52 protein-coding genes and 1 pseudogene (2 of these 53 only partly in view) are annotated in these 57,442 nt (G+C 63.2%); 22 read left to right on the forward strand and 31 right to left on the reverse strand.

Annotated features, from left to right (window positions below; genetic code table 11):
• A protein-coding gene (locus GV819_RS20210) for a coproporphyrinogen-III oxidase family protein (RefSeq protein ID WP_161757810.1) crosses the window boundary here: on the reverse strand, positions 1 to 1,191 show its 5' portion. It extends 90 nt beyond the left edge of the window; only the first 1,191 of its 1,281 coding nucleotides appear in the window; the start codon lies at positions 1,189 to 1,191; its stop codon lies beyond the left edge, outside the window.
• The gene (locus GV819_RS20215) at positions 1,188 to 1,889 is read right to left on the reverse strand and encodes a 4Fe-4S binding protein (protein WP_161757811.1); all 702 of its coding nucleotides are present in this window, start codon (positions 1,887 to 1,889) and stop codon (positions 1,188 to 1,190) included. Before GV819_RS20215 ends, GV819_RS20210 begins: the two co-directional genes overlap by 4 nt.
• A gap of 75 nt (positions 1,890 to 1,964) precedes the next feature.
• Between GV819_RS20215 and GV819_RS20220 the strand changes: the two genes are divergently transcribed.
• The 9 genes from GV819_RS20220 to GV819_RS20260 all read left to right on the forward strand — a co-directional run bounded on the left by GV819_RS20220 (position 1,965) and on the right by GV819_RS20260 (position 11,447).
• A complete protein-coding gene (locus GV819_RS20220; protein WP_161757812.1) occupies positions 1,965 to 3,098 on the forward strand; it encodes a hypothetical protein in 1,134 nt (377 codons plus the stop codon).
• A gap of 162 nt (positions 3,099 to 3,260) precedes the next feature.
• On the forward strand, positions 3,261 to 4,031 hold the full coding sequence (locus GV819_RS20225) for a FadR/GntR family transcriptional regulator (RefSeq protein ID WP_161757813.1): 771 nt from the start codon (positions 3,261 to 3,263) through the stop codon (positions 4,029 to 4,031).
• A 105-nt stretch (positions 4,032 to 4,136) separates the two neighbouring features.
• Positions 4,137 to 5,339, forward strand: a complete 1,203-nt coding sequence (locus tag GV819_RS20230) for an ABC transporter substrate-binding protein (RefSeq protein WP_161757814.1) — start codon at positions 4,137 to 4,139, stop codon at positions 5,337 to 5,339.
• A gap of 78 nt (positions 5,340 to 5,417) precedes the next feature.
• A complete protein-coding gene (locus GV819_RS20235) occupies positions 5,418 to 6,278 on the forward strand; it encodes a branched-chain amino acid ABC transporter permease (RefSeq protein ID WP_161757815.1) in 861 nt (286 codons plus the stop codon).
• A gap of 2 nt (positions 6,279 to 6,280) precedes the next feature.
• Positions 6,281 to 7,291, forward strand: coding sequence for a branched-chain amino acid ABC transporter permease (locus GV819_RS20240; protein WP_161757816.1), 1,011 nt, complete (start codon positions 6,281 to 6,283; stop codon positions 7,289 to 7,291).
• On the forward strand, positions 7,288 to 8,049 hold the full coding sequence (locus GV819_RS20245) for an ABC transporter ATP-binding protein (RefSeq protein WP_161757817.1): 762 nt from the start codon (positions 7,288 to 7,290) through the stop codon (positions 8,047 to 8,049). The genes GV819_RS20240 and GV819_RS20245 overlap by 4 nt, the downstream gene beginning before the upstream one ends.
• On the forward strand, positions 8,049 to 8,744 hold the full coding sequence (locus GV819_RS20250) for an ABC transporter ATP-binding protein (protein WP_161757818.1): 696 nt from the start codon (positions 8,049 to 8,051) through the stop codon (positions 8,742 to 8,744). Before GV819_RS20245 ends, GV819_RS20250 begins: the two co-directional genes overlap by 1 nt.
• Positions 8,745 to 8,757: 13 nt before the next feature.
• The gene (locus tag GV819_RS20255; protein WP_161757819.1) at positions 8,758 to 10,038 is read left to right on the forward strand and encodes a Zn-dependent hydrolase; all 1,281 of its coding nucleotides are present in this window, start codon (positions 8,758 to 8,760) and stop codon (positions 10,036 to 10,038) included.
• On the forward strand, positions 10,035 to 11,447 hold the full coding sequence (locus GV819_RS20260) for an amidase (protein ID WP_161757820.1): 1,413 nt from the start codon (positions 10,035 to 10,037) through the stop codon (positions 11,445 to 11,447). The genes GV819_RS20255 and GV819_RS20260 overlap by 4 nt, the downstream gene beginning before the upstream one ends.
• Before the next feature lie 148 nt (positions 11,448 to 11,595).
• Here GV819_RS20260 and GV819_RS20265 read toward each other — a convergent pair whose 3' ends face one another.
• The gene (locus GV819_RS20265; protein ID WP_161757821.1) at positions 11,596 to 11,907 is read right to left on the reverse strand and encodes a hypothetical protein; all 312 of its coding nucleotides are present in this window, start codon (positions 11,905 to 11,907) and stop codon (positions 11,596 to 11,598) included.
• Positions 11,908 to 12,080: 173 nt separating this feature from the next.
• Between GV819_RS20265 and GV819_RS20270 the strand changes: the two genes are divergently transcribed.
• Positions 12,081 to 13,475, forward strand: coding sequence for an amidase (locus GV819_RS20270; protein WP_161757822.1), 1,395 nt, complete (start codon positions 12,081 to 12,083; stop codon positions 13,473 to 13,475).
• A gap of 122 nt (positions 13,476 to 13,597) precedes the next feature.
• Complete coding sequence (locus GV819_RS20275) at positions 13,598 to 14,059, forward strand: hypothetical protein (protein WP_161757823.1); 462 nt, start codon at positions 13,598 to 13,600, stop codon at positions 14,057 to 14,059.
• Between the two features lie 37 nt (positions 14,060 to 14,096).
• Here the strand turns inward: GV819_RS20275 and GV819_RS20280 are convergent, their stop codons facing one another.
• Together GV819_RS20280 and GV819_RS33295 are read right to left on the reverse strand one after the other, a co-directional pair.
• Complete coding sequence (locus tag GV819_RS20280; RefSeq protein ID WP_178126047.1) at positions 14,097 to 15,338, reverse strand: EAL domain-containing protein; 1,242 nt, start codon at positions 15,336 to 15,338, stop codon at positions 14,097 to 14,099.
• 280 nt (positions 15,339 to 15,618) lie between these two features.
• Positions 15,619 to 15,795: pseudogene (locus GV819_RS33295) on the reverse strand (LysR family transcriptional regulator); the annotation flags it as partial.
• A 121-nt stretch (positions 15,796 to 15,916) separates the two neighbouring features.
• On the opposite strand from GV819_RS33295, the gene GV819_RS20285 reads away from it, so the two are divergent.
• Together GV819_RS20285 and GV819_RS20290 are read left to right on the forward strand one after the other, a co-directional pair.
• On the forward strand, positions 15,917 to 17,083 hold the full coding sequence (locus GV819_RS20285; RefSeq protein WP_161757824.1) for an SRPBCC family protein: 1,167 nt from the start codon (positions 15,917 to 15,919) through the stop codon (positions 17,081 to 17,083).
• A gap of 34 nt (positions 17,084 to 17,117) precedes the next feature.
• Positions 17,118 to 18,221, forward strand: coding sequence for an SMP-30/gluconolactonase/LRE family protein (locus GV819_RS20290; protein WP_161757825.1), 1,104 nt, complete (start codon positions 17,118 to 17,120; stop codon positions 18,219 to 18,221).
• 135 nt (positions 18,222 to 18,356) lie between these two features.
• Here GV819_RS20290 and GV819_RS20295 read toward each other — a convergent pair whose 3' ends face one another.
• From GV819_RS20295 to GV819_RS20345, 11 genes are all read right to left on the reverse strand, one after another.
• Positions 18,357 to 18,590, reverse strand: a complete 234-nt coding sequence (locus GV819_RS20295; protein WP_161757826.1) for a DUF465 domain-containing protein — start codon at positions 18,588 to 18,590, stop codon at positions 18,357 to 18,359.
• A gap of 136 nt (positions 18,591 to 18,726) precedes the next feature.
• Positions 18,727 to 21,393 (reverse strand): excinuclease ABC subunit UvrA, encoded by a 2,667-nt coding sequence (locus GV819_RS20300; RefSeq protein WP_161757827.1) that lies wholly within the window; start codon positions 21,391 to 21,393, stop codon positions 18,727 to 18,729.
• Positions 21,394 to 21,487: 94 nt separating this feature from the next.
• Complete coding sequence (locus GV819_RS20305; RefSeq protein ID WP_161757828.1) at positions 21,488 to 23,221, reverse strand: ATP-binding protein; 1,734 nt, start codon at positions 23,219 to 23,221, stop codon at positions 21,488 to 21,490.
• 270 nt (positions 23,222 to 23,491) lie between these two features.
• Positions 23,492 to 24,151: a DUF799 domain-containing protein gene (locus tag GV819_RS20310; protein WP_161757829.1), complete on the reverse strand. Its 660-nt coding sequence runs from the start codon at positions 24,149 to 24,151 to the stop codon at positions 23,492 to 23,494.
• Positions 24,148 to 24,519, reverse strand: coding sequence for a DUF4810 domain-containing protein (locus tag GV819_RS20315; RefSeq protein ID WP_161757830.1), 372 nt, complete (start codon positions 24,517 to 24,519; stop codon positions 24,148 to 24,150). Before GV819_RS20315 ends, GV819_RS20310 begins: the two co-directional genes overlap by 4 nt.
• 30 nt (positions 24,520 to 24,549) lie before the next feature.
• A complete protein-coding gene (locus GV819_RS20320) occupies positions 24,550 to 25,230 on the reverse strand; it encodes a CsgG/HfaB family protein (RefSeq protein WP_161757831.1) in 681 nt (226 codons plus the stop codon).
• A 246-nt stretch (positions 25,231 to 25,476) separates the two neighbouring features.
• Complete coding sequence (locus GV819_RS20325) at positions 25,477 to 28,551, reverse strand: error-prone DNA polymerase (protein WP_161757832.1); 3,075 nt, start codon at positions 28,549 to 28,551, stop codon at positions 25,477 to 25,479.
• Entirely contained in the window at positions 28,548 to 29,963 is a 1,416-nt protein-coding gene (locus GV819_RS20330) for a Y-family DNA polymerase (protein ID WP_161757833.1), read from the reverse strand. Before GV819_RS20330 ends, GV819_RS20325 begins: the two co-directional genes overlap by 4 nt.
• 7 nt (positions 29,964 to 29,970) lie before the next feature.
• Entirely contained in the window at positions 29,971 to 30,588 is a 618-nt protein-coding gene (imuA, locus tag GV819_RS20335; protein ID WP_161757834.1) for a translesion DNA synthesis-associated protein ImuA, read from the reverse strand.
• Positions 30,588 to 31,205: a transcriptional repressor LexA gene (lexA, locus tag GV819_RS20340; RefSeq protein WP_161757835.1), complete on the reverse strand. Its 618-nt coding sequence runs from the start codon at positions 31,203 to 31,205 to the stop codon at positions 30,588 to 30,590. The genes imuA and lexA overlap by 1 nt, the downstream gene beginning before the upstream one ends.
• A gap of 38 nt (positions 31,206 to 31,243) precedes the next feature.
• On the reverse strand, positions 31,244 to 32,161 hold the full coding sequence (locus tag GV819_RS20345) for a LysR family transcriptional regulator (protein ID WP_161757836.1): 918 nt from the start codon (positions 32,159 to 32,161) through the stop codon (positions 31,244 to 31,246).
• Between the two features lie 103 nt (positions 32,162 to 32,264).
• Here GV819_RS20345 and GV819_RS20350 point away from each other — a divergent pair, with 103 nt between their 5' ends.
• Together GV819_RS20350 and GV819_RS20355 are read left to right on the forward strand one after the other, a co-directional pair.
• A complete protein-coding gene (locus GV819_RS20350; protein ID WP_161757837.1) occupies positions 32,265 to 34,007 on the forward strand; it encodes an amidohydrolase in 1,743 nt (580 codons plus the stop codon).
• Between the two features lie 104 nt (positions 34,008 to 34,111).
• Positions 34,112 to 34,849, forward strand: a complete 738-nt coding sequence (locus tag GV819_RS20355; RefSeq protein ID WP_161757838.1) for a TorF family putative porin — start codon at positions 34,112 to 34,114, stop codon at positions 34,847 to 34,849.
• Positions 34,850 to 34,897: 48 nt separating this feature from the next.
• On the opposite strand, the gene GV819_RS20360 is transcribed toward GV819_RS20355, so the two are convergent.
• The 11 genes from GV819_RS20360 to GV819_RS20410 all read right to left on the reverse strand — a co-directional run bounded on the left by GV819_RS20360 (position 34,898) and on the right by GV819_RS20410 (position 44,675).
• Positions 34,898 to 35,521 carry an NIPSNAP family protein gene (locus tag GV819_RS20360; RefSeq protein ID WP_161757839.1) on the reverse strand — a complete coding sequence of 208 codons (624 nt, stop codon included), beginning with the start codon at positions 35,519 to 35,521 and terminating at the stop codon, positions 34,898 to 34,900.
• A 272-nt stretch (positions 35,522 to 35,793) separates the two neighbouring features.
• Positions 35,794 to 37,071, reverse strand: a complete 1,278-nt coding sequence (locus GV819_RS20365; protein WP_161757840.1) for an OprD family porin — start codon at positions 37,069 to 37,071, stop codon at positions 35,794 to 35,796.
• Between the two features lie 228 nt (positions 37,072 to 37,299).
• Positions 37,300 to 37,797 carry a flavin reductase gene (locus GV819_RS20370; protein ID WP_161757841.1) on the reverse strand — a complete coding sequence of 166 codons (498 nt, stop codon included), beginning with the start codon at positions 37,795 to 37,797 and terminating at the stop codon, positions 37,300 to 37,302.
• Between the two features lie 19 nt (positions 37,798 to 37,816).
• Positions 37,817 to 38,773, reverse strand: coding sequence for a PDR/VanB family oxidoreductase (locus tag GV819_RS20375; RefSeq protein ID WP_161757842.1), 957 nt, complete (start codon positions 38,771 to 38,773; stop codon positions 37,817 to 37,819).
• Positions 38,774 to 38,860: 87 nt separating this feature from the next.
• A complete protein-coding gene (locus GV819_RS20380) occupies positions 38,861 to 39,601 on the reverse strand; it encodes an SDR family NAD(P)-dependent oxidoreductase (RefSeq protein WP_161757843.1) in 741 nt (246 codons plus the stop codon).
• A 10-nt stretch (positions 39,602 to 39,611) separates the two neighbouring features.
• A complete protein-coding gene (locus GV819_RS20385) occupies positions 39,612 to 40,088 on the reverse strand; it encodes an aromatic-ring-hydroxylating dioxygenase subunit beta (RefSeq protein WP_161757903.1) in 477 nt (158 codons plus the stop codon).
• Between the two features lie 19 nt (positions 40,089 to 40,107).
• Positions 40,108 to 41,382, reverse strand: a complete 1,275-nt coding sequence (locus tag GV819_RS20390) for an aromatic ring-hydroxylating oxygenase subunit alpha (protein ID WP_161757844.1) — start codon at positions 41,380 to 41,382, stop codon at positions 40,108 to 40,110.
• Positions 41,383 to 41,429: 47 nt separating this feature from the next.
• On the reverse strand, positions 41,430 to 41,960 hold the full coding sequence (locus GV819_RS20395) for a nuclear transport factor 2 family protein (protein WP_161757845.1): 531 nt from the start codon (positions 41,958 to 41,960) through the stop codon (positions 41,430 to 41,432).
• A 15-nt stretch (positions 41,961 to 41,975) separates the two neighbouring features.
• A complete protein-coding gene (locus tag GV819_RS20400; protein WP_161757846.1) occupies positions 41,976 to 42,335 on the reverse strand; it encodes an IacB protein in 360 nt (119 codons plus the stop codon).
• Between the two features lie 28 nt (positions 42,336 to 42,363).
• Positions 42,364 to 43,536 (reverse strand): acyl-CoA dehydrogenase family protein, encoded by a 1,173-nt coding sequence (locus GV819_RS20405; RefSeq protein ID WP_161757847.1) that lies wholly within the window; start codon positions 43,534 to 43,536, stop codon positions 42,364 to 42,366.
• 26 nt (positions 43,537 to 43,562) lie between these two features.
• On the reverse strand, positions 43,563 to 44,675 hold the full coding sequence (locus GV819_RS20410; RefSeq protein ID WP_161757848.1) for an amidase: 1,113 nt from the start codon (positions 44,673 to 44,675) through the stop codon (positions 43,563 to 43,565).
• A gap of 790 nt (positions 44,676 to 45,465) precedes the next feature.
• On the opposite strand from GV819_RS20410, the gene GV819_RS20415 reads away from it, so the two are divergent.
• The 5 genes from GV819_RS20415 (at position 45,466) to GV819_RS20435 (ending at position 51,338) form a co-directional block, all read left to right on the forward strand.
• Complete coding sequence (locus tag GV819_RS20415; RefSeq protein ID WP_161757849.1) at positions 45,466 to 46,617, forward strand: ABC transporter substrate-binding protein; 1,152 nt, start codon at positions 45,466 to 45,468, stop codon at positions 46,615 to 46,617.
• A gap of 107 nt (positions 46,618 to 46,724) precedes the next feature.
• Entirely contained in the window at positions 46,725 to 47,762 is a 1,038-nt protein-coding gene (locus GV819_RS20420; protein ID WP_161757850.1) for a branched-chain amino acid ABC transporter permease, read from the forward strand.
• Complete coding sequence (locus tag GV819_RS20425) at positions 47,759 to 49,561, forward strand: branched-chain amino acid ABC transporter ATP-binding protein/permease (protein ID WP_161757851.1); 1,803 nt, start codon at positions 47,759 to 47,761, stop codon at positions 49,559 to 49,561. The genes GV819_RS20420 and GV819_RS20425 overlap by 4 nt, the downstream gene beginning before the upstream one ends.
• Positions 49,561 to 50,373, forward strand: coding sequence for an ABC transporter ATP-binding protein (locus GV819_RS20430; protein WP_161757852.1), 813 nt, complete (start codon positions 49,561 to 49,563; stop codon positions 50,371 to 50,373). Before GV819_RS20425 ends, GV819_RS20430 begins: the two co-directional genes overlap by 1 nt.
• A gap of 158 nt (positions 50,374 to 50,531) precedes the next feature.
• The gene (locus tag GV819_RS20435; RefSeq protein WP_161757853.1) at positions 50,532 to 51,338 is read left to right on the forward strand and encodes a class II aldolase/adducin family protein; all 807 of its coding nucleotides are present in this window, start codon (positions 50,532 to 50,534) and stop codon (positions 51,336 to 51,338) included.
• A gap of 16 nt (positions 51,339 to 51,354) precedes the next feature.
• On the opposite strand, the gene GV819_RS20440 is transcribed toward GV819_RS20435, so the two are convergent.
• The 4 genes from GV819_RS20440 to GV819_RS20450 form a co-directional block, all read right to left on the reverse strand.
• Entirely contained in the window at positions 51,355 to 51,831 is a 477-nt protein-coding gene (locus tag GV819_RS20440; protein WP_161757854.1) for a MarR family winged helix-turn-helix transcriptional regulator, read from the reverse strand.
• A gap of 390 nt (positions 51,832 to 52,221) precedes the next feature.
• A complete protein-coding gene (locus tag GV819_RS33300; RefSeq protein WP_256667549.1) occupies positions 52,222 to 52,353 on the reverse strand; it encodes a hypothetical protein in 132 nt (43 codons plus the stop codon).
• Positions 52,354 to 52,444: 91 nt separating this feature from the next.
• Positions 52,445 to 53,416 (reverse strand): Gfo/Idh/MocA family protein, encoded by a 972-nt coding sequence (locus tag GV819_RS20445; protein ID WP_161757855.1) that lies wholly within the window; start codon positions 53,414 to 53,416, stop codon positions 52,445 to 52,447.
• Positions 53,417 to 53,457: 41 nt separating this feature from the next.
• Entirely contained in the window at positions 53,458 to 54,342 is an 885-nt protein-coding gene (locus GV819_RS20450; protein ID WP_161757856.1) for a Dyp-type peroxidase, read from the reverse strand.
• A 301-nt stretch (positions 54,343 to 54,643) separates the two neighbouring features.
• Here GV819_RS20450 and GV819_RS20455 point away from each other — a divergent pair, with 301 nt between their 5' ends.
• Positions 54,644 to 56,269 (forward strand): NADP-dependent glyceraldehyde-3-phosphate dehydrogenase, encoded by a 1,626-nt coding sequence (locus tag GV819_RS20455; RefSeq protein ID WP_161757857.1) that lies wholly within the window; start codon positions 54,644 to 54,646, stop codon positions 56,267 to 56,269.
• A 154-nt stretch (positions 56,270 to 56,423) separates the two neighbouring features.
• Positions 56,424 to 57,442: the 5' portion of an FUSC family protein gene (locus tag GV819_RS20460; protein WP_161757858.1), read on the forward strand. 25 nt of this gene lie beyond the right edge of the window; only the first 1,019 of its 1,044 coding nucleotides appear in the window; its start codon is at positions 56,424 to 56,426; the stop codon falls past the right edge of the window.

Below are 57,442 nucleotides of genomic sequence, written 5' to 3' on the forward strand. Positions count from 1 at the left end.
TAGCACTCCATCTTTTGTTACACTCACGTACTCGCTCTCAGATAACGCTTTCAATATCGAGTCTATTACCGCTCGCTCATCAACGGTCAATCCTCCATAAACACGCTTGAGGTCAACATTAAAAAAACAAAGCCCCATTGACAAGTCACGTAGAGCTCTAGTGAACGGCACCATTCTTATCGCATTCACGGGCAATTTACCACCATCAAGAATACGACAATAACCAGACACCGTTACCTCATTTTCCCACAACCAATCTCCACTCCTACTATAAGCGGCCGGACCAAAGCCCAGATAATCATCACCCGCCCAGTTACCCTTAACATAGTTACACTCATGCCCAGGCAAACAGTACTCTGTCAGTGAGTAACGTATAAAGCCTTTGCGCTGTAGTACTTCATTCACGCAATGCCGCATTTCTCTTACTTCGGCATCACCCGGAAGATCCGGCTCAGAACCTTGGGCCAAGCGTCTGGACAAAAGCTCTTTCTCAAAAACAATAAGTTGGTAAGCTGAAATATGATGAACACCTGAAGCAGCAATGCACTCGACATCACTCTGCCATTGTTTCAGTGTCTGTCCGGGAAGTCCGAACATGAGATCAGCATGCACCGTCATCATGCCGGCCGCCAAGCCGCCATCAATCATATCCAAGGCGTGACGTGCTGTGTGTTTACGGTTGAGTCGCTTGAGTAGTTTATTATCAAGAGTCTGCACCCCGACAGATACGCGATTGACACCATGCGCTGACAAGCGAATGAAATCATCGGTTTTCTTCGTAGCCGGCTCGCATTCCAACGTACACTCGATATTCGGATTCAATGTCACCTTTGATAAAATAGAATCAAGTATGCTTGCGACACTTGATGTTTTTAACAACGAAGCAGTCCCTCCCCCCAAGTAAACCGCACGAAGGGTTCCCTTGGAAAAATCATCGGTGACGAAGCGCTTCTCAATTTCTTTGGTAAGCGAATTCTCATACAACTCCATCGCTTTCTTGGAGTATGTTCGACGCTCAAATGTGCAATAAGTACAAATAGCTCGGCAAAAAGGAACATGAAGATACACATCAAAATCAGTCCACTTTCTTGTCGGTGGTATTTGGTCGGACCAAAGAAATTTTCTGGGATAATGAAATACATAGGCAGGGTCCGACCTGACCATGGGATTCAGTGTAAATTCTCCGTTCAAATTACCTCTCCTCCAACAAAAGATGTTGGCAATGTGCCGATAGGACATTCGGATATGCATTTGTGGCATTCAACATAGGACGACGTCGAGATGGCACGTGCCTTAGACTTCGGAACCCAGTAGGACGCCACCATACGATTACAACGATCCGCATAAAAAGCTTCCTGTGTAATTGCATCCGCAGGGCATGCAGCAATACACATTTGACATCCTATGCAGACATCCAATAAAGGAACCGGCAAAGAGGCTTCCACATTTGATCTTATGAGCAGCGCATGCAACTGCACCCACGACCCGAACTCCGGATGCAGAAATAGATTATTGATCCCCCTGGTCCCGAGCCCAGCCTTACAAGCCAACTCAACTAAAGAAATATTTCGTGCCTCCTCACGAGCCACATCAATGGCTATTACCCCACGAGACTTTACATAACTCAACACTGCATCTGCGGTTCGCTCAAGAATATGGTTGGCGAACAAATAACGCTGATCCTCGGCCACATGCCAAACCCAAAGAGACAAATCTTTAATGGGCAAGCCAAATACAAGAACCAACCACCGACTGCACTCTTCACTAGGAAAATGCTCTGAAAGTTGCTTAAGCTCTTCATTCAACAGAGTGAATACATTATAGAACAACCATGGATGACCGTCCGTCTTGAGAACTGCAAATATATCTTCTTGAGTGATATTTGCCATGCTTCCCTAGCCTTGCCATACGGCACTTTTTCCATCAATGTAAGAGCTATAGCACCTCGCCAGCGGAAGGCAAGCATGAACCAGACGAACAGTAAGGGCCTTTCACCAAGACTACTAGCCATTGACGTTTTGGTTAGCACCTCAGGCCTTCGAGTTGTCGAAATCAACGACCGTCCAGGTGGTCTGGATATAGCAACAACGTTACCGCCTGTCGCCCAAACCTCAGTCTCTCAAGTGTTGGCTCAACGCATAAGCAGGCAACAACAGCGGGCCAAGTTTGCCTTTGTGTTGTCTGAACGTTTTCGAATGTCAACAAACGGACCAGGAACGCAAATATTGCTTGCCAATGGAGATGCGAATGCTAAAGAAAGTATTTCTCAAATGAACTCCTTGGCAAAAGCTCTTCAACTGCAAGGCATTACAACTTCCTTCTACAATGCCAACTACTTTCGCGACCATCATCAATGCCTTGACTATCCCAATGTTTACGTTCGCGCCAATGAGCTATTGCCTGATACCGGCAATGCCTGCGCGCTCATAAACTCATTTGAAACACGCGCGTTATGCATGTCGAAGCTGCTCTCTTATCGGGTCCTCAGCGAGACAGCGCTGCAGCCCTTTCTCATCCCTACCTATGTACCTCGAACACAGACGCTGAAGAGTTTTCTAACGTCCCTATCCTCTTTGCATGCCCCCCTCTTCGTGCTCAAGCCCGATCGTGGTGCCAAAGGTCGAGGAGTTCATCTTGTGACAGCTAGGCGCATCCAATCGAGTCAACATATACAACGCTTCATTGAAGCGGGCCGCTACATACTGCAGCCCTTCATGGAGCCAAAAATGCTTTTCAGCGCCCAAGGGTTCGGTTACGCCGTGGAGGCTCGCTTGTTTTTTATTTTCGGTGAGTTTGCCGGGGTCCTTTTCAAGCGGGCAAGCGCACCATTCTGCAAATTCGCTACGTCTACCCCAATGAGCTGGCTAACGGACGGCTCTTGCCCTATCTCCCTTGGCGATGTTTTGAAGAATGACTTTCTCCCCCTCTGCGCGATTCAACAGGTGGTGGAGGTTTGTGAACCCACTCTTAAGGACCTTAGCCACTACATTGACACGCACGCTGAACGACTACGCACCCGCTACCTGGGGTATGAGCGCCAGAATGCGCACCTACGAGCACGCACCGATGAGGCTCATTGCAGCATCGACGAGGGATGACAAACTCCCCCCCAGTAATCAGAGCGACGTCTGCGAGCACGCGCTATCTGATTACGACCCTTTTGTTCAAAAAACGCCGCCCTCTCCTTCGTGGTAATTGACCTTCCGTGACAAACTCTATTTATTACTATTTATCCGCATTAATACGATAAATAGCCGCCCATGCTGAAACGCCCCGTTCGCCGCAAACGCCAGAAGCTCTCCGACGTGATCGTCGAGTCGGTCAAGCGCTCCATCGTCACCGATGCGCTGCACCCCGGCGACCGCCTGCCCACTGAGAAGGAGCTGATGGAAAGCTTCCAGTGTTCCAAGGGATCGGCTCGCGAAGCGCTCAAGGCGCTGGAAGTGGAAGGCCTGGTCAACACTCGCACCGGGCCCAACGGCGGCGCCTATCTGAACCAGGCCGGCACCGAGCCGGCCAGCCGTGCGCTGCGCAATTACCTGCACTTCCAGCACATGGACGGCGAGCAGGTGTATCAGTTGCGCAAGGTGATCGAGGTGGAACTGGCGGTGGCGGTGATCGGCCACTTGAGCGAGGCCGACTTCAAGGCGCTGCAGGACAACATCGATTTCTGCAGCCACCCCGAGGACAGCGAGGCCGGCCAGCGTGAGCAGCGCATCGCCGAGCTGGAGTTCCATAATCTGCTGGGGCGCGCCTGTCCCAATCCGCTGCTGAGTTTCATGGCACAGTTTCTCAACGACCTGCTGCGCGACCTGGTGGTGCTGAAGAAAGCCTACAAACCCAAGCGCAAGCAGTTCGACGCCGCCAACCTGGATTACCACAAGCGCCTGCTGGTCGCTCTGCAGGCCAAGGACGAAAGCGCCGTGCGCCAGTTGATGCACGAGCACATGTGCGACGCCGAGCACCACATGACCGCCCTCGAAGGCGAGGTCACCCAACACTTCCTGCTGGAGTTCGACCACCACCATTGATCGGGCCCGCAGTGCAACGCCTCTCCAATAACAAGCCTGAGCACAGGCTGCTACGTCGATTCGCCATTGCCACTCCTGCCAATAACTAAACCAGGGAGTTACCCCATGCAGCGTCGTACGTTGTTGAAAGCCGGCCTCGCCGTCAGCGGTGCCCTCAGCCTCCCGCTGGGGGTGCGCAGCGCCTTTGCCGCCGAGCCCTTTACCTTTTACGGACTCAAGTCGATGTCCGGTGCCTTTGCCAGCTATGGCAAGTTCGCCGACATGGGCTCGCGCCTGGCGGTGGAACAGTACCCGACCCTGCTGGGCCGGCCATTGAACTACAAGGTGATCGACACCGAAGGCAATGCCGGCAAGGCGGTACGCCGGGTGCAGGAGGCGATTGCCCAGGACGGCGCGCGGTTCTTCCAGGGCTGCACCCTGTCGTCCTCGGCGCTGGCGGTGGCCAAGGAAGTGGGCAAGGTCGGCGGCGTGTTCATGACCCCGGTGGGTGCCGACGAAGTCACCGGCAAGGACTGCAACGCCTCGACCTTTCGCTGGTCGGTGCCGACCTACGGCGCGATCCGCGAAACCATGGTGCCGCTGATCAAACTGCTGCCCGAGGCCAAGCGCTGGTACACCATCACCCCGCAATACGTGTTCGGCGAGGCGCTGCTCGAAGGGGCGAAACAGGTGTGCGCCGAACATGGCATCGAGCACATCGGCAACAGCTACCACTCGCTGCAGGAACAGGAATTCTCCGGCTACCTGACCAACGCCATTGCCGCCCGCCCCGACGTACTGGTGCTGCTGAACTTCGGCAGCCAGTCGTCCAACGCCCTGCGCCAGGCGGTGAACTTCGGCATCAAGGAGCGCATGAAGGTGCTGCTGGTATGGTCCGCCGGGCTCGACCAGTTCCAGGAGCTGGGCAGCGACGTACTCGAAGGCGTCTACCTCGGCGCGCAGTACTGGCACCAGGTCGACACCCCGCTCAACCGCGAACTGGTGAAGCTGAGCCAGGCCAAATACGGTATCAACCCCACCTACCCCCTGGCCGCCGACTACATCGGCACCAAGATCATCCTCGACAGCATTGTCGCCACCGGCAGCTTCGACGGCCCGACCGTGGCCAAGGCCATGCAGGGCCTGAGCTACCCGGGGCCCACCGGCGAGGAAAGCATTCGCGCCGGCGACCATCAGGTGATCAAGGATTACTACCTGCTGCTGGGCAAGGCCGCCGCCAAGATGCGCGACAAGGATGACCTGGCCGAAGTGCTCAGCGCCGGCCGCTCGTTCCAGGATGTCAGCGCCACGGGCTGCACCCTGGCCTGACCGCCCTTTCTATCGCTGGCTACAGGCAGCGGGCTCCGTGACTTTTGCGTCGACGTGCTCCCTGCCGAGGGTTCCTGCATGCTCAATTTGTACCTGTTCCAGATCCTCAACGGCCTCGGGCTGGGGATGATCTACTTCCTGATCGCGGTGGGCCTGACGATCATTTTCGGCCTGCTGAATTTCGTCAACTTCGCCCACGGCGCGTTCTTCGTGCTCGGCGCCTACCTGTGCTACACCGCTGTCGCCCTGACCGGCAACTTCTGGCTGGCGCTGCTGATCGCACCGCTGGTGGTGGCGGCACTGGCCTGGGTCATCGAGCGCGTGCTGATCCAGCGCATCTACCACTTGCCGCACATGTTCCAGATCCTCGTCACCCTGGGCATCGCGCTGATCATCCAGGAAGCCAGCGTGATGATCTGGGGCCCGGTGGGCAAGGCCGTGGCGGTGCCGGAGGCGCTGCGCGGGGTGCTGGTCATCGGCGACTTCGTCTACCCCTACTACCGGGTGTTCCTGATCCTGTTCTCGGCCCTGGTGGGGCTGGGCCTGTGGCTGCTGCTGGAGCGCACGCGCTTCGGCGCCCTGGTGCGCGCCGGCAGTGAAAGCACCGAAACCGTGTCGCTGCTGGGCACCAACATCTTGCGCCTGTTCTCCATGACCTTCGCCCTCGGCGTGGCCCTGGCCGGCATCGCCGGGGTGCTGTTCGCGCCACTGCGCGGGGCCCAGCCCTTTGTCGGCCCGGAAATTCTCGGGGTGGCCTTCGTGGTGGTGGTGATCGGCGGCATGGGTTCGTTCAGCGGCGCCCTGGTGGGCGGCCTGCTGGTGGGCGTGGTGCAAAGCCTGATGACCACGCTGTGGCCCCAGGGCGCCAGCCTGATGATCTACGGCGCCATGGCGGCAGTGATTCTGGTGCGTCCTTACGGCCTGTTCGGGAGAGCATGATGATGAGCGAGAACAACCCCCTGCCCTTTGCCAAGACCCAATCGCGCGGCCTGCTGTGGCTGGTGATCGGGGTGCTGGTGGGCCTGCCGCTGGTGCTGCCTTCGGCGACCCTGGCCAGCGAGATCCTGATCTTCGCCCTCGCGGCGCTGGCCTGTAACCTGCTGCTGGGCTACACCGGGCTGCTGTCGTTCGGCCAGGGCATCTTCTTCGGTGCCGGCGCCTATTGCGCCGCGCTGATGATGATCCACCTGCACCTTGGCCTGTTCAGCGCCCTGCTCGGCGCGGCCCTGGTCGGTGCGCTGCTGGCCTTGCTGGTGGGCGCCCTGGCGATCCGTCGCACCGGCATCTACTTCGTGATGCTGACCCTGGCCTTCAGCCAGATGGCCTACTTCATCGCCTACACCCTCAGCGACTGGACCGGCGGCGACAACGGCCTGCTCCGCGTGCCGCGGCCGGAGATCCGCCTCGGCGATACGGTGCTGCTGTCCCTGGCCGACGCCCGCTACTTCTACGGTTTTGTCGCGGTGCTGTTCCTGCTGATTTTCATCGGCGCCCGGCGGGTGATCGCCTCGCCGTTCGGCAGCACCCTGATGGCCATCCGCGAGAACGAAACCCGCGCCGCCGCCATCGGCTACGACACCCGGCATTTCAAGATCCTGGTGTTCATGCTCTCCGGCGCCGTGACCGGGATCGCCGGGGCGCTGTACGCCATGCTTCTGCACTTCGTGCCGCTGTCGAACATCGACCTGGCGATGTCGGAAAACATCCTGATCATGACCATCGTCGGCGGCACCGGTTCGCTGTTCGGCTCCCTGCTCGGCGCCGGGTCCATCGTCCTGCTAGGCGAATTCCTCTCCGAGCTCTGGCCGCGCTGGCTGATCCTTTTGGGGGTGATCCTGATCCTGGTGGTGGTGTTCCTGCGCGGCGGTTTGTGGGGTGGCCTGTCGGGTCTGTTCGAACGCCTCAAAGGCGCACGCAAGACGGCCTTGCAGGCCGAGGAGAATCGCTCATGAGCCAGCCCGCAGAGTACCTGCTGGAAACCCGCGACCTGGAATTGGCCTACGGTGCCTTCCATGCGGTCAACGGCGTCAACCTCAAGGTCGAGGCCGGCACCATCCACACCATCATCGGCCCCAACGGTGCCGGCAAGACCAGCCTGTTCCACTGCCTCACCGGCGAACGCCAGGCCAGTGCCGGGGCGATCCGCTTCAACGGCCAGAACATCATCAAGAAACCGGCCCACGGCCGGGTCGGCCTGGGCATGGCCCGCTCATTCCAGCTCACCAGCCTGTTCCAGAACCTCAGCGTGCGGGAAAACCTGCGCCTGGCGGCCCAGGGCCGCGACGGCCTGGGCGCGCTGAACTTCTGGCGGCACGTGGACAGCCGCCGCGAACACCTGGAGGTGGCCGACCAGGTGCTGGAGCGCCTGCAACTCACCGCCCGCGCCCAGACCCTGGCCGGCGAGCTGTCCCACGGCCAGCAGCGAGTGCTGGAAGTGGGCATGTCGATCTGCTCGAAACCGCGCCTGCTGATGCTCGACGAACCGACCTCCGGCATGGGCATCGACGACATCCCGATCATGACCCGGCTGATCAGCGACCTGGGCCGCGACCACACAGTGCTGCTGATCGAACACAACATGAGCATCGTCATGTCCATCAGCCAACGCATCACCGTGATGAGCCACGGCCAGATCCTGGTCGAGGGTCCGCCGGAGCTGGTGCGCGCCGATGAACGTGTACGCGTCGCCTACCTGGGAGAAGCCGCCTGATGCTGACCGTCGAGAACATCCATTCCTACTACGACAAAAGCCACGTGCTCGAAGGCGTCTCGCTCAAGGTCGAGGCCGGCGAGCTGGTGACCCTGCTGGGGCGCAACGGCGCCGGCAAGACCACCACCCTGCGCAGCATTCTCGGGATCATCTGCCCGCGCCAGGGGCAGATCCACTTCAACGGCCAGCAACTGGTCGGGCAGAAGATCTTCGAGATCGCCCGCCAGGGCCTGGCGCTGGTGCCGGAGCACCGGGGCATCTTCCGCCTGCTGAGTGTCGAGGAGAACCTGCGCATTGCCCTGCGTAAAACCAGCCGCTGGCAGCTGGAGGACGTCTACCGGATGTTTCCGCGCCTCAAGGAGCGGCGCCGCAACGCCGGCCATGCGCTGTCCGGTGGTGAACAGCAGATGCTCGCCATCGCCCGTGCCCTGCTCAACGATCCCAAGCTGCTGATCCTCGACGAACCCACCGAGGGCCTGGCGCCGGTGATCGTCGACGAGCTGGTGAAGATCCTGCGCAGCCTGAAGAGCGACGGCCTGCCGGTGCTGCTGGTGGAACAGAACCTGATGGTCTGCGACCAGCTCGCCGACCGTCACTACGTGCTCGAACAGGGCCGCGTGGTCTACCAGGGCAGTGCCGCCGAGTTCCGCGCCGACCCGACCATCAAGAACCGCTACCTGGCCCTGAGCGCCTGACGGGAGAGATGCCATGAACAGTCGAATCGACCTAGCCCAACCGCTGCAAGGCAATGCCCCGCTGATCAACCGCGAGCGTCTCTGGCAATCGCTGATGGACCTGGCCCAACTGGGCGCCACGGCCAAGGGCGGCGTGTGCCGCCTGGCCCTCACCGACCTCGATCGCCAGGCCCGGGATCTGTTTGTGCACTGGTGCGAGGACGCCGGCTGCAGCGTCAGCGTCGACGGCATCGGCAATATCTTTGCCCGCCGCGCCGGACGCGATCCACAGCGCGCGCCAGTGATGACCGGCAGCCATATCGACACCCAGCCCACTGGCGGCAAGTTCGACGGCTGCTACGGAGTGATGGCCGGGCTGGAGGTGATCCGCACCCTCAACGACCTGGGCCTGGAGACCGAGGCACCGATCGAAGTGGTGGTCTGGACCAACGAGGAAGGCTCGCGCTTCCCGCCGTGCATGATGGGCTCCGGGGTGTTTGCCGGGAAGTTCGACCTCGACGACACCCTGGGCAAACAGGACGAGCAGGGCCTGTCGGTGGGCGCCGAGTTGCAGCGCATCGGCTACGCCGGTACGCGGCCGGTGCTCGGCCATGCGGTGGGCGCCTATTTCGAAGCCCATATCGAGCAGGGGCCGGTGCTGGAAGACCGCCAGACCACCATCGGCGTGGTCATGGGCTGCCTCGGGCAGAAGTGGTTCGACCTGACCCTGAACGGGGTCGAGGCCCATGCCGGGCCCACCCCGATGCACCTGCGCAAGGATGCCCTGGTGGGCGCCGCGCAAGTGGTCAGCGCGGTCAACCGCATCGCCCACGCCCATCAGCCCCACGCCTGCGGCACCGTGGGTTGCCTGAGCCTGCACCCGGGCTCGCGCAACGTGATCCCCGGCCAGGTGCAGATGACCCTCGACCTGCGCCACCTGCATGCCGACAGCTTGCAGACGATGGTCGATGAAGTCCGCCAGGTGATCGAGGACACTTGCCGGCAGCATGGCCTGAGCTTCGAGCTGACCCCGACCGCCGATTTCCCACCGCTGGACTTCGACCCGGCCTGCGTCGCCGCCGTGCGCCAGGGCGCCGAACAGCTGGGCCTGAGCCACCTGGACATCGTCAGTGGCGCCGGCCACGACGCGATCTTCGTCGCCGAACTGGGCCCGGCAGGGATGATCTTCGTACCCTGCGAAGGCGGCATCAGCCACAACGAAATCGAAAACGCCGCGCCCCAGGACCTCGCCGACGGCTGCGCCGTGCTGCTGCGCGCCATGGTCAATGCCGCGCAAGGAGCTCAAGCACGATGAAACAGTCCACTGATATCGCCCAGATGAGCGGCGTCGAACTGCTGGGCCACTACCGCGACAAACGCCTGTCGCCGGTGGAAGTGACCGAGGACGCCCTGGCGCGCATCGAACGCTTCAACCCGCAGGTCAACGCCTACTGCCACGTCGATGCGCAGGGTGCCCTCGACGCCGCCCGGGCCTCCGAACAACGCTGGCTCAAGGGTCAGCCTTGCGGTGCCCTGGATGGCTTGCCGGCGTCGATCAAGGACCTGACCCTGACCCGTGGCATGCCCACCCGCAAGGGCTCGAAAACCACCTCGGCCGAGGGGCCCTGGGAAGTCGATGCGCCCTTCTGCGAGTTCATGCGCACAGCCGGCGCGGTGCTGCTGGGCAAGACCACCACCCCGGAATTCGGCTGGAAGGGCGTGACCGACAACCCGCTGTACGGCATCACCCGCAATCCCTGGAACACCCGCCTGACCGCTGGCGGTTCCTCCGGTGGCGCGGCGGCAGCGGCCTCGCTGAACCTCGGCGTGCTGCACCAGGGCAGCGATGCCGGTGGCTCGATCCGCATTCCCTGCGCCTTCACCGGCACCTTCGGCATCAAGCCGAGCTTTGGCTACGTGCCGCAGTGGCCGGCCAGCGCGATGAACATTCTTTCGCACCTGGGCCCGATGACCCGCACCGTCGACGATGCGGTGCTGATGCTGCAGGCCGTGGCCCGCCCCGATGCCCGCGACGGCCTGATCGGCGCGCCCCGCAACACCCCCTGGCTGCCGCACAGCACCGACCTTACGGGCCTGCGGATCGCCTACAGCGCGGACTTCGGCTATGTGCAGGTCGATCCGCAAGTGGCCCGAGTGGTGGCCCTGGCCGTGGAACGGTTGGCGCAACTGGGGGCCCAGGTGGAACAGGTCGACCCCGGTTTCAGCGATCCGCTGGAGATGTTCAACACCCTGTGGTTTGCCGGCGCCGCGCGCCTGGCCGGGCAACTGAGCCCGAGCCAGCGCGCCCTGCTGGACCCCGGCCTGCTGCGCATCGCCGAACGAGGGGAGCGGATCAGCCTCACGCAATACAGCCTGGCGCTGGAGGCTCGCGCGGCTCTGGTGGCACGAATGGCGGCCTTCCATGAACGCTACGACTTGCTGGTTTCGCCAATGCTGCCGCTGACCGCCTTCGCCGCCGGGCACAACGTGCCGCCAGGTTCGGGCATGGAGGAATGGATGGAGTGGACGCCCTTCAGCTACCCCTTCAACCTGACCCAGCAACCGGCGGCATCGGTGCCCTGCGGCCTGGCCGATAACGGCCTGCCGGTGGGCCTGCACGTGGTCGGCCCACGCTTTGCCGATCATCAGGTACTGCGGTTGTGCCGGGCCTACGAGCAGGCATTTGCGAACCACCATCCGCAAGCGCCGATAGTCGGGAGCTGATTCTCCTGGCGCCGCTGCCGCACCCTGCAAGCTGATCGCCGCCTGCGGCAGCGGCTACCGACACCTGAAGATCCCGCCCCCCGTTGCTGCATCCGGCACCGATCACCGTCCCCCTGGTTCAGCCTGAACCATAGGGCCGGAAACCTGCTCAGAGCCGCGCCACTCGCTCGACCTCATGATGAAAAACGTAAGGGTCAGAGAGCAGCTGGTACTGCTCATCGTCGGCGTAGGTCACCGCCACGTGGCAGTCCTCCCCGGCGAATGCCTTGACCGCCTCCAGGTCCTGCCAGTAGGTCGCGAGGAAAAAGTGCTCCCAATCGCCCTGCCGCTCCTGACGCACGAATGCCCCGAGATTGCCCGCGACCCCTTGGGCATGTTGAATCCCGGTCACTTGCAGGTGTTGCCGGAAGCCTTCGGCATGCACCACGGGTACACAGCCATGCCAGGTTCTCACGATCATCGGTGACACGCCTCAGTCAGCGGCAAACAGCGCCAGGAAAGTCGACCATTCAGGGACAGGACACACACAAATGCAATACCCCGCGGCGTCATGGGTGATGGTTGGAGCGAAGCGCAAGCGCTAGAGTCGGTTCATCAACAACCCGATTGACGCCCGACACAAGGATGGGTTCGATGACTGATTTACACGATCTGCAAGCCGCCCAGTTACTGGCACTGTTCGCCAGCCGCAAGCTGTCGCCCCTGGACTATTACGAGCATCTGCTGGCCCATATCGGACGCTGGGAGCCGCATATCCGCGCGCTCTACGCCTTCGATCCGCAGCAGGTACGCGAACAGGCCCGGGCCTCCACCGAGCGCTGGAACAAAGGCGCGCCCAACGGCCCGCTGGATGGGGTGCCGGTGACGGTCAAGGAGTTGATCGCCACCCAGTGCACGCCGATTCCCCTGGGCAGCGCCGCCACCACGTTGAAACCTGCCCTGCAGGATGCACCGCCCGCCGCGCGAATGCGCGAAGCCGGGGCGATCATCCTGGCCAAGACCACGGTGCCGGATTTCGGCATGTTGTCCTCGGGGTTGTCGAGCTTCCACGGCATCACCCGCAATCCCTGGAACACTGCCTGCAATACCGGTGGTTCCAGCTCCGGGGCCGGGGCGGCGGCCGCAGCCGGCTACGGGCCGCTGCACATCGGCACCGACATCGGCGGCTCGGTGCGCCTGCCCGCCGCCTGGTGCGGGCTGGTGGGGTTCAAGCCGACCCTCGGGCGGATTCCCATCGACCCCTACTACACCGGGCGTTGCGCCGGGCCCATGACCCGCAGCGTCGAGGATACGGTGCTGCTGATGCGCTACCTGGCCAAGCCCGATGCCCGCGATGCCACCAGCCTGCCGCCATTGACCAGCGACTGGAGCGATGAACCCGTGTCGGTCAACGGCTTGAAGATCGGCCTGATGCTGCAACCCGGCGCCGGGCTGCAACCGGAAGGCTTTGTCTGCGAGGCGGTGGAGCGCGCCGCACGGCTGTTCGAAAGCCACGGCGCCCAGGTGCGCACCCTGGCGCCGATCATGGACCGCGCGCAACTGGATGGCCTGGACCGCTTCTGGCGGGCCCGACAGTGGGCAGAACTGTCAGCCCTGGGCGCCGAGCAGTTCGCCAAGGTGCTGCCCTATATCCGCGACTGGGCAGCCCCTGGCGCCGACCTGTCCGGGGTCGAGGCGGTGCAGGGTTTCAACCAGACCTTCGAGATGCGCCGCCGCGCCGCCCAGGTGTTCAGCGAGTTTGATCTGGTGCTCTCGCCCACCAATCAGGTCAACCATTTTCCCGCCGAGTGGCCGTCGCCCACCAACGACCCGCAGCAACCGTTCGAGCACATCGTCTTCACCCTGCCCTGGAACATGGGCGAGCAACCGGCGCTGTCGATCAACTGCGGTTTCGCTGCCGATGGCATGCCCATCGGCCTGCAGATGATCGCCCCGCGCTTCGCCGATCAATGGCTGCTGCAAGTGGCCAAGGCCTATGAGGGCTGGCGTGGAGCGGTACCACACTGGCCGAAGCCGACGCCCCGCTGAAGGTCACCGTGACAAAATATTGATCTGAACGGTGGCCATGCCTACCCTGCTAGCCAGCCGACTCGCGCAGTCGGCACGAACCAACACCCGGCCTGCTTGCCGGCCCGCTTCCAAGGATGTTCATGAACACTCTGACCCGCACCGCCCTTCTCGCCAGCCTGGCGCTGCTCAGCGCCTGTTCCAGCGTGCCCCGGGAAATCAACCGGGAACCCACCATCACTTCCCCCGGGATCCTGGCCTTTCGCGATATCTGCCTGAAGTCCGCACCCTCCTTCGCCGGCGCCGAGACCGCTGCCCGGGCCCACGGCATCGCCGAACTCAGCGACGCCGGCTTCGCCAAGATGGGCATGAACCAGGATCAGACCCTGGGCGTCCAGGTGCAGTTGAACAAGGAATGCGCGGTGACCACGCCGAACCAGAACGACAGCTCGCTGACGCAGCAGTTCTTAAGCACCGCCGGCAAGTTTTCCAGTACGCCGGTAGCACAGAGCGTGCCCGCCCGGATCACTCTCGACGGCCAGGCCTTCATCCTCATGCACGATCGGCGTGGCGGCGAAGCCTATGTGCTGTTGAAAGCGCATTAAGCACGCAGATTCAAGCCTCGACGCTGCTGCGCCGCGCCTAGCCTTGGCGGATCAGGCGTAGCGGCGGGTGACTCATCGCCAGTACCTTGAGCAGCGCCGCGCTGTCCATCGGCTTGTGAAACAGGTAGCCCTGGGCGGCATCGACACCAAGCCGCTGCAGGTGGGCCCGTTGCTTCTCGGTTTCGATGCCTTCGGCCACCAGCTCCAGGTTGAGCGAACAGGCCAGCCCCACCACCGCCTCGATGATCCGGGTTTCCTTGAACCCCAGGGCGTTGGCGACAAACCCTGAGTCGAGCTTGATCTGGCCAAAGGGAATGTCTGCCAGGCGCATGATCGATGAATACCCAGTGCCGAAATCATCGAGGGACAAGCGCACCCCGCTTTTCACCAGAACACTGATGTTCTCGATGCTTTGCATGTCCAGGGTCAGGGCTTCACGTTCGGTGATCTCCAGGGTGACCTGATTCTTCGGCACCCCGGCCTCGTCGACCTGCCCCAGCACCTGGGTGGCAAATTCGGGATCACTCAATTGGCTGGCCTCGATATTGTAGGAAAACACCAGGGCTTCACCGCCGGTGCGGGCATGCAGTTGCCGTTGCAAGCGCAAGCCCTGTTGCAACAGGCACTCAAAAAGCTGCCGGTGCAACTGCGGGCTGTCCACCCGTTCGAGGAAGAACTGCGGCCCCAACACCCCCTTGTGCGGATGCTGCCAGCGGGCCAGGACCTCGGCGCCAGTAATGCGCCGGGTCTTCAAGCAGACTTGTGGCTGGAAGTAAGGGACGATCTGCTGCGCTTCCAGGGCCTGGGCGACATCCAGCTCGCTCACCCAGTCATTACTCGCGGGCGCGCTCCTTTCTCCAGTCTGAGCGCTGCGTCGGGAATGGTTCTTCACTGTCCGCTTGACCGTTAGTGCCTTGAGCAGCAAACCGCTGATCTGCGCAGTGTCCAGGTCGCCGTAACTGCCGACACAGTACTTGCCGGAACGGCTGCGGAAATTGGCCAGCCCCCAACGGATCGGTGCCTCCAGCGCCTCGCACTCGATCATCGAGAAAAAACCGTAGCGCTCGCAGAGTTGGCGCAAGTAATAGATGGCGTTCAGCGAATGCAGCGAGTCGCAGATCACCAGATCGAGAACACCCAGCGCAGGAGGAAACGGGCTCCAGTCGGACTCATGACTGATCACCTGGACCCGGGTAAAACCTGAGGCCGCCAGGATTCTTGAAAATTGTCGAACCCGAAAAGCGTTCGAACACAACAACAGTACGCTCAACGTCGACATGACCTGCGGCTCCGGCTAAAAAATCATGCTATCCAAATAAGATCCAACTGAACTCAAGACACGTCTCGAATAGGAGTAGGACATTTCTGAGCCTTTGTATTTTCCGGGGGCGCCGCGCCCAACCGCTGGAGCGAGGTTTGTATGCCGTTACCTGTAAGTGATGGTAAAGGCCGACCGGGCATTGGCCTTGCCCGGCTCGGGGGCGGCCGCAGACAACGGGGTCGAGTGCCGGTTGGGAGTGGACGCTGAAGGAGGCCTTGGGGTAGGCGGTGATAGAACCAACGATCAGCGAAATACTCAGGTAGTTGGGCCCAAACAACTGCGCTTGGCGCTGGACCTTGGCCGACTCGAGCACGATCTCCAGGGGTGAACCGCGCCCGCCCCGGTCGGCAATTGCCACATGCTGGCAGCCCTGATAACTCGCCAGGCTCAACTCGGCGGCGAACGCCGGGTGGTTGAGGTCCAGGCGCTGCACATTCGGCTTGATGAATAATGCTCATTACTACCGCTATCCATTGGCTGGATAATTTGCCTGGGACTAGGCTGCAGGGAATAAAAACAACAACGGAAACAGCGCCGTGCGAGAAACCACCGAGCATTTTCGCGAGCACTATCGAGCCGCGGTCAGTCCGCGCTACAACCCCTGGCTGCATGGCGGCTTTGTCCTCGCCTACGGCCTGCTGTGCATCGGCCTGCTGTACGGCACCCTGGAGCGGGTGCAGCCCCTGGAATGGCTGGTGGTGCCGCTGGCGCTGCTGTTCTTCAACCTGTGCATCTACGTCGTGCACCGCTGGCTGGGGCATCACAAACAGCCGTTCGCAAGGCTGTTCTATGCCCGTCATAGCGGCGATCACCACAGTTTCTTCACCCCGGGGTTGATGACTTATGAAGGCCGCCAGGACTGGCGGGTGATCCTGTTCCCGGCCTGGCTGATCGTGGTTCACAGCCTGCTGTTCGCCCTGCCCCTGTGGTGGCTGCTGAGTCTCTGGAACAGTAACGTCGCGGCGCTGTTCGCCAGTTGCACCTTGATCGGCTACCTGGCCTATGAAGTCTTTCATGCCTGCGAACACCTGCCCGCAAAGCATCCCCTGGCACGCTTGCCCTGGGTGCGACAGATGCGCCGCCTGCATGAGCTGCATCACCGCCGCGAGCTGATGCAGGAGCGCAACTTCAACATTGTCCTGCCGCTGATGGATTGGCTGTTCGGCACCTTGTACTGGCAGCCGGAAGAGTTTCCGGGCCCCGCTCATTCCTCGACCCGGTCCACGCCCATGACTCGCATGCAGCATCAGATCGACATTCCGCGCAGCGCCGCCAGCACCCTGGCGTATGCCGCCAGCCCACGGCGCTGGCCAGAGTGGCATCCGTCTTCACTGAAGGTCGAGGGCGACGACGGCCCGCTGTTCGCCGGGCAAGGTTTCGAGGAGGACATCCATGCCGGCGGGCGCAGCGGCCACCTCAGTTGGCAGGTCCAGGAGTACCTGCCGGGGCACCGCTGGCGCGCTACGGCCCAGGGCGATCACGGCCTGGAGTTGCAGGTGACCTATAAGTGCCAGCCGCTGGGCGCCGAGCGCACGCGCTTCGTGCGGACCCTGGACTACCGCTTCGATAGCCTGCTGATGCGCCTGGGCAATCAGCTGTTATTCAAACGACGGATAGAGCGAGAATCCGCCGCCTCATTGCTGGCATTGTGCGAGACGGCACAGCAAGCCATCGCGCTGCCAGCCGCCGACCCGGCCCGCTAGCCATCCTCAAGTCGCCGCTGAATGGAGTCATTGCATGAACCAGATTGCCCCTCGACGCTTTCACCCCGGGCGGATTGTCCTGCTGTTGGTGGTCGCCATCCTGGCCTTCCTGTTGCTGGCGCCGACTGCGGTCCAGCCGGTGGCCTGGAAGCCGGCGCCCGCGCCCTCCCTGAGCCAGGGTCCATTTGCCGAGAATCAAAAACTCAAGGCGCTGCAGCCGGTGGGTGCCCGGGATATCGACGGCCCTGAAGCCTTGCTGCTGGAAGACGGCCAATTGATCACCGGCCTGCATGACGGCCGGGTGATCCAGACCAGCCTCGACGGCCAGTCTCTCAAGGTGCTGGTCAACACCGGCGGCCGCCCCCTGGGCCTGGCCCGGCATCCGGACGGCAGGCTGATCATCGCCGATGCGATCAAGGGCCTGCTGGCCCTGGACCGCCAGGGCCAGTTGCAGACCCTGAGTACCGCGGCCAACGGCATGGCGTTCGGTTTCACCGATGATGTCGCGGTGGACGCCGCCGGGCGCTATGCCTACTTCAGCGACGCCACCAGCCGCTGGGGCTACGGCCATGACGGCGAGGCCGTGATCGAGCACGGCGGTGACGGTCGCCTGCTGCGCTACGACTTCCAGAGCGGCAACACCGAGGTCCTGCTGGAGCACCTGGAGTTCGCCAATGGCATCGCCCTGGGCCCGGACGAAGCCTATGTCCTGGTCAATGAAACCGGCGCGTACCGCATCAGCCGCTACTGGCTCAAGGGCGAGCAGGCCGGTAACCACGACCTGTTCATCGACAACCTGCCGGGGCTGCCAGACAACCTCAGCTTCAATGGCCAGGGGCGTTTCTGGGTGGCCCTGTATGCACCGCGCAACGCCTTGCTCGATGGCACGGCGGCGTACCCTTTCGTGCGCAAGATGCTGGTGCGGGCCATGACGGTGGTGCCCAAGCCGGTGGAAAAACGCGGTTTTGTGCTGGGCCTGGATACCCAAGGCCGGGTGATTGCCAACCTGCAGGATGGCAGCCGCGGCAACTATTCGCCGATCACCACCGTGCGTGAGTATGGCGATACGTTATACCTGGGTTCCTTGAGTGCCAGCCATATGGCGCGAATGCCATTGCAGGACGCGCTAGCGCCTTGATGGCGAGTGGTCGCCGGGCTCGGGAGGCGTTCCGAGGGCGAGCGTGGCAATCTTCAGGAGGCATGGGTTCGGGGAAATGGCAACCAAGGCCTCAAGGACCTTGGTGCATTCTGCAACAGCTACGGGGTGGGGAAGTCAGGAACGGACGGTGAGTTTCTGGGAGATCTCGTCCTTGATCAGCAGGCGCTTTTCCTTGAGTTTCTTCAGTTCGTCGTCGGCAGCGGCGGCAGCTTCGGCCTTGAGCACCTGATTATCGATGCTGGTGTATTTGTCGAACAGCGCATTCAGGTGGGGGTCACTGGCCCGACGCTGTTGAATGTCTTCTTTACTGCAGCTCAGGTCCTGGTACAGGTCGTGGGTCACCGGCATGGAACACCTCCGTGGTTGATCGGCAGCAAGGGCGTTATCACGCTCCCGCCAGTTATCAGAATGGCCTCGCCGCCCCGGGTCTGTCGACCGCCAATCAGACCAGCGGTAACCGTTCGTCGCCGGTTCCTGCCCTGGATCAATGCCCCGCCAGAGCCGCGGCAAGGAAGGCCGCAGTGCGGCTGTTACGCTGCTTTGCCACCTGCCGTGGGGTACCACAGGCCACCAGGGTGCCGCCTTCGTCCCCGGCCCCCGGGCCGATGTCGATCACCCAATCGGCCTGGGCCACCACACGCATTTCATGTTCGACCACCACCACGCTGTGTCCTGCCGCCACCAGTTTGTCCAGTTGCTCCAGCAGGCGATCCACATCCCGTGGGTGCAGGCCGGTGGTGGGTTCGTCCAGCACGTACAAGGTGGCGCCACGGGCATTGCGTTGCAACTCGGTGGCCAGCTTGATCCGCTGCGCCTCGCCGCCGGACAACTCGGTGGCCGGCTGCCCCAGGCGCAGGTAGCCCAGGCCGATGTCACGCAGCACCTCCAGGGCACGACGAATGCCCGGCTGCTCGGCAAACACCGGCAAGGCCTGCTCGACACTCAGTTGCAGGACCTGGGCGATGTTCAGGCCCTGCCAGGTCACCGCCAGGGTCTCGGGGTTATAGCGAGCGCCATGGCAGGTCGGGCACGGCGCGAAGACGCTGGGCATGAACAGCAGCTCGACGCTGACAAACCCCTCGCCCTCGCAGGCCGGGCAACGGCCCTTGGCGACGTTGAAGGAAAATTGCCCGGCATCAAAGCCGCGCTCCCGGGCTTCGGCGGTGGCGGCGAACAGCTTGCGCACGTGGTCGAACAGCCCGGTGTAGGTCGCCAGGTTGGAGCGCGGTGTACGGCCAATCGGTTTCTGGTCCACTTGCACCAGGCGCTTGAGCCGCTCCATGCCCGCCGTGAGCTGCCCCGTGCCGCTGACCGGCGCCTCGTCCTCCAGGTCCAACTCGGCTGTTTCTTCGCGACCCGGCACCTTGCCCAGATGACTGCCCACCAACTCCATCAGTGCCTGGCTGACCAGGCTCGACTTGCCGGAACCGGAGACACCCGTCACCGCCGTGAAGCAGCCCAGGGGAAACTCGGCGTCCAGCTGCTTGAGGTTGTTGCGGCTAATGCCTTCCAGGCGCAGCCAGCCGTTGGCCGTGCGTGGAGGGCGCCGGGCCTGGGCCTGTTCGGTAAACAGATAGGCGCGGGTCTGGGAGTCCTCGATGGCCGCCAGTCCCGCCGGCGGGCCGCTGTACAGCACCTGGCCGCCGCGCTCCCCCGCCGCCGGGCCGACGTCTACCAGCCAGTCGGCACGGCGCATGATCTGCAGGTCGTGCTCCACCACAAACAGCGAGTTGCCCGCGGCCTTGAGTCGCTGCAAGGCCTCGAACAGTGCTTCGGCATCCGCCGGGTGCAAGCCCGCCGAGGGCTCATCGAGCACGTAGATCACCCCGAACAGCTGCGAGCCCAATTGGGTGGCCAGGCGCAGGCGCTGCAACTCGCCGCTGGACAGGGTCGGGGTACTGCGCTCCAGCGCCAGGTAACCCAGCCCCAGATCGGTCAGGGTACTGACCCGCTCCAGCAAGTCCTGGGCAATCCGTTGCGCCGCCAGGCGCTTCTCCAGGGACAGGTTCGGCGTGTGTCGCACGTCCGGCGCACCGCGATGTTCCGGGGCGCCCCGGGCATGCCGCTGCTGGCGTGCGGCACGGGTCTGGGCGTGGCTCAAGACCTCAGCGCCCGCCGCGTCCTGGGCCAGGTAATCGGCAGCCGCCACGGGCCGTAGCACCTCGGCCAATTGCAACAGCGGCAGGCGCGCCAGCTCGCCGATATCCAACCCGGCGAAGGTCACCGCCAGGGCTTCGCGCTTGAGGCGCTTGCCCGCACACAGCGGGCACGGGCTGCCGCGCATGAACTGCGACACGCGCTTTTTCATCAGCGCGCTCTGGGTCTGGGTGAAGGTGTGCAGCACGTAACGCCGGGCGCCGCTGAAGGTACCCATGTAGCTGGGCTCCTGCTGGCGCTTGAGGGCTTCGCGGGTCTGCTCCGGGGTCATCCCGGCGTACACCGGCACAGTCGGTGTTTCCTCGGTGAAGAGGATCCAGTCGCGTTGTTTTTTCGGCAGCTCGCGCCAGGGAATGTCGACGTCGTAGCCCAGGGTCACCAGGATATCCCGCAGGTTCTGCCCCTGCCACGCCAGGGGCCAGGCCGCCACGGCGCGCTGGCGGATAGTCAGCCCAGGGTCCGGGACCATGGTTGCTTCATTGACCTCATACACCCGGCCCAGGCCATGGCACTCCGGGCAGGCGCCCTGGGGGGTGTTCGGCGAGAAGTCCTCGGCATACAGCATCGGCTGCCCCGGCGGGTAGCTGCCAGCCCGGGAATAGAGCATGCGCACCAGGCTCGACAAGGTGGTCACGCTGCCCACCGAGGAGCGGGTGCTGGGGGTGCCCCGTTGCTGTTGCAGGGCGACTGCCGGCGGCAGGCCGTCGATACGGTCGACGTCCGGCACCCCGACCTGATCGATCAGGCGCCGGGCGTAAGGCGCCACCGACTCGAAATAGCGGCGCTGGGCCTCGGCATACAGGGTCGAGAACGCCAGGGACGATTTGCCCGAGCCGGACACCCCGGTGAACACCACCAGGGCATCCCGGGGAATGTCCACGTCGACATTCTTCAGGTTGTGTTCGCGGGCGCCACGCACCCGGACAAAACCGCCACTGTGAGACGCCGGCGTGCTCGCCAGGAGGTCACCGGGAGCGTTGCGTGAAGAAGTCATGGACCTGCCTCATATCGAAAGCCGCACGGCTGAAAACCCCGATCATCACACAATCCGCCCGTGCGCAGGCAGCGCTACGGAGCGTGAGGCGGCTTCACATTCGCGCCCTCTGCCCCGTCAGCAACCAACGCACGGTGCGACTCAAATCCTCGGGCCCGTAAGGCTTGCGCAACAGGTGGGTGTCCGAATTGAGCTGGTGATTGCACGAGATCATGTCGCGGGTATGCCCCGAGGTGAATAACACAGCGATCGGCGAGGCCTGGGTCTTGGCCCAAGTAGCCAGGTCCGTGCTCTTGATCAGGCCAGGCATCACCACGTCGGTGAAGATCAGGTCGACCTCGAGCCCCTCCAGCAACAGCTGCATGGCGGCATCGCCATTGGCCGCGCCATGCACCTGGTAACCCTCATGTTCAAGCATCTCCAACGCTGCGCTGCGCACCTCGGCGTTGTCTTCCACCACCAGGATGCGCGCCTGCCCTCCCGGGGCGCGCCCAGCACAACTCAGTGACGGCTGCGCCTCCTCGCCGGCGCTGCGGGCGAAATACATCTGCACCCGGGTGCCCTGCCCCGGGCGGCTGAACATCTCGATGTGACCGCCACTCTGCTTGACGAAGCCAAACACCATGCTCAGCCCCAGGCCCGTGCCGTGGCCCGCGCCCTTGGTGGTGAAAAACGGCTCGAAGGCCTGCTTCAGCACCTCGGCGGACATGCCGGCGCCGTCATCGCTGACCGTCAGCCGCAGGTACTCGCCGGGGTTGATGTCCTTGCCGGCGCAATAGGTGCGATCCAGCACCCGGTTCTCGGCGCACAGGGTAATGGTGCCTTCACCGCCCATGGCATCCCGGGCATTGAGCGCCAGGTTGAGCAGCGCGCTTTCCAGCTGGTTGCGGTCCACATGGATGCACCAGGGCTGATCGGGCAACGCCACCTCGATGCGGATGGTTTCCCCCAGGGCCCGTTGCAACAGTTCACCCAGGCCCTGATCCAAATGGCAGGGGTTGTAGACCGCTGGTGACAGCGGCTGGCGGCGGGCAAAGGCGAGCATCTGGGTCGACAGCTTGGCGCCACGCTCTACCGCCGCCAGGGCCGCGCTGGTGCGCCGCTGCACGTTGGCATTGCCCGCTTCCTGGCGGGCCAGCAGGTGCAGATTGCCGGCGATGACCTGCAGCAGGTTGTTGAAGTCATGGGCCACGCCGCCGGTGAGACCGCCAATGGCCTCGAGCTTCTGCGACTGGCGCAACTGCTCTTCAGCAGCCAGGCGGGCATCGACCGCCTCCAGCACGCGCTGCTCCAGGTTGCGGGTCAATTGGCGCAGGGCCGCCTCGGCAGCCTGCCGCTGTTGCTCGGAAATCACATGGGCGGTGGTCTCGACGACAATGGCGATGACCCCGGCCGGGGCCTGGTCGTCCCCCGCCACCGGGCTGTAATAAAGGTCCAGCCAGACGTTTTCCGGCACCCCGTTACGCAGCAGCACCAGTTCCTTGTTGCGGTAGGACAAAGTGCCGCCACTGAGGCAGGTGTGCATCACCCCACGATTGAACTCGGCCACTTCCGGCCAGCCCAACTCCACCGCGCACCCCAGCAGATAAGGGTGGCGACCGCCAGCGAACTCCGCGTAGGCGTCGTTGTAGATCATGTAGCCCAGAGGCCCCCAGAGCATCACCATCGGCACCGGTGAACCGAGCATCAACTGCACGGTGCTGCGCAGGCTGTGGCTCCAGTGCTGCAGGGCGCCAAGACTGGTGAGGGACCAGTCGAAGGCGCGGATACGCCCGGCCATCTCGCCTTTCCAGCCCTGGCACCCGTGATGATCTGATAAGAACGGCATGAACGAACTCTGCGAAAAGCGTGATACAGAATGGGTTTCCAAGAGGTTGCGATGCAGCCTCCAGAGCCTTTGAGCACCCTGCGCACGGATGGTTTCACGGTTTTCTGCCCTGAGCCCCGATCATCGCTGCCGCTGGTCGGTCGCGCAGCCCTCAAGCGCAACGACGTGCACCGAACCTGGCTGGACAGACAGAACAGGCGGTCTCGGAAGGTCCAGGCGGACGCTCGCAAGCGCCGCCTGGCACAGGGCGGATTGCCCGCCCCGCAGACCTCAGTCGGTGCCGTATTTTGGCGAACGCGGACCGTACAACAGGCCCGTGCGTTGCCCGGCCGACAACAGGCGCTGGCTGGTGATGCCGGCAATCGGGTGACCGGCGTCGGTGGAGGTGTTGATGATCTGCTTCACCGCGGCGGTGATCAGCATGCCCACCAGGCCACCGTTGTTGCTGTTGTTGCCTTCCTCGCTGGAAGCCCGGGCGCTGCCGGTCCACAGCGTGGTGCCGGTCTTCAGGTCCACCAGGCTGGCGCTGGCGGTGACCACGGTCTGGCTGCTGATCAGCATGTAGCTGGTGCCGTATTCCTTGACCGTGATGTACAGGCCGGCGTCGGCGCCGAAGATCTCGTTGAGCTTGGCCGGTGGCAGGCCATGGATGTCTGCCGGGGTGGTCAGGCCGTTGTGGCGGAAGGTTTCATCCACCACCGCAATCGGCATCACGTAGTAACCGGCTTCGGCCAGCGGAAAGGTCACCTGGGACAGCATGCTGTAGGTGGCCTTGACGTCCGGCGACTCATTGAGCGGCGGCAGCACCAGGATCGACTTCGGCCGGGCCTGCTTGTAGGCCGAGTAGTCCACGGTCTTGGGCGCGGCGCAGCCCACCAGCAAGCTCACGGTCAACAGACCCAACAGATTGCGCAGGGCATTGAGGCTCATTGGGCAGCTCCCTTTTTAGCGTTTTCCAGCAGGAAATCCATGTACCGCGCAGACTCGGGGAACAGTGCCTTTTCGGTATTGAACTGCTGCACCATCTGGTCATCCTTGCCCAGGCCCGCGTACAGCATGCCCAGGTGCGCGTGGTAACCCGGCGGCACGGCCTTGCCGGTGGACTTGATCTTCTGCAGGTCGCGCTCCAGCGCCTCGACCTGAGCTTCCTTGGCTTCCTCGCCCTTGAAGTACTCATAGGTCTGGGACTGGTAGGTTTCCCATTGGTAAAGCGTCTTCGGACCGCTGCAACCGGCCAGCAGGACGCTGCCCAGCAAGGCGACGGCCATCAGCGGCCGCGCCATCTTGATGTTGAACATGCTTGCACTTCTCCCTGTCAGCAGCATTTATCAGTGGCTGGGTTTCCAGGCACCGGTATCGATGGCCTCGACCATACGGTTGACCGCCTCGCGCATGGCCAGGTCAAGGACCTTGCCATTGAGGGTCGAGTCGTAGGAGGCGGTGCCGCCGAAGCCGATCACCTCGCGGTTGGACAGGGCGTACTCACCGGCGCCCTGGGTGGAATACACCACTTCGGAGGTGCTGATGTTGACGATGTTCAACGCAACCTTGGCGTAGGCCACCTGGGTCTTGCCACGGCCGAGAATGCCGAACAACTGGTGGTCGCCGGTTTCCTTGCGACCAAACTCGGTGACGTCGCCGGTGACCACGAAATCGGCGCCCTTGAGCTTCTGCGCCTGGCCCTTGATGGTCGCTTCCTGCTTGATCTCGCCCATGTTGTCGCGGTCCAGCACGCTGAAGCGGTTGGTCTGCTGCAGGTGGGTGATCAGCACCGTCTTGGCCTGGCCACCGAGGCGGTCGACGCCGTCGGAGAAGATCCCGCGCATATAGCTGGAGCGGTTATCGAACTTGCCCACGGCCATGGGTACCCGGACCCCGGTCCAAACCTGATTGGCGCTCTGGACCTTCTCCACCGGCAACGCCCGGGAGCTTTCCGTGGCACAACCGCTCAGGCCTGCCAACACTGCCAGGGTTACACCAGACAACACCCACTTCGAGATCACTCGCACTCTATGTTCCTTTCCGAGAACCCATTAAACCGCGTTTTCGCCCTGCCACACTCACCCCGAAACGCAGTCTGTGCGGGCGCAAAAATGCCAGGCAGGGCGTACTGAAACTTGATGCTGGGGGCATCATCGACGGCGAGTATGCCAAATGGACATCATCGCGAAAAGGAATAAAAAACTCTGGCGTCAGTCAATTGACTGTCTGATCCGTTGGCCTGCTCCAGCCTTTTCGGGCAAGTATTTGATCCATCAGCGAAAGTCCCGGCTACGCACGCTGATACCGTCCAGCAACGGGGTCAGGTCCCGCAGCCGCCCGGCAATCAGATGGCGCACTTCACCCTCGGTTTCCAGGGTCCCGTCGACCCGCAGCAACTGCGAACCCACCAGCACCCGCCGCTGACGTTCCGCCAGGTCGCGCCAGACCACCACATTGACGTTGCCGAACTCGTCTTCGAGGGTGACGAAGGTCACCCCGCTGGCAGTGCCCGGACGCTGGCGGCCGGTGACCAGCCCGGCCACGCTCACCGGCCGCCCGTGCTCCAGCCCCTGCAGCTCCCGGGAACTGCGGCAGCGCTGGGCCTTGAGTTGCAGGCGCAACAGCGCCAGGGGATGCGGGCCGAGGGTGGTGCCGAGGCTGTGGTAATCCGCCTGCAGGTCTTCGCCGACGCTGGGCCGGGGCAACTCCACCGCGGCCTCGGTCGGGCTTGGCAAGCCGGCGAACAACCCCAGTTGCTGCTCCACCCCGGCCACCTCCCAGCGGGCCTGGTAACGATCCCCGGCCAGGTCACGCAAAGCCCCGGCATCCGCCAGCAACTCCTGGGCCCGCAGGTCGATCCGGGCACGCTCAGCCAGGTCGGCGATATCGGCAAAAACGCGCTGGCGCCGGGCACTCTCGATGCGCGCGGCATCCTCCTGGCGAAAGCCCTTGATCATCCGCAGGCCCAGGCGCAAGGCCGGCTGCTGGCCGGGGAGCGGCTCCAGGCTACAGTCCCAGGCACTGGCATCGACCGTCACCGGGCGGATCTGCAAACCATGGCGACGGGCGTCCTGGAGGATCTGGTCGGGGCTGTAGAAACCCATGGGCCAGCTATTGATCAGGGCGCAAGCGAAGGCCGCCGGTTCGTGGCACTTGAGCCAGCAGCTGCCGTAGGTCAGCAAGGCGAAACTGGCGGCATGGGATTCGGGAAAGCCGTAGCTGCCAAAGCCCTTGATCTGCTCGAAGATCTGCGCCGCGAACTCATCGCTGTAGCCATTCTTGTTCATCCCCGCACGCAGCCGCTCGCGGTGCGGTTCCAGGCCGCCGTGGCGTTTCCAGGCGGCCATGGAGCGGCGCAACTGGTCAGCCTCCCCCGGGGTGTAGTCGGCGGCGACAATGGCGATCTGCATCACCTGTTCCTGAAACAAGGGCACCCCCAGGGTGCGCTTGAGTACGCCTTCCAGCTCAGGAGACGGATAGGTTTCCGGCTCTTGGCGGTTACGCCGGCGCAGGTAGGGATGAACCATCCCGCCCTGGATCGGCCCGGGGCGCACGATCGCTACCTCGATCACCAGGTCGTAGAAGTTCTTCGGCTTGAGCCTGGGCAGCATCGACATCTGCGCCCGGGACTCGATCTGGAACACCCCGATGGTGTCGGCGCGGCCGATCATTTCGTAGGTCGCCGGGTCTTCGGCGGGAATGCTGGTGAGGCTGTAGCGCTGGCCGCGATAACCGTGGATCAGGTCGAAGCAGCGGCGGATGGCACTGAGCATGCCCAGGGCGAGAATATCCACCTTGAGCAGGCCGACCATGTCCAGGTCGTCCTTGTCCCACTGGATGATCGTGCGCTCGGCCATGCTGGCGTTCTCCACCGGCACCAGGCTGTCCAGAGGCTGCTCGGAAATCACGAAACCACCGGGATGCTGGGACAGGTGCCGGGGGAAACCGATCAACTGCCCGGTCAGGCTCAGCACTCGGTGCAGCACCGGGCTCTGGGGGTCGAAACCGGCCTCCTGCAGGCGCTCGACGCTGGGCGGGGTATCGCTCCAGTGGCCGCAGCAATCGGCCAGGGCATTGACCTGATCCGGTGGCAGGCCCAGGGCCTTGGCCACGTCGCGCACCGCGCCGGCGCCGTGGTAGGTGCTGACCACCGCCGTCAGCGCCGCGCGATGCCGGCCGTAACGCCGAAACACATACTGCAGCACCTCTTCGCGGCGCTCGTGCTCGAAGTCGACGTCGATGTCCGGCGGCTCGTTGCGTTCCCTGGACAGGAAGCGCTCGAACAGCAAGGTCGAACGGTCGGGGTCGATTTCGGTGATGCCCAGGGCGAAACACACCACCGAGTTGGCCGCCGAGCCACGGCCCTGGCAGAGAATGTGCTGGCGCCGGGCGAAGTCGACGATGTCGTGCACGGTAAGGAAATAGCTCTCGTAGCCCAGCTCGCTGATCAGCTCGAGTTCCTTGTCGATCTGCAGCAGCACCTCGGGCCGGGCGCCGCCGGGCCAACGCTGCTGGATCCCGCGCTGGGTCAGCAGCCGCAGCCAGGATTCGGCATCGTGGCCCGCGGGCACCAGCTCCCGGGGGTATTGATAGCGCAACTGGCCGAGGTCGAAACGGCAGCGCTCGGCAATCCTCAGCGACTCGTCGAGCAAGGCCTGGGGATACAAGCCTTGCAGCACCTCAAGGGCACGCAGGTGACGCTCGCCATTGGCGAACAAACGCTCCCCGGCCTCGGCCACTGGCAGGTGATAGCGGATCGCGGTCATGGTGTCCTGCAGCGCCCGGCGCCCACGCACATGCATGTGCACATCGCCACAGGCCACGGCCGGCAGCCCCAACTGCCGGGCCAGGGCCAGCCGCTCCTGCTGGCGCCGGGCATCGTCCTGGGCGCAGTGCAACTCCAGCGCCAGCCACAGCCGCTCGGGGAATACCTGCTGCAGCCAGCGGCCCTGCTCCAGGTCATTCGTGCTGCCCGCCAACCACAGGGCCAGCAGCCCCGGCAACGGCTCGGCGAAGTCTTCCCGCAGCAAGCGGTACGTGCCCTTCTCGGCCCGGCGCCGGGCCCGGGTGATCAACCGGCACAAGCCCTGGTAACCCGGCAGGTCCTCCACCAGCAGCACCAGGCGCGGGCCGTCCTCGACCTGCATTTCACTGCCGACAATCAGCTTCAGGCCGCTGTCGCGGGAGGCCTGCCAGGCGCGGACAATCCCCGCCAGGGTGCACTCGTCGGTGATCGCCAGAGCCTGATAACCCAGGGCCTGGCCACGCTCGAACAGCTCCCGGGCACTGGAGGCGCCGCGCTGGAAACTGAAGTTGGACAGGCAATGCAGCTCGGCGTAGCCGTTCATGCGAACCAGCCTTGCAGGAGCAACGGCCCCGGCTCGCCAACCCGACGATAGGCCCAGCCTTGCTGGCCGGCCGAGGTTTCGATCAGGTAGTAGTCGCGGCGCACGTCGGCACCGTCCCACCAACCGGACTCGATGCGTTCCGGGCCCATGAGCACCCGTACCGACCCCTCGTGCAGGGCCTGGGGCTCGATGAACAACCAGCCCGGGCGCCGCAGCCCGGGATTGGCTGGACAGGGAGCCGGGGTGCTGCTGGGCAACCAACTGAGTTCCGGACGATGATCGGCGCGGTGCCCAAGGCCCTGCACCGCGTCATCCCCCAGCCGGGCCCGCAAGCGTTCACGCAACTGCTCCCAGGGCAGGTTCTGCTGCGGGCGCTCGTCGAACAGTTCGCGGTGCTGGGGCACGAACAGCGGCAGGTCTTCAGCCACCAGGCGCAGGTTGCGCACCGGCGCCGGCACCTGGATCTGTTCCAGGCGGCCACGGGCCAGTTCGAACAGCATCGCGGGGTCACGCTCGGCACTGAGCAGCCCGACCGCAATCAGCGTATCGGCGCCTTCGGCATGCTCAAGGTGCAGGGCGAAACGCTGCACTCCGCTGTCGCGGCCACAGAGAAAGGCCGCCAGGTCGGCGGTCAATCGGCGCAGGGGAAACAGCAGCGCCTGATGGGACAGCACATCGAAATTCAACTCGATGCGCAGGTCGAAGCGGTCCGGCGGCTGGTAGAACGCCAGCCCCAGCGGACGCTCCCCCAGCAGTGTGTCGAGCTGCTTGAGCAAGGCGCCGTCGAAACGCCGGGCCAGGCTCTGCCGGGGTAACTGGTGCAGTTGCTCGAAGGTGCGCAGGCCCATGCGCGACAAAGCCGTGGCCTGCTCCGGGGGCAAGCCCAGGCGTTCAATGGGCAACGGTCCCAGGGTGCGGCGCAAAGTGTCCTGGTCAGGCACGGCCAAGGCCTCATAGGCATTGGCCAGGACCCGGGCCGCCGCCGGATTGGGCGCGACAACGATCCGATGGCGAAACCCCAGGGCCGTCAGCTCGGCCTGCAAGCGCGCCTGCAACAGCGGCCAGGGGCCAAACAGGTCCAGGCTCGACTCGATTTCGAACAGCAGGGTGCGCGGGTAATGCACGCTGACCTGCGAGCTGAAGCTGTACGCCCAGGCGGCGAGGAACTGCTGCCAGTGCTCGATTTCAGCGGGGTCGTATTCGGCGCTGGCAAAGCCCTTGGTCAGGGCCTGGGCCGCACTCAACGACTGGCCAGGGCGCAGGCCCAACTCGCGGGCCGCACCATTCACCGCCTGGATCACTCGCCGCTGCGGCGTGCCGCTCAGCAGCGCCAGCGGCGCATCGGGTTCGGCAGACTGGCGCAGCACCGCGTCCAGCGCCAATTGCGGGAACAGAATACAGACCCAGCGCATGGCAACCTCAATGCCCCGGACTGAAGGCAATCGGCGCCGCATGAGCCAGCCCGCCACGGCACTTGAGCACCCGCAACTGCGCCGGCCGGGCATCCAGCGCAATGCGCAGGGCCGCGGGTGACGGATTGATCGCAGCCGTCTGCGAGCGGTAGGCGAAGGCCAGGGTCTGGCCGGTTTCCGCCGCCACCTGCAAGCGCCGCAAGGCACGGTCATCGGCCTGTTGCGGCCAGCACAGCACGGCACCGCAACTGCCCGAGCGCAGGCATTGCTCGGCGACCCACAAGGCATCGCGCTCAGCGGCCTGGACCAGCGACAGCTGGCGCACATCGACTCCGGCGTTCTGCCAGGCCTGGGGATACGGCACATGCGGCGGCGCCACCAGGACAATCCGCTCGCCCGCTGCCGACAGCCGCGCCAGGGTCGGCCACAGCAGTTGCAACTCGCCCACCCCCGGGGCCGCGATAAGGATTTCCGTGAGCGCCGCTTGCGGCCAGCCACCATTGGGCAAGACCGCATCCAGCGCAGCATGGCCGGTGGGTTGCGGGCTGACGCTCGGAGCAGCGGGCCGGCCCTTCCAGACCCGCCCGGCATTGAACAGCGAGTCCAGGGCAATCACCGCGCCCATCACCCTTGCCTCACCAGGCCACAGAACACCCCTTCGATGGCCAGGTCGCGATCGGCCTCCACCAGGATCGGCGCATAGGCTGGGTTGCGCGGCAACAGGCGCACCTGCTCGCCGCTGCGCTCAAAGCGCTTGATGGTGACTTCGCCGTCCAGCCGCGCCACCACAATCTGGCCGTTGCGCACCTCGGCACTGCGGCGCACCGCCACCAGGTCGCCGTCGAGAATGCCGTCGCCGATCATCGAGTCGCCCTGCACCCGCAACAGGTAATCCGGGGTCCGGGAAAACATCGCCGCATCCAGCATCAAGTGGCTGTGGATCTCGGCATCCGCGCCAATCGGCGCACCGGCCGCCACCCGGCCCAGCAGCGGAATTTCCAGCAGCTCGGGGCGCCGGCCCTGATGCACCAGGCGGATGCCCCGGGCCTGGTGCGGATTGACCTCGATAAACCCGGCTTCGGTCAGCGCCACCACATGCTTGCGCGCCACGCTGCGCGAGGCAAAACCAAAAGCCTCGCTGATTTCAGCGAGGCTTGGGGGCTGGCCGTGATCGGCAATTCGATCGCGGATAAAGGTCAGGATGGCAGTGCGCCGGGGAGATAAAGTCGTCATGGAGTACATTTGTACTCCTCTCGGATTTATCTGACAAGAACCGCCAATCAGTCCAGGCCACGGGTCGCCAGAAAACCTGCGATGTAATCGATGAACGCCTGCACTTTGGCGGTCGCGCGCCGGTGGCTGGGGTACACCGCGAGGATGTGCGGGCCGAAACTGTCCGGGTCGATGGCGTAGTCCGCCATCAGCCGCACCAGGCGCCCGTCGGCCAGGTAAGGCGCGGCGCTCCACAGCGGGGTGTGCAGCAGCCCGCACCCGGCCAGGGCATTGGCCAGCAGCAGGTCGTAGTTGTCGCTGCGCAAGCGCGGCGCCAGGGGCTGTGCCAGGCTCAGGCGCTGGCCGTCGCGCTCGACCCACCAGAACTCGCGGCTGAGCAAGGGGTGGCTATACAGCAGCCACTCATGCTCATCGAGGGTTTGCGGGGTCACCGCCAGCCCCTTGCGGGCCAGGTAGTCCGGGCTCGCGCACAGAGCCAGGCGGTTGCTGCCGACCACCCGGGCAATCAGCCCCGGCAGGTCGTCATGGCCTTGCCGCAGAGCCAGGTCGTAACCGCTTTCGAGCAGGTTGACGAACTCATCGCACAGGTCCACTTGCAGGTTGATCTGCGGATACTGTTGCAGAAACCCGCCGCAGACCTGATCGAGAAACGCCTGGCCGTAAGCCAGCGGCGCGGTGACTTTCAGGTTGCCGCGCAGGCCATGCTGCAACTGCTCGACCTCCTCGCCGACCTCCTCCAGCCGCTGCAACACCTGGCGCGCCGTGTCCAGATAAAGCCGTCCGACCTCGGTCAGCACAATCCGCCGGGTACTGCGCTCGAACAACCGCGAACCGAGATCGGCTTCCAGGTGATTGACCGCCTTGGTCAGGGCCGACGGGGTCTTGCCCATCTGCTCGGCTGCCCGGCTGAAACTGCCCAGTTGGGCGGTGACCACGAACATCTTCAAGGCACTCAACTTGTCCATGGTTTTTCCATTCAGGCAAAAATGTTTTTCGTGGATGAGGCGTTCTGCTGGCCGGGATCCGCCCCTAATCTGGCGATCAGACGCAATAACAAGGAAATATTCAATGAAAAGATTCATCCCGAATCTGTTGGTCGCTGCCGTGAGTTTTGCCTCGCTGGAAGCCATGGCCGCCACCGACCTGGTGCTGCTCAATGGCCAGATTTTCACCGCCGACCGGGCCCAGCCCAAGGTCCAGGCACTGGCGGTGGAGAACGGCAAGGTCTTGCAAGTGGGCAGCGACGCACAGATCAAGGCGCTGATCGAGCCAGGCACCCGGGTCATCGACCTGGGGGGCAAGACCTTGATGCCCGGGCTGATCGACACCCACTCCCACGCGATCTTCGGCGGCTTGGAAATGACCAGCGCCAACCTGCAGGACGCGGTGCTCAACCTCGATGAACTGGAACAGCGCCTGCGCACCTGGCGTGACGACGGCACGGCCAAGCATGGCGATGTGCTGACCATCGCCGGCATGAGTTCGGCCTACTGGTCCCAGGCCGAAGCCCTGGGCCAGCACTTCAACCAGGGTGAATGGGCCAAGGTGCCGGTGGTGTTCACCGGCAGCGATCACCACACCGCCTGGGCCAATGACTTCATGCTGCAACGCGCTGGCATCGACGCCGAGTTGCTCAAGCGCCTGCCGGAAGCCGAGCGCGGCACCATCGGCAAACTGGCCGACGGCCTCCCCAACGGCTTCCTGGTGGATGCCGGCTGGGATCGGGTGTCGGCGAAAATGCCGGTAGCGGATGCCGCCGCGATGCTGCGCGCCGCGCAATCGGCCCTGCACTACAACAACAGCCTGGGCATTACCGCGTGGATGGACCCGGCCGCCAATGCCGCCCCTGGCGAGGCGCTGTTCGCCCTCAAGCCCACCGAGAAAACCGTCGGCATGCTGCCCGCCTACAAGGCCTTGGCACAAAGCGGCGAGATGACCGCCCACGTTGCCGCACTGCTGGTGGCCAACCCGAAAAGCCTGCCGGCCGACCTCGACACCCTGGACAAGGTGCGCCAGCAATTCCAGGGCATCCCCAACCTGACCCTGCCCGGCATCAAGATCTTCGCCGACGGCGTGATCGAATACCCGGCGCAGAGCGCGGCAATGCTCGAGCCCTACAAGAACTCCCGCAAACCCGGCGAGCTGCTGATCGACCCGGCACACTTTGGCGAACTGGTCAGCGCCATCGACCAGCGCGGCTGGCTGGTGCACATCCACGCCATCGGCGACCGCGCGGTGCGCGAATCGCTGAACGGCATCGAGCAGGCACGCAAGGATCGCCAGAGCGGCATCACCCACTCCATCACCCACCTGCAGATGGTCAACCCCAAGGAGTTCGCGCGCTTCAAGCCGCTCAACGTGATTGCCTCGATGCAACTGCTGTGGGCCTCCGCCGACGACTACACCACGGACATGATCAAGCCCTACGTCAGTGCCATGGCGTTCCGCTACCAATACCCGGCGCACTCGTTGCTCAAGCACGGCGCGACCCTCTCCGGCGCCAGCGACTGGCCGGTGTCCTCGCCCAACCCATGGAATGCCATGGCCCAGGCCATCACCCGCAAGGGGCCATTGGGGGTACTCAACGCCGATGAAAGCCTGGACCGCGAAACCATGTTCTACGCCTACACCCTGAATGCCGCGCGCACCATTGGCCTGGAGCAGCAGATCGGCTCACTGAGCGCCGGCAAACAGGCCGACTTCATCGTCGTCGACCGCGACGTATTCGCCGTCGATGAAAAAGCCCTGCATGAAACCCAAGTCCTGCAAACCTGGTTCGCCGGCCGCGAAATCTATACCCGCCCTCTCTAATCACAACTGCTGAACCGCTGCCCGCCCCCGCGTCTTGCCGACGTCGGGGCCCGGCGCAGCCTTGCGTGACATCTGCCCATAACAATCACAATAACGGGAAGCCTATGAAGACCCTCACCCTGTTCGCCCTCAGTTCCTTGTGCCTGCTGCCCATGACCAGCCAGGCCATCCCCCTGACCGATGACCTGGCCGTAGAGCTGGAACTGACCCTGGCCAGCGACTACCGCACCCGCGGCATCTCGCAGAGCAAGAACGACCCGGCGGTGCAAGGCGCCGTGACCTTGCTGCACAACAATGGCCTGTACCTGGGCGCCTGGAGCTCCAACGTCGACTTCGGCGGCGGCCTGAAAACCCGCCAGGAAGTCGACTACTACGGCGGCTGGCTGTGGCAGGCCAGCGAAGCGGTGAGCCTCGACCTGGGCTACCTGAAGTTCACCTACCCGCGCGAATCGCAGTTCAACCAGGGCGAGGTCTACGGCATTCTCAGCGTCTACGGGGTCAAGCTGGCGGCCTATTACTCCGATGATGCACCGGGCATCGACAGCAAGCAGAGCACGCTGTACCGCTACATAGGCTACGAAACCCGACTGCCCCTGGAACTGGGTCTGAGCCTGCGTTATGGCGAAATGGACTTCAAGGATCCACGGCTGGTCGGGGCTTCGGAAAAAGGCGTGGACAGCTACCGCGAGTGGCAGGCCAAGCTGACCCGCGAAGTGCTCGGCGTAGTGCTGGGCCTGAGCTACATCGATACCGACCTGTCGAAAACCCAGTGCACCAGCAACTACGGTTTCAGCGACTTGTGCGGCGCCACCCTGGTCGCCAGCGTAACGAAGACCTTCTAACCACCAGGGGCCGTCACCTGCTGGATGCGCGCCCTTGCACGGGGGCGCTCACTGCAACGGCGAGAAACGAGCCGGCAGGTACAGAGTCGAGTGCATGTCGCGCAATTGCGGGGCGGTGTTTTGCGCAGGCCAGACGCCATCCCGAACTGCGCGACTGCGCACCTCCAAGCGCTGCTCAAGGCTGCTGTAAGGCCAGATGTGCAGGTAACGCGGGGTGCGACCATCGGTGGCGTAAAAAGCCGCGTACACCGCCGAATACTCCGCAGCGGTACGCGGCCCGATGGCTTGCTCCCAGCCCTTGAGCGTTGGCGCCAGCCCCGCGGGCACCAGGTCATAAACCCGGAACTCGTAGAAGGGTCCATGGGCGCCCGGCGGCAACGGTTTGAGAAAGCCGAACCGGCTGTAGTTTTCCACCCGCATATCAGTCAACCAGGTACCGATGCCAAAGGCGTCGACACTCCCCAGGTAACGTTCGCGCTCGGCCTGACGAGTGGCTTCATCGACAAACCCGCGCAGCAGCGCAATCTGGTTCAAGGGGCCAATGTCCGAGGCCCAGCATCCCAACAGGGACACCCCTTCGACGCTGTCGGCCAGGCGGCCTTCCAAGCAGTCCATGGCCTGGGCCACGGTGCCTACGCGTAAGGTAAAGGTGATCAGCTCATACAACTTCATGACAACCTCGACGGGTAATGAGTGGGTCAGGCGACGCACCAATGAGCGTTAAAAGAGCGCCCCGCACCAACGGAACAAGGCATCCCGGTGCAGGTGGCCGAGGTGGCTGTAGCCCTGTGGATTCGACCGGAGTCAGTTGCGCTCTAAAAACCGCGCATGGGCAATCCTCGGGTTCAACAGGAAAAAACTGCCGGAGCAATCCATGCGGGAGAAAACCACGGCAGAGCAAAAGTGCCGCCCGATACAGCAGCGGCAAGGTTCAGGTGAGCGCCTCAGAATTTCCAGGTGTAGGTGGTGATCAAGCGGTTCTCCTGATAGTCCGGACCGGATGCACGACCACTGCCATAACGGGTCTTCACGTCGATCCGGCGCCACTCCAGGCCCAGGTCCTTGAACGTGCCGCTTTGCACCACGTACCCCAGGACGATGTTGCGTTCACTTTCGACGTTCTGATCCAGCGCGTTGTTGCCCCGGTCAATGCCGGTGCCGCGCATATAGCGGGTCATCAGTTTCAAGCCGGGCAGGCCCATGGCGGCGAAGTTGTAGTCGTAGCGCAGTTGCCAGGAACTCTCGTTGGGCTTGACGAAGGCGATGGTCGACCAGTTCACCAAGTACGGCTGCGGCGCATAGCCGTTGAGGGTCGGGAACGTCGACTCGCCGAGCATGCGCTGGTAGCCGACGCCAAAGCTGTGGCCAGCCTTTTTCAGGGTCGTCATCACGCCATAGGAGCGGTTGTCGATATTGCCGTACAAGGCCTTGCCATCTTCCTTGTTATTGAAATAGCGCAAGTCGGTTTTCACCCCGTAACCGGCGCCCAGGTCGTGACTGTAAGTCAGCCCTAAATAGTGTTGTTGATAGATGTCTTCCAGTTGCCCATAGAAATAAGTAGTCGAGAAGTTCGGACTGAAGGCATAGGTCGCCCCGCCGAAGTTCAAACCGTCACTGCGCCGTTGAACGTCGGGCCCATTGAACAAGTACATTCTTTCCCGATTGGAGGACTCTCGTGAGCTGATTTCTGTAAAGCGCCCGCCGGTGAGGGTCAAGTTGTCCACTTCCTTGGATTCGACCTGCACCCCGTGATAGGTGGTGATCAACTGCCGGGTGTCGTCGAGATAGGCCACTGGCAAGGTCGGCCGCAGTTCGCCGATTTTCAGTTCGGTCTTGCTGTAGCGCACCTTCCCGGTCAACGCCGCGCGACCGTAATCGCGCACCTGCTCGCCCCTGCGGCTGTCGTAGGGAATGATGCTGTCGGGCCCACGCCCGCCACCGCCGTCCAAGCGGTAGGCGTACTGCGCCGAAAGGTCCAGGCCGAACTGCAAGGTGCCTTCGGTGTAACCCGAGATGGCGCGAAAATCAAAGCCTTGGGTCCAACTGCCAATACGCGATTTAGGCGCATCGGACTGCTTGAAATCACGGTCGATGTAAAAGTTGCGCGCCCCCAGACTGACCTGACGATCATCGAGAAAATCGGCGTGTACGACCTGCGGCGCGAAGAGATACATCACGGCCGTAGTGGAGACGACACGGCTTGCCCAGCTCTTCTGGAACATGAAGCTTTCCTTCTTTTTTTACATGCACAAAGGCACATTGAGTGGGAGCAGATAAAACAAGAAAATGAAACTTTCGAGTTAGCCTGCAGTGTTATTTTTATAACCACTTACTGCAAAAAAAGTCGTGACGCGATCGTTCACCAAGACAGTGAAGACAGCGTTATAGTTATTCTATTTTCCCAGCACTTACGGAAAACTTAAGTTGACACTTACACCCCAACAACAACTTCACGAGATATTGAAAGTTCCCCCTATTGGATGATACGCACGATTGAAATAGACCAGGCCCTGCTGGCCCTCACCATTGCGAATGCCCAGGACCTCGCAATAGAAAATCGTGTGCGACCCCACTTCATGGGCCTGAGCAATGCGACAGTCGAAGCTCACCAACGCCTCGTCGAGCAGCGGTGCGCCACTTTCCAGGGTGCTCCAGCAGGCACTGGAAAAGCGCTGTTCAGCGTTCAGTTCACGGTTGGCGAATGCCCCCGACACCTCGCGTAGCTCGGGGGTCAGTACGTTGACGCTGAGGACACCGTTGCTCTTGAAGTGCACGTTGGAAAACGACGAACGATTCATGCACACCAGCAGCGTTGGCGGCTGATCGGTGACGCTACAGACCGCTGAGGCAGTGAAGCCGAAGCGACCGGCCGGACCGTCGGTGGCGATGATCGAAACCGCCCCGCCCAGCATCGACATTGAGTTACGAAATCCTGTTGTATCGACCATGGTATTAGCCTCCGGGCTATCAGATATCCAGCACCAGCTTGTTCGACCTGGCGCGCGAGCAGCACACGAGGATCTGGTCGTTGGCACTCTTTTCGTCGTCGGTGAGGTACACGTCGCGGTGATCCGGCTCGCCCTCCAGGACGTCGCACAGGCAAGTCCCGCACACCCCTTGCGCGCATGACACTTCGATGTTGATTCCCACCGTCCTCAAGGCCTCGACGATGCTTTGCCCCTGTGCGACCTGCACGGTCTTGCCGCTGCGCGCCGCATGCACTTCAAAGCTCGCCCCCGAGGCGTCGACCGCCACCTGAAAGTACTCGCGGTGCACATGATCGTCGGCGTAGCCCTGGGCAAGGGCCTGGCCGATGACCCAATCCATGAACCCGGCCGGGCCACAGACATACACATGCACGTCCGCCTGCGGGTTGCCCAGGAGGCTGGCCAGATCAAGCTTCTGCGCCTCCTCTTCGTCGTCGAAGTGGGTGTGCAGGCATGCGGCGAACCCGGCACTGCCAAGCTCATCGAGAAAGGCGCTGCGGCTGCGTGAGCGGGCGCAATAGTGCAATTCGAAATCGCTGTCGCGGGCATTCAGGGCATAGGCCATGGCCACCATCGGGGTGATGCCGATGCCACCGCCGATCAGGATCGAGCGCCGCGCATTGGGGGCCAGGGGGAAATGATTGCGCGGCGTGCTGATCTCGATTTCCCGTCCTTCGAGCAGCGCGTGCACCGCCAGCGAACCGCCGCGCGAGTCTGGGTCCTTGAGCACCCCCAGGCGATAGGCGTCGACGTTGGCCGGGTCACCGCACAGTGAATACTGGCGCACCAGCCCCGGCTTGAGATGGACGTCGATGTGCGCGCCCGCCTCGAACGACGGCAAGGGTCGCCCTTGCGGACTGACCAGATCCAGCACGACGACACCGTCGCCCTGCTCTTCGCGCTTGCGCACGACGACTTTCAATACTTGATCGCTCATCCAGGATCATCCAGGTTGCGTGGTAATGGGGCCGCCACAGCGGCCCCTGCAGGGTAGTGAGCGGCCTTCAGGAGCGCCGCCCGCCAGTCAGCGCATGAAGATTCCGCCATTCACATCCCAGGTCGCGCCGGTGGTGAAATAAGCCTCTTCACTGGCCAGCTGCACCACCAGGCGCGCGATGAAATCGGCATTGCCGAGACGCTTCACCGGGATCGCCTCAATCAGCTTTTCCAGACGCTCGGGCGGCACGGCGGCGCGCACCGCCGGCGACTCGATCGGCCCCGGGGCAATGGCATTGACCGTGACCCCCGAGGCCGCCAACTCCTTGGCGAAGATTTTCGTCAGGGTGATGATCGCGCCCTTGGACGCCGCGTAGTGGGCTCCGGTCGCAGTACCGCCGTTCTGCCCAGCCAGGGAGGCCATGTTGATGATCCGCCCGTAACCTTGAGCGGCCAGGTAGGCGCCCAGCACCTGGCAACCGACGAAGGTGCCGCGCTGGTTGACACTCACCACCCGGTCGAACTCTTCCGGGCTGATCTGCATCAGTGGTGTGGTCAGGGTCATCGCCGCGTTGTTGACCAGCACGTGCAGCCCACCCCAGGCGTCCAGCACCGCGCCGAGCGCGGCCTGGAAATCAGCCTTGCTGGCGACATCCAGTTGCAGGGCCAGGACCCGTTCGCCGCCGGGGTCGAGTTCGCCGGCACAGGCCTGCGCAGCCACCAGGGAAAGGTCGCTGATTACCACCCGATAACCTGCCGCCAGCAACTGCGTGGCGATGCTTTTGCCCAGCCCGCTGGCCGCGCCCGTGACCAAAGCTACTGGTGTCATGGTCGGCTCCTCAAAGGATGTAACCGATACCGGCGAGGGTATCGGTGGAGTTGATCAATTGGATCAGCTTGCGCTGGATCTTGAAGCTGTCGCCGCTGCGCACCAGGTCGAAGGTGACGTCAGCGGTGTACTGCTTGAGCACGTCCTTGCGGAACTCGCGCAGGTTCTGCGCGCAGCGCACAGTGATCACGCCATCGACCTCGGCCAGCAGGCGAAAACGCGACTGGCTGCGTACGGTGCGGGCCCGCGGCGTCGTCGAGATCGACTCGCCACTGGTCAGGCGGGTCACCCGCAACTGCCGCATGTGGTGATTGTCGTAGGCGTAGTTCAGGGTATTTTCGAAGTCGGTTTGCAGCGGGTCGATGGGAATGATGTAGGTCGCGGTCGCGGTCCACAGATCGAGCCATTCGACGAAATCGCCATGGTCCAGCATGTCCGCTTCCTGCCAGATGAAGGCCGTGACTTGGTTGAGCAATTGCAGATTGATCATGGTGTTCTCCGTCGACTCAGGCCGACATCATCTTTTTCCACTGCTGGTAAGCAGCGCGCATTCCGGTCTCGGCACTGACGTCGCTGATCAGGCCGTCCGCGCTGGGCTGTTCACCCGGCAAACCGCGGTTGAGCATGATCCACAGGTCGGTGCCGGCACTGGCACCGCGCTGCACCCGCTCCCAGGCTTCGGAGTCGTCCGGCGTGCCGAAACCCATCGGGCCCTGGAAGTGTTCATGCAGGCGCAGGCGATAACGGTTGGCCACGGCCGGGCCGCCATCCATGGTGATCACCGCGTGATGGATTTCGGTCTGGTCCACCGCGATCGGTTGCAGGACCCGGAAGAACGCCATCGAGCAGGCAATGTTGGGAAACAAGTTGAGGTTGAAACCCGAACCGCCCACCGCCCGCACAATGCGCCGCACCGCCTGTTCGTCCTGGCCCTCGGCGCGCAGTTGTACGGCCAGCTCCTCGAAGCGCTGCGGAATCGGCAGGTCGAGGTTGGCATCCAGGTCGATCAGGTCAGGGATCATCACCATCACACTGTGACCGTTGCCCAGGTCTTCGACGTAACCCGGCCCCTTGACGAAATCGAACAGCTCCAGGGTCTGCTCATCCACCGAGGCCAGGAACGATTTGTGCACCAGCGGGAAGTGATAGGCGTCGGTGGTGTTCTCCAGCTGGATTTTCCAGTTGCCGGGAAAGCGGAAGCGGTGCTCACCACCGACTTTCACCGGGTAACCGGCGCCCTGCTTCATGAACAGGTCGATCCATTTCTTGGCCGGGCCGAGATAATCTGCGAGCGGCTGAATATCGTCCTTGAAGGTGGCGAAGATCATGCCGCTGTACTGCTCGACACGCAGGCTCACCAGCGGCAGCTCGTCCTTGTCCAGGCAATCGGCGTAGCTCTCCGGGTGCGGCACCCCGCGCAGGCTGCCGTCCAGGGCGTAGCTCCAGCCGTGGTAAGGGCAGACGAAACTGTTGGTCTTGCCCTTCTTGTGCTCGCACACCGTGGCCCCACGATGGCGGCAGCGGTTGAGCAGCACGTGCACGTCCTGCTTGCGGTCGCGCACGACGATCACCGGCTGCTTGCCGATGTAGGTGCTCTTGTAGCTGCCGGTCTCGGGAATCTCGCTGGCGTGGGCCACCCAGATCCACGTGCTGTAGAAAATCTTCTCCAGCTCCTGGTCGAAGATCTTGCCGTCGGTGTACAGCGAAGTGTGCACACGGTCGGGCAGCACCCGCTCAGCCGGGGTGGATTCCAGGGTCAGGGTATCTATCAGGTTATTCACGATCACTCCTCGTCGGCGTGACCCGCCGACTATAAGAATTCTGCGGGCTACTGCTCGGCCGGTGCCGGCACCGGCAAATGCTCATCACTGTTCCAGTGGTCCACCGGACGACTGAACAGGTTCTCGGTCTGAAAATGCGCCATGCGCCATTGCCCCTGTTCGCGAGCGAAACGCACGCTCAAACGGGCACTGTTGAGGTGCGACGCACCACTGGCGAAGGTCGAGGCCTGCAACATCACCCAGCTGGCCTCGGCCTCGTCACCGTTCACGCGGATCAGCTCCGAGGTCAGAAAATGCACGTTGAGCGCAAAGTGCGCCGGCTCGACCATGTAGGTCGCAAACATGGCGCGGATGGCGTCACGCCCACGGTAGCCACCAAAGCTGTCGCGATATTTGGCGCCCTTGCCTTCCCAGAGTGCGTCGTCGGTAAACAGCTCGGCCAGTTCGGCCAGTGGCGAGCCCACGCCCAACTCATCGCACAGCACCATGTAGCGGTTCATGCAGGCGCGCACGGCGTTCTCGCTGTGCAGCTGGTCGAGCCGTTGCTCCAGGGCTTCGATGCGCTCTTGTGGTGACATTTGGCTTCTCTCCACTCAGCGCTGGATGATCAGTTCGCGGCCGGTACGGGCCTCGACCTTGCAGTACTTCCAGAGTTTGTAGGGGCCGTCGCCGACCGCCGTGGTGCGGAACAGATTGCAGGCGGCATGCACGGTCTCGATGTCCGGCACGTCGGCCAGCAGGTAGGTGGTCCAGGGCCAGCCGGCGGACGGTCCGACCATGCTCTGGTCGTCGTCCATGTTGCCCAGCACCGTGACGCCAGGCAGGTCGCCGATGGCATGCCACATTTCGCCAAACGCGGCCCAGACTTCCAGGGCCTCGGGGCGTGGCGCATCGAAGAAGTTCTGGTTGATGCCGATGCAGAACAGAACGCGCAGGGCTTTTTTATCGGTCATGAAATTCACCACTCAATGGTTGAAGAAATTACAGGTAACCCGGCAGCGGTTTGTTGCCGAAGAAGATCGCGCCGGCGTTCTGGTAGGTCATGTCGCCCATGAAGGCGTGCTGGGTGATGACCTGGGTGTCGTTGACGAAACGCGACAGCGGGTTGCTGCGGTACACCCCGCTCATGCCCGAGAGCATTTGCGCGGTGCGCGCCACTTCAGCGGCCACGCGGGTGGCGTGGGTCGACGACAGGCGCAACATGTTGGTCTGCTCCAGGCTCACCGGAGCGCCGGCCAGCACGCTGTTCCAGGCGTCGTCGATGGCCTCGTAGAACCAGCAGCGCGCGGCCCGCAACGAGGCCTCGGCCTTGGCCACCTCGACCTGCGCCAAGGGCCGGTCGGACAACGATGGCGCGCCGGTGACCGAGATCCGCCCCGAGGCCATGCCACTCAGTTCGTCCAACGCGGCGCGGGCCACGCCCAGGCCGACCACCGACAGCACCTGGGTGGCGAAGGACAAGGACGGGTAGCGAAAAAAAGGCTCATCGAGGTTCGATGGCCCGCCGCGCACGAAGGTCCACTCTTCCGGCACCACCACGTTCTCTACCACCACGTCGTGGCTACCGGTTCCCACCAGGCCGACCACATTCCAGCTCTCCTCGATCCGCACTTTGTCCCGAGGGATCAGCGCCAGGCGTGGCAGGCCCAGCATCTCGCCATTTTTCGGGGCAATGCCGACGCCGATCAGCGAGGCGCCCATGCAGCCACTGGAGAACTTCCAGCGGCCGTTGACCTCCAGGCCACCGTCGACAAAGGTCGCCGGTTGCGGCGGAAAGATCCCCCCGGCAAACACCACGTCGGGCGACTCGGCGTAGATTTTCCTGATCGTTTCCAGGGGCAGCGCTGCCAGGTACACCGGGCTCATGCCGAAGCTTGCGACCCAGCCGGCGGAACCGTCGGCAATCGAAATGTCCTCGACCATCTGGCAGAACTCGGCCGGCGAACACTCATCGCCACCAAAACGCTTGGGCACTAGAGCGCGGTACACGCCGAGGGTGCGAAAACGCTCGATCACGTCCGCAGAAATGAACTTCTGCCGGTCGAATTCCTCGTCCCGGGCCCGGGCCCGGATCTCGACGAGCAATTGCTGAAACTCTTCACCCGCGGTGATCGGCGCACGGCGCTGATGGTCCCGCTCGCTAAGGACAGTCATGGGGTTCTCCAAGGTAAACATGGCGATTAGTCTTCCAGGCGCCGGACCAGCTCGCGGGCCACTGCACACAGCAGTTCATCCGCGCCATGGGCGGCAATGAGTTGAAGGCCCACCGGCAGTCCCGAAGCGCCTTCCAGAGGAATGCTCAGGGCCGGATGACCGGAAAGATTGAACGGCCGCACCAGGGCGGTCATGCCCAGGACCGCACGGGTATCGGTAGCGTCGGCCAGCACCAGCGGATAGTCGGGCATGGTCGGCAGCGCCAGGATCGGGAACCGCTGCAGCGCCTCGTCGACCTCGGCGGTGAAGGCCAGGCGCACCTGCTCGGCTTCGGCCAATGCGGCACTGGAGGTCTGCCCGGCGGCCTGCAGGCGGCCGGCGATATCGCTGCCCACTCGGCCGGTTTGCAACAAGTGGCCGCAGGCGTTCCAGGTCTCGGCATTGATCACCACCATGCCGGCGTCATACGCCGCGGCCATGCCTGGCAGCCGTTGCTGGCCGAGGCTGAAAGCGCTGCGCTGCAAGGCATGGTCGAGGGCTGCGCGGATCGGCTCGCTGGCTTGCACCGGAACCACCCCGATGCTGATCTGCGTCACCGCCGGCAAGGGGCCAAAACCTGGATCGATGGCCTGCATGGCTTCGATCAGGCGCTCCATGCTGCGTGCCAGCGGCCCCACGCAATCCAGTGAGCTCTGCGCCGGCATCACGCCTTTGCGGCTGACCCGGCCGAAGCTCGGCTTGAGGCCAAACACGCCACAGCAGGCCGCTGGAATACGCACCGAACCACCGGTGTCGGTGCCCAGGGCAAAGTCGCACAGCCCGGCCGCCACCGCCGCCGCCGAACCACTGGACGAGCCGCCGGGTATACGCCCCGGATAACGCGGGTTCGGCGGCGTGCCGGCCCAGGCATTCAGGCCGGTGGTACCAAATGCCAGCTCATGCAGGCTGGTCTTGCCGCTGATTCGGCACCCGGCATCCAGCAGCGCCTGTACCACTTGCGCATGCTCAACGGCAGCCGGCGCATCAGCCAATGCATGACTCGAAGCCCGGGTCGGGTAGCCGGCGATATCAATGGTGTCTTTCACCATCACCGAGCTGCCGCTCCCACCCAATGCTAATTCCTCGACGACAATCGACATGCCCTTCACCTGCTTCATGGGTCACTGGCCAACCTCGCCAGAACAGATGCACCCGACCGAAACCAGTGGGTGAACGCTTAAATCTAAAATCATAATAATTAGTTGAAATGTCAATTGAATTTGACATCTTTTATTGGTGTGTATTTTAGGTGCATTTTCTGACCCCAAGCACCGTCATCGTGCAGTTTGGTAACAGCCTCAAAAAAGCCGAAAAACATCGAATATCATGATTTTTATCATTAAATTCAGCACCTTATGAGCAATATGAAAATCAATCCCAATAAACAGGAAAACTATAAAACGCCCTTACAGAGAAAATATTTACGTTCCAAATCAACTAATAAATCACTAAAAAAAAGGCAAAATAACCCATAAAAAATACCGATTTTTCCCCTTCATTTTTTCTGCTTTCCGCCCTCCACAAAGACAACATTGACCCAGGTCAATGCCTTGCCCCAGACGCTGTGCGTGGCCTTTTCGCGCTGCTGCAAAAGCCCCCAGGGAGCGGCCGTGAAAGGGCCCGGGGATCGACCACCGAAGGCACGACTGCCAAGCCTCGGCGGTAACACTCGGCGAGCCGGTCGAACGTTTTTTCTGGCATGCAATCTGCTTTTGCCCTCCACGCTCCCTGGCCGATGAGTCGTCGGTCGATCAGCAGCCACAGCGTCCGGCCCATTCGCCGCAACGCTCGAACGGTTCGACAAAAACAGGTCAGCCCCGATGCCCTCAAACGCTAGGGAGCCTTGGCCAGCAACCCCTTGCAGCGCCTTGCAACTCTTCGGAGAAAGTCATGCTTTTCAGAAAAGCCGTGTCCACGTTGTTGTTGAGTGTTGCCTGCGCCAGCGCCGCGCAAGCTGAAGTGAAAGTGGGTGTCATCACCTCCGCCACCGGCCCTATCGCGCTGATCGGCATCCCACAGAAGAACACCATCGCCCTGCTGCCGACCCAGGCCGGGAACCAGACGGTGAAGTACATCGCCCTGGATGACGCCAGCGACCCGACAGCCACCGTCAAGGCCCTGAAGAAACTGATCGATGAGGAAAAGGTCGACGCGATCATCGGCCCGAGCGGCTCGCCCAACGCCATGGGGGTGATCCAGTTCGTCGCCGAGGCCGGTGTGCCGTTGCTGGCCCCCGTAGGGACGGCTGCAGTGGTGCTGCCGATGACCGAGCAGAAAAAATGGGTGTTCAAGACCACCCAGAACGACGACCTGATCGCCAAGGCGCTGTTTGCGTACATGAGCAAAAAGGGGGTCAAGACCCTGGGTTTCATCGGCACCAGCGACCCTTACGGCGAGAACTGGGCCAAGGTCATGGCCGGGCTCGCCACCGAGCACAACATCCAGGTGGTGGCCAACGAACGCTTCCAGCGCCAGGACACTTCGGTCACCGGGCAAAGCCTGAAAATCCTCAGCGCGCGGCCTGATGCCGTGCTGGTCGCCGCCCCCGGCAGCTCGGCAGTGATGCCCCAGGCCACGCTGTTCGACCAGGGTTATCGTGGCCAGGTCTACCAGACCCACGGCGCGGCGCTGCCGGACTTTCTCAAGCTCGGCGGGAAGAAAGTCGAGGGCACCATTCTGGCCGCGAGCCTGATGCTGGTCCTGGATGAAATGCCCGACTCGCACCCCTCGAAAAAAATCGCCAGCGACTACACCAGTGCCTACGAAAAACTCACAGGCAGCAAACCCGCAACCTTCGGCGGTAACACCTTCGATGCCGGCCTGCTGCTGCAAAAAGCCATTCCGATCGCCGCCCAGAAAGCTGCGCCCGGCACCGCCGAGTTCCGCACGGCATTGCGCGAGGCCCTCGAACAGAGTCACGAACTGGCCGGCACCCAGGGGGTTTACAACATGACGCCACAAGACCACAGCGGCTTCGATGAACGCGGCCGGGAAATGATCGTGGTGAAAAACGGCAACTGGACCCTGTTGCACGACAACTGATCGACACCTTGGGCATGCCGTCCGTGGCATGCCCGGCCGACCTGGCGCTACTTCAGCCCCAGACCGGCCCCGCTTGATATTCAACCGATCAGAAGAGAGTGCTCATTATGAATTTCCAGATAGCCATGCTGCTGGGCCAGGACGGCATGACCAATGGCGCGATCTACGCGCTGCTGGCCCTGTCGATCCTCCTGGTGTTCACCGTGACGCGGATCCTGTTGATCCCCCAGGGTGAATTCGTTACCTATGGCGCCTTGACCATGGCCACCTTGCAGAGCGGTCGACCCACCGCACTGATCTGGCTGCTGCTCGGGCTCACACTGATCGACTGCCTGCTCGACCTGTGGGGCGCCGCGCGATCCAGCCGGGCATTGCGCTGGCCCTGGCGCGTGCTGTTCAAGCTCGGTTATGCGCTGCTCATCGCACTGCTGATCAAGACCCTGCCCCTGGCCGAACTGCCAATGCTGGTGCAGGCGCTGCTGACCCTGGCCCTGGTGGTGCCGCTGGGACCGCAGATCTACCGCCTGGTGTTCCAGCCCATTGCCGCGGCCAGCGCCCTGGTGTTGCTGATCGTATCGATCGCCGTGCACGTGAGCATGGTCGGCATTGCCCTGCTGCTGTTCGGTCCCGAAGGCGCGCGCACCAAGCCATTTTCCGAAGCCGGCCTGGAGCTCGGACCGGTGACCTTCAACAGCCAGACACTCTGGGTGCTGGCAGTGTCCCTGGCCTTGATCATCGGCTTGTACCTGTTCTTTGAACGCACGCTGTATGGCAAGGCCCTGCGCGCCACTGCAGTCAATCGCATGGGCGCCAGGCTAATGGGTATTTCACCGACGCTGGCGGGCAAGTCGACCTTCCTCCTGGCTGCGCTGATCGGCACGTTGTCGGGAATCCTCATTGCCCCCATCACCACCTTGTATTTCGACTCGGGCTTCATCATCAGCCTCAAGGGCTTTGTCGGCGCAATCATCGGCGGCCTGGTCAGCTACCCGGTCGCGGCCATCGGGGCCCTGGCCGTGGGCCTGGTCGAGGCGTTCTCGATGTTCTGGGCCAGTACCTACAAGGAAATCATCGTCTTCACCCTGATCATTCCGTTCCTGCTTTGGCGTTCGCTGACCCACCGTCATGTGGAGGAAGAACAATGAATCCGCGCTATCTGGTACTCGCCCTGATATTGCTCCTGGGCGTGGCACCGCTGCTGTTGCCGCCCTACTACGTGACCCTGCTCAACTACATCGGTCTTTACACCCTGGTGGTGCTCGGCCTGGTCCTGCTGACCGGGGTCGGCGGCATGACCAGCTTCGGCCAGGCCGCGTTCGTCGGCCTCGGTGCCTACACGTCGGCCTGGCTGACCACCAGCGAGCAGCTACCGGCGTGGCTGGCCTGGGCCAGCACCTCGCCCTGGCTGACCTTGCTGGTCGGGGTCATGTTGACGGCCGGCGTGGCTCTGCTGCTCGGCGCGCTGACGCTCAAGCTGTCCGGGCACTATCTGCCCCTGGGCACGATTGCCTGGGGCCTGTCGCTGTATTACCTGTTCGGCACCCTGGAATCCTTAGGCGGGCATACCGGGGTCAGCGGCCTACCGTCGATTTCGCTGTTCGGCCTGCTGCTGGACAAGGGCGAAAAGATCTTCTATCTGATCTGGGCCTTCCTGCTGATGGCCATCCTCATCACCCAGAACCTGCTGAACTCGCGCGAAGGCCGGGCCATACGCACGCTCAAGGGCGGCCAACTGATGGCCGAGTCGATGGGCATCAACACCTTGCGCTCGAAGATGGTGATCTTCGTCATCTCGGCGGTCTTCGCGGCGATTTCCGGCTGGCTTTACGCCCACACCCAACGCTTCGTCAACCCGACGCCGTTCGGCCTGAACATGGGCATCGATTACTTGTTCATGGCGCTGATCGGCGGCGTCTCCAGTGTCTGGGGAGCCCTGCTCGGCAGCAGCGTCCTGACCCTGCTCAAGCAATGGCTGCAGGACTGGCTGCCTCACCTGCTGGGCGATAGCGGCAACTATGAAACCATCGTCTTCGGCCTGTTGATCGTGCTGTTGATGCAGCGCGCACCCGGTGGGCTGTGGCCATTGCTGGTCGGCTGGCTGCCCAAGCGCTTCAAGGCTCGCAGTCGGGGGCCGGCGGTCGACGCCAGCGCCCCGCCCCTGCCCCGCCGCGAACAGCCGCAACACGGGCAGCAGGTGCTTGAGGCGCGACACGTGAGCCGGCATTTCGGTGGCCTGGTGGCCAACAATGACATGAACCTGAAGATCCACAGCGGGGAAATTCTCGCCCTGATCGGACCCAACGGCGCCGGTAAGAGCACCTTGTTCAACCAGTTGTCCGGGGTCGACACCCCGACGTCCGGCGAGGTGCTGTTCATGGGCCGCAAGATCAACGGCCTGAGTTCACGACACGTGGCCCGCATGGGCCTGAGCCGGACCTTCCAGCATGTCAAGCTGCTGCCGGAAATGAGCGTACTGGAGAACGTCGCCATCGGCGCGCACCTGCGCGGACACCGAGGAATCCTGGCCGCCGCCCTGCATCTGGAGCGCCGCGAAGAGGCCATGCTGCTCAATGAGGCCAGGCTCCAGCTGGAGCGGGTCGGTCTCGGTGACTGCCTGCATGAACAGGCCGGCAGCCTGGCGCTGGGCCAGCAGCGAATCCTCGAAATCGCCCGTGCCTTGTGCGCCGACCCTTGCCTGCTGTTGCTCGACGAGCCCGCAGCCGGCCTGCGCCTGAAAGAAAAACAAGCCCTCGGCATCCTGCTCAGCCGGCTGCGCAGCGAAGGCATGGCGATCCTGCTGGTGGAGCACGACATGGACTTCGTCATGGGCCTGGTAGACCGGGTGGTGGTGATGGAGTTCGGTCAACGGATCGCCCAGGGCCTGCCCGAAGAGGTGCAGAAAGATCCTGCGGTACTCGAAGCTTATCTGGGAGGGATGGAATGATGAACATGCCTGCACAACCGCAACTCGTGTCGCACAACCAGGTCAGCGACCCGCTGCTGCAGATCAGCAACCTGAGCGTGGCCTACGGCAAGATCGAGGCCTTGAGCAACGCCAGCCTGTGCGTCGGCAAAGGCCAGATCGTCACGGTGATCGGCCCCAACGGCGCCGGCAAGACCACCTTGCTCTCGGCCATCATGGGCGTGCTCGGTTCCCATGGCCGGGTGGACTTCGATGGCCGCCTGGAGAGCGTGCCAGAGGTCGAGGTCATGGTTTCGCGGGGGCTCGGCCTGGTTCCGGAAAAACGCGAACTGTTCACCAGCATGAGTGTCGCCGACAACCTGTTGCTGGGCGCCTTCCAGCGCCATTGCCGAGGTGATCGCGACTACGCTCGCACCCTTGGCGAGGTCTATGAGCTGTTCCCGCGCCTGTGGGAGCGCCGTGGGCAACTGACCGCGACCCTTTCCGGCGGTGAACGACAGATGCTCGCCGTGGGCCGCGCGCTGATGGCCAAGCCCAGATTGCTGATGCTCGATGAGCCCAGCCTGGGCCTGGCACCGTTGATTACCCGGGAGATCTTCCGGATCATCAGCGCACTGCGCGAACAGGGCGTGTCGATCCTCCTGGTCGAGCAGAATGCCCGCGCCGCGCTGCGGGTCGCCGACTACGCCTACGTGCTGGAAACCGGTCAGATCGCCATGCAGGGCCCCGCGCAACAACTGGCCAATGACCCACGGGTCATCGAGGCCTATCTGGGCCTGGCCAGCAAGCATCAGGAGATGCTCGCCCCGCTGAATCCAGAAGCGTCACCATGACCCCTGCCGAACCCGACCCTCGGTCTGCGGCATGTGCTCGGCGGCGTGACATTCATCACCCCGCACTGCCCAGCCAGTCGAACACCCCACACCTGATGCTCTGGCACGCTTTCGCAGCGACCAGGCATGCCTCTGATGCTGTGCACAAGGAACCCGCCATGACCCACGCCTCCCTGGAAAAGCCAACCCATTGCAGCAACGACGAATGGGCCCTGCGCGTCGAACTCGCGCACTGCTATCACCTGGTGGATTTCTTCGGTTGGAGCGAAACCATCTTCAACCATATTTCCGCGCGCCTGCCCGGCCCGGCGCACCACTACCTGATCAACCCGTTCGGCCTGAACTACAGCGAAGTGACCCCGGCCAATCTGCTCAAGGTCGATCTGCAGGGCACAAAGCTTGAAGACTCACCCTATGACGGCAACCCCGCCGGTTTCGCCCTGCACAGTGCCGTGCATGGTGCGCGACCAGATATCCGCTGCCTGATCCATACCCACACCACGCCGATCTCGGCCATCGCCATGAAACAGGCCGGTTTCGCTCACCACGACTTCTATGGTGCACAGCTCAGCGGACGTATCGGCTACCACACCTTCGAGGGCATCACCCTGTTCGATGACGAGAAGGCCCGGATGATCGACAGTCTCGGCGACAAACACATCCTGGTGCTGCGCAACCACGGCATCGCGGTCGGTGAAAGCAGCATCGCCAAGACCTTCTTCCTGCTCTGGACCGTCCAGCGCGCTGCCGAGATCCAGTGCCAGTCCGGCGCCCTTGGCGGCGCAGACAACCTCCTGCCGGAAGAGATCAGTACCAAGTGCGCCGACCTCACCGCGATGCTGATCGGCAACAGCGGCTTCGCCGATAAATTTTTCAGCGCCATGGTGCGCAAGATGCAAGCCGAGCGTGGTCAGTACGGGTCATTGGCGCCGGCCAATCAGGCGTCAGGCCGGGCCAGGATCTAAAGCACAGCGGTGAGGTTCAATCCTGTGGCAGGTTGTTGAAAATCTTTTCCAGGGTGCTGTTGAGCTTGGTGATCTGCGCTTCGGTCAGACCCTCGAAGCTATTGAGGAAGATGTCGCGGGTACCTTGCTGGATCTTTTCGATGGTCTGCCGGCCGCTATCGGTCAGCGAGACTTGAGTGACACGCCCGTCGCTGGCGCTGGTGGCGGTTTCCACCAGGCCGTCGGCCTTCATGCGGTAGACGATCTTGGTGATGGTCGGCAGCTTGGCAATGGCATGGATGGAGATTTCCGAAATGCTCGACTCGCCGTTCTCCTTGAGAATGAACAGGATCCGCCAGCGCGGGATGTCCATGTCGATTTTCTTCAGCGCTTTCTCCATGGCCATGGAGTAACGCCCGTACAGACGAGCCAACCAGTAGAAGGGGAATTGCTCCTTCTTGAAGTCCTCACTGGCGGGGTCGTAGCGGCTTCGGCGTTTTTTCGGGGTGCTCATAAAGGTTCGCGGCGCCTTGGATCAAAGCTGGGATTATAGGGACATCGCACCACTCGTCGCCCGTGAGCGCTTACGCATGAGGTGCAGCGGGCGCCATTGTCACGCTCGACGCTGCAAAAAACCAGCGACCACGCTGGCCTCGGCAGCGCTGTCCCGACCACGGGTGAGGGTCGGTCTTGCAAGACGGCCAAGCGCTGCACTGGCTGGAAAACTCGTGGGGGTTCTCCTGAGGAAGCTGAACGCTATACCAACCCATCCCTTCTTCCTCCAGGCCAGGAGTACCGTATGCCGACTCGAAAACTTGTCCTCAGCGCCCACCAACAGCCACTCATCAATACGCAGGGCAAGTCCGCTCGCTAGCCAAATACCCGCAAGGTTCCGGGTGAAGGTTTACGCCTGCTGGGGCAAGGTGTCGCCGAGGAAGTAGCGAGAATCGCGGCACTGCGCCAAGCGGCCTCGGCCGGTATTGCGGATCTGCAACAAGCTTGCTGCAGCGAAGTACAGGAAGACCAACTGCAGCAATACCTTGAAGACCTGGAGCTGGAGGCGGCGGCGCAGGAGAAACACTGGGCCGGCCCGAGAGCGGATGCACCTGCCGGCCGAATAACGCCGTTCACTCCCCGCGCTGGAGAATCCGGTCCATGATGCGATCGGTCTTCAGCGCTTCACTGGCCAACGCCGGATGCTGCCCTTCACCGCGGATATGGGCGTTCATGCCCAGCACGTGATGCCACTGGATGTGCGGATGATGGTCGATGCTCAGGCTCAGGGTTTCGACGGCTTCGAGCCGTACCGGATGCTCGTCGAACACCGAGAACAGAATACGCCCCTGGCTGCCGAGGATTTCAACCCGGTCCTCACGGCGGTCGGCGACGAAGTTCCAGGCCCCACTGCCCAGCGCACCGCTAGCAAAGCGCCAACTGGCGCTGACTGCATCTTCGGCGGCGTACAACCCGGCCTGGCGGGCAGAGAAGCCGACCACCTCGCGGATGTCACCCAACAGGTACTGGAACAGGTCAAAACCATGGCTCGCCAGGTCGACGAAGTAACCACCGCCGGCAATCTGCGGATCAGTGCGCCAGTTGTCCACGCCCTCGCGATCGGCCGCGGATGCAGCCTTGCTCAGGCTCCAGTGCAGGTGCCGGACCGCTCCGATACGCCCCTGCGCCAGCCATTGCCGCACGGCCTGGAAACGCGGCAACGAACGGCGGTAGTAGGACACGAACAGGTGCAACCCGGCTTGCTCGAATGCCTGCTGCATGGCCAGGCTTTGCGCCAGGTTCAGCGACATCGGCTTTTCCACGCAGCAATGTTTGCCGGCCGCGGCCACCAATAAGCTGTAGCCATGATGACTGTCCGGCGGCGTGGCGATGTACACCGCATCCACCTCGGGGTCGTTGATCAGGGCCTCGGCATCGGTATAGACCCGGGCGATGCCATGGCGCGCGGCATAATCGCGCACCGCGTCCAGGCGCCGCCCCATCACCGCCACCAGCGCCGAGCCCGGCACCTTGTAAAAGGCCGGGCCGCTCTTGCGCTCGGTGACACTGCCGCAACCGATCATGCCCCAGCGTACGGTCTGCATCGTCCCGCCCTCCCCGTCAGTGTCGCGCCCCGCTTCAGCGATCAGACTGCGCGCAGCGCGCGCAGGTCCAGGCGACCGTCCTGCAACGGCGGGCACCAGTAGTAGCCGCCAGTGATCGGCCGGCTCATGCGGTACAGGCCATCGACGATACCGTCTTCCAGGCCGCTCATGCGTCGCAGTTGCACTTCAAAGGCATTCAAGGTGCAGCCAAACGCCAGGAACATCAGGCCGCCCTGATCGCCTTCGATCCACGGCATCGAGCGGCGCACCATAAAGGCTTCCGGGGTAAAGCTTTCCTGGGCGGTGCGCTTGACGTGGGCCGAGATCGGCGCGTCGTCCAGCTCCTCGTTGTCGCTCAGGCGCCGGCCGATGATGTGGTCGCGCTCTTGCTGCTGCATCGCGGCAAAGCCCTTGAAGTCGTGCTGCCATTGCTGGATCGCGGCAAAGCTGCCACCGCGCAGGCCGGCGTCGCCCTCGGCCAGCGCCGCCGCCACAGCGGCTTCTTCATGGGGGTTTTCGGTGCCGTCTTCGTAGCCGGTCAGGTCGTGGCCGGTCTTGTGGCGGAAGGTTTCGTTCATCTGCACCAGGCGAAAGGCCGGGGCCAATGCCGCCTCCAGCGCGTTGCTGCGGTGCATCAGCTCGCCACGTTCGTCACCGTGCAGCCAGACCCACAGGGCGTGCTGGGTCGAGGGGTTGTCGACGCCGACGCCGGTCAGCGCCGGGAAGGCCTTGAGCCCTTGCACTCGGCCCCCCAGGGCCTTGACCAGCGACGCGCCAAAACCTGCTACCGCCGAGGCGCCATCGATTCGCGCTTGCAGTTGATCGAGGGCCTGGGGCAACGCCTCGATGGACTCCAGGGCAAAAAACAGATGGCGAGCGTGGGACGGAACGGGTGCAGCGAGAATGCCGGGCTGGTAGTAACTCATGGGAACTCCTGAATGAAGCTGGGGAGTTTAACGTTATGGGCCGATGGCGTCTGCGTTGCTGCGCAACGGCACAGCGCATCTGACGGTATCGACCCGGTGGCCGGAGTATCCGGGTAGTCAATGGACAGCGCCGGAGCCGGCAGTTGCCGGCCCAAGGCTGAAACGTTTAATCTCGATTCACAAGCAGCGGATGCCGGGCGGAAAAACCGCTAAAGCATCGGGCGATTCAGGCGTATAAACCTTGGAGCGATGTCGCAATCAGCCATCCGCGCCGGAGCCATTTTCAACACGGGGTAGAGTCATGACCACAGCCAATCTCTTGAGCAACCTGTTTCCTGCCGCCGCCGACATCCCCGAAGCCTATCGCCTGCCCGACCCCATGGAACAACGGGACTACCTGGTGGACGGTGAGTTGCGCACCTGGAGCGGACCGCTGGCCCAGGTCCGCAGCCCGATCTATCTGAGCAGCGCCGAAGGCGATCAGCAGGTGATCCTCGGCAGCACGCCGTTGCTCGACGCCGACACCGCCCTCAGCGCCCTGGACGCCGCCGTACGTGCCTACGACCGAGGCCAGGGCGCCTGGCCGACGATGCGCGTGGCCGAGCGCATCCAGCACGTGGAAGCCTTCCTGGCGCGCATGCGCGAGCAGCGCACGGCGGTGGTCAAGCTGCTGATGTGGGAGATCGGCAAGAACCTCAAGGACTCGGAAAAGGAATTCGACCGCACCTGCGACTACATCGTCGACACCATCGGCGCGCTGAAGGAACTCGACCGCCGCTCCAGCCGCTTCGAACTGGAGCAGGACACCCTCGGCCAGATCCGCCGGGTACCGCTGGGCGTGGCCTTGTGCATGGGGCCCTACAACTACCCGCTGAACGAAACCTTCACCACCCTGATCCCGGCGCTGATCATGGGCAACACCGTGGTGTTCAAGCCGGCCAAGCTCGGCGTGCTGCTGATCCGACCGCTGCTCGAAGCCTTCCGCGACAGTTTCCCGGCCGGGGTGATCAACGTCATCTACGGCAGTGGCCGCGAGACCGTCAGCGCACTGATGGCCAGCGGCAAGATCGACATCTTTGCCTTTATCGGCACCAACAAGGCCGCCAGCGACCTGAAGAAACTCCACCCCAAGCCGCACCGCCTGCGCGCCGCCCTGGGCCTGGACGCGAAGAACCCGGGGATCGTGCTGCCCGACGCCGACCTCGACAACGCAGTCAGCGAAGCCGTCACCGGCGCGCTGTCGTTCAACGGCCAGCGCTGCACCGCGCTGAAGATCCTGTTCGTGCATGAAACCGTGGTCGAGGACTTTATCCAGCGCTTCAACCACAAGCTGCAAGGCCTCAAGCCAGGCATGCCCTGGGAGCCGGGCGTGGCCCTGACGCCGCTGCCGGAGAACACCAAGGTCGACTACCTGCACGCCCTGGTGGCCGATGCCCAGGCGCATGGCGCACGCGTGGTGAACCCCAATGGCGGTGCTTCCCGCGCCTCGTTCTTCTACCCGGCGCTGCTGTACCCGGTGAACCCGCAGATGCGCGTCTACCACGAGGAGCAGTTCGGCCCGGTGGTGCCGATCGTGCCCTACCGCGACCTGGACACGGTGATCGACTACGTCCTGGAATCGGACTTCGGCCAGCAACTGAGCCTGTTCGGCAGCGACCCGGCACAGATCGGCCGGCTGGTGGACACCTTCGCCAACCAGGTCGGGCGGATCAACATCAATGCCCAGTGCCAGCGCGGGCCGGACACCTTCCCCTTCAACGGGCGCAAGAACTCCGCCGAAGGCACGTTGTCGGTGCATGACGCACTGCGCACCTTCTCGATCCGCACCCTGGTGGCCACCAAGTTCCAGGAACGCAACAAACAGCTGATCAGCGACATCATCCGCAATCGCGACTCCAGCTTCCTGACCACCGACTACATTTTCTAGGACGGTAGATAGAGAGTGTTCGCGCCTCGCGCTGAGGCGCGCTGTTTCTAACGGGCCAGGGGCTCGCCGAAGGGCGAGTGCCTACCCGCCGCCTACCCTTGGAGGACATTGTCTGGGCCGGTTCAAACTCCTGCGCAGGATCACCCTGCCACCCTTGCTGCAGCGCTTGCTGCGTCCCGTACTGGACCCTTATCGGCGTTACCGTCACGCCCGGCTGATCCACGCCGTGCGCGTCGCCCTCGGCCTGATCGCCACCATCCTGCTGACCACCGGGCTCAACCTGCCCCACGGCGAATGGGCCTCGGTGACCATGCTGGTGGTGATCGGCGGCCTGCAGCACCACGGCAACATCGGCAAGAAAGCCACCGAGCGGGCCATCGGCACCCTGGTGGGCGCGGGCGTCGGCCTGGTGCTGGTGGTGCAGCAGGCGTATTTCGGCCACCCCTGGATCACCTACCTGGCGATGTCGGCGGTCTGCGGCTACTTCTCCTACCATGCCATCGGCAAGGGCGGTTACACCGCGCTGCTGGCGGCGATCACCGTGTTCATCGTCGCCGGCCACGGCGACAACCAGATCAGCGACGGCCTGTGGCGCGCGGTGGATATCCTCATCGGCATCGCCCTGGCCCTGGCGTTCTCCTTCGCCATCCCGCTGTACGCGGTGTACTCCTGGCGCTACAACCTGGCCAGCGCCCTGCGCGACTGCGCGCAGCTGTACGGACGAATCATCAGCGGCAAGTCGGTGACCGACGACGAACACCTCAAGCTCCTTGGCCGGGTCAACAGCGCCATGCTGCAACTGCGTTCGCTGATGCCTTCGGTGTCCAAGGAAGTACGGATTTCCATGACCGAACTGGACGCCATCCAGCGCAACCTGCGGATGTGCATCAGCACCCTGGAGATTCTCGGCAACACCCGCCCCGACGCCAGCGACCCGCAAGCCATGGCGCAGATGCAACTGGCGCTCAAGACCGAGCACCGGCAGATCCGCGTGCAGCTGATCGGCATGGCCCGGGCCCTGCAATCGGGGGTCACCCAGCGCCTGGAAAAAACCCTGGAAGGCAGCGCCGAGAATGCCCTGGAGACGCCGGTGTATTCGGCCCTCGACGGTTATCGACTGCTGACCCGGCAATTGGCGGCGACCCTCGGCGAGATGCGCCAGCGCTTGGCCAA

Origin of the sequence: Pseudomonas sp. Fl5BN2, assembly GCF_009908205.1 — a bacterium.
Taxonomy (GTDB): Bacteria; Pseudomonadota; Gammaproteobacteria; order Pseudomonadales; family Pseudomonadaceae; genus Aquipseudomonas.

Coding starts and splice junctions, on each gene's coding strand:
- imuA (WP_161757834.1), bottom strand. CDS start 30,588: ATGGGCGCGGTGATTGCCCTGGACTCGCTGTTCAATGCCGGGCGGGTC.
- GV819_RS20355 (WP_161757838.1), top strand. CDS start 34,112: ATGAAGACCCTCACCCTGTTCGCCCTCAGTTCCTTGTGCCTGCTGCCC.
- GV819_RS20250 (WP_161757818.1), top strand. CDS start 8,049: ATGCTGACCGTCGAGAACATCCATTCCTACTACGACAAAAGCCACGTG.
- GV819_RS20290 (WP_161757825.1), top strand. CDS start 17,118: ATGAACCAGATTGCCCCTCGACGCTTTCACCCCGGGCGGATTGTCCTG.
- GV819_RS20435 (WP_161757853.1), top strand. CDS start 50,532: ATGACCCACGCCTCCCTGGAAAAGCCAACCCATTGCAGCAACGACGAA.
- GV819_RS20300 (WP_161757827.1), bottom strand. CDS start 21,393: ATGACTTCTTCACGCAACGCTCCCGGTGACCTCCTGGCGAGCACGCCG.
- GV819_RS20440 (WP_161757854.1), bottom strand. CDS start 51,831: ATGAGCACCCCGAAAAAACGCCGAAGCCGCTACGACCCCGCCAGTGAG.
- GV819_RS20445 (WP_161757855.1), bottom strand. CDS start 53,416: ATGCAGACCGTACGCTGGGGCATGATCGGTTGCGGCAGTGTCACCGAG.
- GV819_RS20455 (WP_161757857.1), top strand. CDS start 54,644: ATGACCACAGCCAATCTCTTGAGCAACCTGTTTCCTGCCGCCGCCGAC.
- GV819_RS20425 (WP_161757851.1), top strand. CDS start 47,759: ATGAATCCGCGCTATCTGGTACTCGCCCTGATATTGCTCCTGGGCGTG.
- GV819_RS20330 (WP_161757833.1), bottom strand. CDS start 29,963: ATGCGCTGGGTCTGTATTCTGTTCCCGCAATTGGCGCTGGACGCGGTG.
- GV819_RS20245 (WP_161757817.1), top strand. CDS start 7,288: ATGAGCCAGCCCGCAGAGTACCTGCTGGAAACCCGCGACCTGGAATTG.
- GV819_RS20230 (WP_161757814.1), top strand. CDS start 4,137: ATGCAGCGTCGTACGTTGTTGAAAGCCGGCCTCGCCGTCAGCGGTGCC.
- GV819_RS20345 (WP_161757836.1), bottom strand. CDS start 32,161: ATGGACAAGTTGAGTGCCTTGAAGATGTTCGTGGTCACCGCCCAACTG.
- GV819_RS20415 (WP_161757849.1), top strand. CDS start 45,466: ATGCTTTTCAGAAAAGCCGTGTCCACGTTGTTGTTGAGTGTTGCCTGC.
- GV819_RS20280 (WP_178126047.1), bottom strand. CDS start 15,338: ATGTCGACGTTGAGCGTACTGTTGTTGTGTTCGAACGCTTTTCGGGTT.
- GV819_RS20310 (WP_161757829.1), bottom strand. CDS start 24,151: ATGAGCCTCAATGCCCTGCGCAATCTGTTGGGTCTGTTGACCGTGAGC.
- GV819_RS20400 (WP_161757846.1), bottom strand. CDS start 42,335: ATGACCGATAAAAAAGCCCTGCGCGTTCTGTTCTGCATCGGCATCAAC.
- GV819_RS20215 (WP_161757811.1), bottom strand. CDS start 1,889: ATGGCAAATATCACTCAAGAAGATATATTTGCAGTTCTCAAGACGGAC.
- GV819_RS20420 (WP_161757850.1), top strand. CDS start 46,725: ATGAATTTCCAGATAGCCATGCTGCTGGGCCAGGACGGCATGACCAAT.
- GV819_RS20405 (WP_161757847.1), bottom strand. CDS start 43,536: ATGACTGTCCTTAGCGAGCGGGACCATCAGCGCCGTGCGCCGATCACC.
- GV819_RS20225 (WP_161757813.1), top strand. CDS start 3,261: ATGCTGAAACGCCCCGTTCGCCGCAAACGCCAGAAGCTCTCCGACGTG.
- GV819_RS20305 (WP_161757828.1), bottom strand. CDS start 23,221: ATGCCGTTCTTATCAGATCATCACGGGTGCCAGGGCTGGAAAGGCGAG.
- GV819_RS20450 (WP_161757856.1), bottom strand. CDS start 54,342: ATGAGTTACTACCAGCCCGGCATTCTCGCTGCACCCGTTCCGTCCCAC.
- GV819_RS20240 (WP_161757816.1), top strand. CDS start 6,281: ATGAGCGAGAACAACCCCCTGCCCTTTGCCAAGACCCAATCGCGCGGC.
- GV819_RS20325 (WP_161757832.1), bottom strand. CDS start 28,551: ATGAACGGCTACGCCGAGCTGCATTGCCTGTCCAACTTCAGTTTCCAG.
- GV819_RS20275 (WP_161757823.1), top strand. CDS start 13,598: ATGAACACTCTGACCCGCACCGCCCTTCTCGCCAGCCTGGCGCTGCTC.
- GV819_RS20260 (WP_161757820.1), top strand. CDS start 10,035: ATGAAACAGTCCACTGATATCGCCCAGATGAGCGGCGTCGAACTGCTG.
- GV819_RS20350 (WP_161757837.1), top strand. CDS start 32,265: ATGAAAAGATTCATCCCGAATCTGTTGGTCGCTGCCGTGAGTTTTGCC.
- GV819_RS20270 (WP_161757822.1), top strand. CDS start 12,081: ATGACTGATTTACACGATCTGCAAGCCGCCCAGTTACTGGCACTGTTC.
- GV819_RS20315 (WP_161757830.1), bottom strand. CDS start 24,519: ATGTTCAACATCAAGATGGCGCGGCCGCTGATGGCCGTCGCCTTGCTG.
- GV819_RS20380 (WP_161757843.1), bottom strand. CDS start 39,601: ATGACACCAGTAGCTTTGGTCACGGGCGCGGCCAGCGGGCTGGGCAAA.
- GV819_RS20265 (WP_161757821.1), bottom strand. CDS start 11,907: ATGATCGTGAGAACCTGGCATGGCTGTGTACCCGTGGTGCATGCCGAA.
- GV819_RS20365 (WP_161757840.1), bottom strand. CDS start 37,071: ATGTTCCAGAAGAGCTGGGCAAGCCGTGTCGTCTCCACTACGGCCGTG.
- GV819_RS20375 (WP_161757842.1), bottom strand. CDS start 38,773: ATGAGCGATCAAGTATTGAAAGTCGTCGTGCGCAAGCGCGAAGAGCAG.
- GV819_RS20235 (WP_161757815.1), top strand. CDS start 5,418: ATGCTCAATTTGTACCTGTTCCAGATCCTCAACGGCCTCGGGCTGGGG.
- lexA (WP_161757835.1), bottom strand. CDS start 31,205: ATGTACTCCATGACGACTTTATCTCCCCGGCGCACTGCCATCCTGACC.
- GV819_RS20370 (WP_161757841.1), bottom strand. CDS start 37,797: ATGGTCGATACAACAGGATTTCGTAACTCAATGTCGATGCTGGGCGGG.
- GV819_RS20430 (WP_161757852.1), top strand. CDS start 49,561: ATGAACATGCCTGCACAACCGCAACTCGTGTCGCACAACCAGGTCAGC.
- GV819_RS20360 (WP_161757839.1), bottom strand. CDS start 35,521: ATGAAGTTGTATGAGCTGATCACCTTTACCTTACGCGTAGGCACCGTG.
- GV819_RS20295 (WP_161757826.1), bottom strand. CDS start 18,590: ATGCCGGTGACCCACGACCTGTACCAGGACCTGAGCTGCAGTAAAGAA.
- GV819_RS20220 (WP_161757812.1), top strand. CDS start 1,965: ATGAACCAGACGAACAGTAAGGGCCTTTCACCAAGACTACTAGCCATT.
- GV819_RS20255 (WP_161757819.1), top strand. CDS start 8,758: ATGAACAGTCGAATCGACCTAGCCCAACCGCTGCAAGGCAATGCCCCG.
- GV819_RS20410 (WP_161757848.1), bottom strand. CDS start 44,675: ATGTCGATTGTCGTCGAGGAATTAGCATTGGGTGGGAGCGGCAGCTCG.
- GV819_RS20395 (WP_161757845.1), bottom strand. CDS start 41,960: ATGTCACCACAAGAGCGCATCGAAGCCCTGGAGCAACGGCTCGACCAG.